The organism is Cryobacterium arcticum (assembly GCF_003185895.1).
Classification (GTDB): Bacteria; Actinomycetota; Actinomycetes; order Actinomycetales; family Microbacteriaceae; genus Cryobacterium; species Cryobacterium arcticum.
In genome coordinates, this window is record NZ_QHLY01000010.1 from 57480 (window position 1) to 114188 (window position 56709).

Below are 56709 nucleotides of genomic sequence, written 5' to 3' on the forward strand. Positions count from 1 at the left end.
AGGGTTGACGTCACCGCGGTCAGCAGCACCACCACTCGTTTGGATTCCCGGGTGGACAGCCCGGAGACGAGCAGGCTGAGGTCGGACTGGTGGTCGTGCAGGTTGTGGCTGACGGCCGTCGTGGCTTCCTCGGTGAGGTGCAGGAGCTTGCCGCGGCCGTCCTTGGGGTTGGCGGTACGGGTGAGGTAGCCCCGCACGATCAGGTGGGAGAGGATGACCGAGGTCGCACCGCTGGTCACGCCCAGGCTGCGGGACACGTCGATCGCGCGAGCGTCGAGGCCGAGGGTCGTCAGGCGGGCGATCACCTGCATCGCGCCGAGTTCATTGCCGCCGAGCCCGAGGCGGTCACGCAGTCGGGATTGGTAGAGAGCCTCGGCGTTCTGCAACAGGTAGAACGCGTCGACGACACCGTTCGGCGCGGCTGCCGGAAGGTTGCCGGCAAGTGGAGGAACGCTCGCGCTCATGGGGACCTTTCGAGTGGGTCCGCGAGCATCCGAATTGAACGGTGAACATCCGCAGGGTATTCATAGAAGCACACTGTGCTGCAATCCCCTATATACGGGGCGATACTGGCCCGGCCACCTGGCCCCGGAGTCGGGCCGCCCGCGAGCGCGGGCGGTCCGACTCGCGGCTGCTAGTTCGTGGCCCGGCGGCGACGGATGCCCACCACGGTGATCAGCGCGACGCCGATCAGGATGATCAGGCCGCCGACGAGGATCACCGGGGTGGCGTTGCTGCCGGTCTCCGCCAGTGCCTTCGCGGTGGAGCCAGTGCCGGCACCGGTGCCGCCGCCACCGGTCGAGCCGGCGGCGGGGGTGGGTGTCGCCGTGGCGGTCGAGGTGGCCGTGGGGGTCGGTGTGGGCGTGGCCGTGTTACTCGGCGTCGGCGTTGCCGTGTTGCTCGGCGTCGGGGTGGGCGTCGGTGTCGGCGTGGTGGTCGGCGTCGGCGTCGGCGTCGGTGTCGCCGTATTGGTCGGCGTGGGCGTCGGCGTGGCCGTGTTCGTCGGGGTCGGGGTGGGTGTCGGGGTCACGACGACGGCCCGAGCAGTGTCGACCGTGTACTCGGCTGTCGCGTTCGGTGCCGTGCCGTTGCCCGCGGAGACGGTGAAGGTCGACGAACCGGGCGTGGTCGGCGTGCCGGAGATGGTTCCGGTGTCCTCATTCAGGCTGAGCCCGGCGGGCAGCTCACCCGAGCTGATCAGGAAGGTCGGCGTGGGGGTGCCCGTCGCGGTGACGGTGTGCGAATAGGGCGTGCCGGCCGTGGCATCGGCGGGCGCATCCGACGTGATCGTGGGAGCGACAGTGCCGGACGGGGTGCCGGGGGCGGCGCAACCGGTGGGGGCGGTGATCGTGTTGGTGTCCAGGGTCACCGCGGCGGTGCGGGCGAGCAGCCGGCCGACGATGGTGGCGCTCGTGGTCGCGGTGATCGACGTCTGCGCCAGCACAGTGCCCTGGAAGGCTGCGCCGGTACCGATGGTGGCGGAACTGCCGACCTGCCAGAACACGTTGCACGCGCTCGCACCGCCGGTGATGATGATCCGGGTAGCAGAGCCGACGGTGAGGGTGGAGGCGGCTTGGAACACCCAGACCGAGTTGGCGCTGCCGGCGAGGGTGAGCTCGCCGTTGTTCGAGAGCGCAAGCGCCCCGCCGGTGTACACGCCGGGGGTCAGGGAGAGGCCGGAGAGTTCGCTGATGCCGGTCGTGGTGGGCGAGAGCGATGCGGCCACGTTGTAGGCGGTGGTGGTGTCGCGCTGCGCCTGCCGCGCGGCAGCATCCGTGGCGTGCACGCTGCCATTGACCAGTCCGTTGGGGGCGCCGGTGAATCCGGTGATCGCCGTTCCGGGTGAGATGCCCAGATCGCCGTTGACCACGGTGGGTCCGGTGTTGGTGACGGCGCTGGCACCGAGAACGCCATACGTCGCGGCGGTGCCGAGGTTGATCGGACCGGTCGGGATGACCGCGGCAGAGGCGGAGGACACCGCGCCGATCGTGAGAGCCGCGGCGAGGCCGACGCTGGCCACCACCGTGAACAATGGACGGGGACGGGAAGTGCTGGCCATGGTGGCGCCTGACTGCGAGCGAGAGGCACTGGTTCGAGCGTCGACTACGCCCGCGTATCCCCCGGTACGTCACCGTACCCCAGAAGGGGGGTCAAAAGCACGAACTAGTTCACAGATTAAACGACAACCGGGCGGTTTGCCAGCTTCCCGGTAGTCGACCGGTACCGAGCTTGTGCCGCCAGTTCGTCGGCTGGCACCTCATCCGGCGCAGCTCACAACGAATTGGCGTTCCCGCCAGCTGCTGTGGACACCGATTCGGAATAGGCTTTCCCTCTAGGCCGACGAGCCTTGAGAGGACCCCGCATGCCAGCTCTTCCGCACGCCGCTCCGGCCACTCTGCATGATGTGGCTCGGGAGGCCGGCGTTTCCCTCGCGACAGCATCCCGCTCGCTGAACGGCAGCGCCCGCAAGGTCAACGACGACTACCGGCAGCGGGTGCTGGCCGCGGCCGCCCGGCTCAATTACAGCCCGAACTTCTCCGCCCAGGCGATCGCGAAGGGATCCACTTCCACGGTCGCCCTGGTCGTGAGCGACATCGCCGACCCGTACTTCTCCTCGATCGCGGCCGGGGTCATCCGGGCCGCGGAGGCGGAGGGCCTCATCGTGACGATGGCTGTCACCGAGCGGAACCCCGAGCGGGAGCTCGAGCTGGTGCGGGCTCTGCGCGGCCAGCGACCCCGGGTGATGATCCTCACGGGTAGCCGCTCCGTCGACTCCGAGCACCAGGCAGCCCTGATCACCGAACTCACCGCCTTCACCGCCACCGGCGGCCGGGTCGTTCTGATCAGCCAGGAAGGCCTGCCGTTCAACACGGTGGTGGTCGACAACTATCTCGGCGCGCGTGCGCTGGCCAACGCTCTCGTCGCTCAGGGCTACCGCACCTTCGCCGCCCTCACCGGCGCCGAGACCCTGGTGACCTCCCGCGACCGGTTGGCGGGCTTCGCCGACGGGCTGGCCGAGCACGGCATCGCCATCCACCCCGACCGCGTCGTGCGGGGCGAGTTCACGCGCGATGGCGGCTTCGCCGCGGCCACCGAATTGCTGGCCACGGGGCTGGAGCAGGTGGACCTGGTCTTCGCGGTCAACGACGTGATGGCGATCGGAGCGATGTCGGCGTTGCGCGAGGCCGGAATCGATGTGCCGGGCGACATCGCGGTGGCCGGATTCGACGACATCGACACCGCCCGCGACGTGACCCCCGCACTGACCACTGTCAACATCCCGCTCACCGACGTGGGCCGTCAGGCCGTCGCGCTGGCACTCTCCGACACCGCCCGAACCGGCGACGAGGCCGTGCGGGTGGCCACCCGGGTCATCCTGCGCGCGAGCAGCCCCGCCCGCTAGCCCGGCGGGCACCTCAGAGCCGGGCCGACCGTGCGGCACGGCATCCGTTTCTGGTGGCACTGACCTCGCGAACCGAATATGTTTAGACCCAGAACATTTTAGATGTGTACCACCCTGGACAGAGACGGCGAGGATGCCGCCCTCACCGTGGGTGGTGGCATGACTCCTGCTCTTTTTCTGCTCGCCCCTGAACGGCCCCGGAATTCCGGGGCCGGCCGAAGGCCCGGGCGAAAATTGCAGGAGTTGCGCTCACCCACCGCTGCTTTTTGAGTTTGGAGTGCGTCATGACGCTGGTTGCCGGAGTCGACTCGTCGACACAGAGTTGCAAGATCGTGGTGCGGGATGCCGACACCGGGGCGCTCGTGCGCACCGGACGGGCCACCCACCCCGTCGGCACCGAGGTCGACCCCGCCGCCTGGTGGGATGCACTGCTGGTCGCCATCCAGGACGCCGGCGGCCTCGACGACGTCGCCGCGGTCTCGGTGGCCGCGCAGCAGCACGGCATGGTCGTCCTCGATGAGAACGGCGAGGTCATCCGCCCCGCCCTGCTCTGGAACGACACCCGCAGCGCGCAGGCGGCCCTCGACCTCATCACCGAGGTCGGCGCCGCCGAGTACGCCCGTCGCACCGGTGTGGTGCCGGTGGCGTCGTTCACTGTCACCAAGCTGCGCTGGCTGCGGGATGCCGAGCCCGTCAACGCGGCCAAGGTCGCCGCCGTGGCCCTGCCGCACGACTGGCTGAGCTGGCGCCTGCGCGGCTACGGCCCGGCCGGCGAGAGCGAGTTGGGCCCCGTGCTCACCGAGCTCACCACCGACCGGTCGGATGCCAGCGGCACCGGCTACTACTCGGCCGCCCTGGGCGAGTACGACCGTGAGCTGCTCGTGCTCGGCCTCGGCCACGACGCGGTGCTTCCCCGGGTGCTCGGCCCCGGCGATACCGCCGGTCACACCGTGGCCCTGCCCGGGGTGCCGGCCGGACTCGTCGTGGGTGTCGGCGCGGGCGACAACGCCGGCGCCGCGCTCGGCCTCGGTGCCGCCGCCGGCGACGTGATCGTGTCGATCGGTACCAGCGGCACGGTGTTCGCAGTGACCGCGCAGCCCAGCGAGGATGCCTCCGGCACTGTTGCCGGGTTCGCCGATGCCAGCGGGCTGCACCTGCCGCTGATCGCCACCCTCAACGCCGCCCGCATCCTGGACTCGATCGCGGGGCTGCTGGCCGTGGACCACACCGAGCTCGGCCGGCTGGCGCTCGAGGCCGAGCCCGGCTCAGGCGGCCTGGTGCTGCAGCCCTACTTCGAGGGCGAACGCACGCCCAACCTGCCCAACGCCACGGCTTCCCTCTTCGGCCTCACCTTGGGCTCGACCACCCGGCCGAACCTGGCCCGGGCCGCGATCGAGGGCCTGCTCTGCGGGCTCGCCGATGGCCTGGATGCCGTGCGCGGCCAGGGTGTCGTGGCCGAGCGCATCCTGCTGATCGGCGGTGCCGCGCAGAACCCGGCCGTGCAGCTGATCGCGGCGCAGGTCTTCGAAGCTCCGGTGGCCGTGCCCGTTCCGGGCGAGTACGTGGCCGACGGCGGGGCCGCGCAGGCGGCCTGGTCACTCACCGGCGCCCGCCCGGCCTGGTCGGTGGCCATCGCCACGCACCCCACGCCCGACTTCCACCCGGTGATCCGCGCCCAGTACGCCGCGCACCGCGCCTGACCCGACCCGCACCCCGCTCCCGGCCCACCGCGAGCTCGCGAGAGCGGAGTACGGGTCGCTTCCCGCGCCCCGAAGCAGCCCCACAACCGCATTCGCGGATGCCACATCTCGCGAGAGCGGAGTAGCGGCTGCGTCCCGCGCCCCGAAGCAACCACACAACCGCTCTCGCGGGAGGGGGCTGGCTGGCGGGGCGGGCGGGGGCGGGAGCTAGCTGGTCGGGATCCACACCCGCATGCCGCCCGGCGCCCGGTTGCCCCAGCGGTAGTACGGCACCGCGGTGACGACCACCGGCTCACCGCCGGTCGGCGCCCCCGCGCCGGATCGCACCGCCGGGTCCACCGTCAGGGCCGCACCCGCCGCAGCCGACCCGGCCAGTGCCGGGTAGAGCTCCCCCGAGCTCGCTGCGCGCCTGGCCCCGGTGATCCGCACCAGCGGCACCCCCAGCCCCTCGTCGACCGCGCCCAGTTCGGCTGCGACCGACGCATCGAGAACGAAGTCCTCGAGTACCAGCGACTCCGGCAGGTCGGCCTGTTCGAGCGCGTAGACCAGCGGCCCACGGGTCACCACCACGCAGCCGCGCACCGCATCCACCTGCGGGTGCGCCTGCCGCACGCGCACCGGCATCTCGAGCACCAGCTCGATCGAGCGGATGCCCGTGCCCGGCACCCGCAGGTAGCCGTCCCGCACCGGCGCTGCCACCGCCGCCCCGTTCACGGTGAGCCGGAACGACTCTGTCCAGCCGGGCACCCGCAGTGCCACCTCGCCGCCGGTGAAGGGCGCATCGAATTCGATGGCCACCCGACCGTCGACGGGGTAGGCGGTGCTGATGCGGGCAATCGTCGCCGCGCCACCGACGCCGCCGAGGTCGATCGTGCCGGTCTCGTAGAGGTGCAGGTGCAGGGAACCGTCGGCGGTCGACGCCGCGTAGTGCTGCAGCGACGACACCAGCCGGGCCAGGTTGGGCGGGCAGCAGGCGCAGTCGTACCAGCCCACCCGGCGGGCCGGAGCCTGCTCGTGCGCCCCGTCCCGAACCGTGCGCACCTGCAGCGGGTTGGAGTAGAAGAACGCGGTGCCGTCGCTTGTGGTCGATCCGGCGACGGCGTTGTAGAGCGCGCGTTCGATCTCGTCGGCGAACCGGCCATCGCCGGTGATCAGCAGCATCCGCCAGTTGAACTGCACGCTGGAGATCGCGGCGCAGGTCTCGGAGTAGGCGCGGTCCGGCGGCAGTTCGAACGGGTCGCCGAAGGCCTCATCCCGGTGCCGGGAGCCGAGGCCGCCGGTGATGTACATCTTGCTTCCGTGCACATCGGCCCAGATGCGCTCGAGGGCGCCGAGCAGTTCGGGGTCGCCGTTCTCCGCATAGGCGTCGGCCACACCGGCGGCCAGGTAGAGCTGCCGCACCGAGTGCCCGGTGGCGCCCGGCACGCTCCGCACCGGTTCGTGGTCCTGGAAGTAGCCGTAGCCGAACCGGTCCTCCCCTACGCTGCGGTGCCCGCGCAGGTCGATGAACCGCTGGGCCAGGTCGAGCCAGCGCCGCTCGCCGGTCACCCGGTACACCTCAACCAGGGCGGTTTCGATTTCCGGATGCCCGCAGACAGCGTCCACGCCGTCCACGCCGAAACGCTGCTCGACCAGGGCGGCGAACCGCAGCCCCACCTCGAGCAGGTCGGTGCGGGCCCGGGTGCGGGCCCATGCCACCCCGGCCTGCAGCAGGTGGCCGAGGCAGTACAGCTCGTGGCCCCACCGCAGGTCGGCGAACTGCTCGTCGGGTTTGGCCACCTGGAAGAAGGAGTCCAGGTAGCCGTCGTCCTGCTGGGCGGCCTGCAGCAAGACCACCGTCTCGTCGACGAAGCCGGCGAAGGCATCCGCCCCGCCGCCTTGTCGCCCGGCCTCCCAGCCGAGAGCCTCGAGCACCTTGTAGACGTCGGAATCGGCGAAGACGAAGCCGCGGAAGGTTCCGGTCTCGAGGCCGGCAGCGATACGCAGGTTGGCGAGCGCCCCGGATGCCTCGAGCTGCTGAACGCAGTGCGCCAGGGTCGCGTCCCGGTTCACCCGCTGCCAGCTGGCGAGTTGGCCGGAACCGGTGAACGTGACAGCGTCCAGGGGAAGCGGGCGAAGCGCACTGCGCGCCCCGGCTCGCGGGCTGACGGGTCCGTTGATGGGCATCGGTACTCCTGTGACTAGGTGGGAAAAATCGGGTGACGGGGCGTCTACTCCCAGCTCACCTGCGGCCAGCCGTTCTCCCAGTGAAGCGGGATGAGGCCGAGTTGGAACGCGCCGTCCAGGCCGGCGTCGTAGTAGTGGAAGGCGAGCGTGCCGCCGGAGACGGACTGGCCACCCGGGCCGACCCGGTCGCCGGCGCTCTCCAGTAACGGCGTGCCGCCGTCGTCGAGCAGGGCGGCGCCGTTCGCGTCGAGGTAGGGCCCGGTCACGGAGTCGGACCGTCCGACGGCGATGTTGTAGGTGCTGTCGGTGCCCCGGCAGCAGAAGTCCCGGGAGAAGAACAGGTAGAAGTAGTCGTCGTGGGCGAGCAGGTAGGGCGCCTCGAGGGCGTTCGTGGCCAGGTCCCGGTCGGCGATCAGTGTCGGTTCGGCGGCGTCGGAGCGCAGCCCGCTCGGCCACTCCAGTTGCACCAGCTGTAACCCGGAGGAGAACGAGCCGAAGCTCAGCCACGGCGTGCCGTCGGCATCCTCGACCACACCGGGGTCGATCGCGTTGTAGTCGGTGCCCGCCGAGCCGATCACCTGGCCGCGGTCGACCCACTCATAGTCGGCCGCATCCGGGTCGAGGGTGCTGTTGGTCGCCAGGGCGATCACCGAGGTGTTCGTGCCGAACAGCGACGCCGAGTAGTAGAGATACCAGGTGCCGTCGTGCTGGTACAGCTCTGGCGCCCAGAGGTTGTCCACACCCGGCACGGCGGCCACCAGCCAGTCCGGCTTCTGCTGCCAGACCTCGCCGACGTACTCCCAGTCCAGCCCGTCGGTCGACCGGCGGATCTGGATGTTGCCGTCCGCGATCTGCCCGTTGCCGGTGGAGTACACGAACGACGCCGCCTCGTTCGACCCAGCCACGTAGGCCGGGTCGTGGGTGGCGATGTCGCCGGTGAGCTCGCGGGCCCCCTGCTCGGCCGAGCAACCAGTCAGCCCGAACAGGAGCACCGCGGCCAGGGTCAGAACGAACAGGCCCGCGAGCGTGCCCGCTTGACCCGGTCGTCCTAGCCGAGCGCGAGCGCCGACCATGACACGGGCGGAAGCGTGACCGTGAGCGTGCCGTCGGCAAGCGATGCGCCGGCGAGGTCCTTCAGGCCCACCCGGTTCTGGTCGGCCAGCGTGTTCTTCGCGTACGGGTCGGCGTCGTGCAGCGTCACGGCTTCGGTGATGGCGGATGCGCCCAGCCCGGACACGTCGATCGACACCTCGATCGACTCGGTCTGGCTGCGGTTCACCAGGAACACCGCGCTCGTGCCGGTTTCGGCATCCACGGTCGCCACCGAGTCCACTAGCGGCGCGGCGCCATACAGCGCCGTCTCGTAGGTGCCCACGTCGATGCGCGGCGTCAGCACCTCGCCGCGAGCGAGCCGGGAGGTGACCGAGAACGGGAAGAACGTGGTCTGGCGCCAGGAGTCTCCGCCGGGTTCGGTCATGATCGGGGCGATCACGTTCACCAGCTGGGCCAGCGACGCCGAGCCCACCCGGTCGTGGTTCTGCAGCAGGGTGATCAGCAGGTTGCCGAGCACGACGGCGTCGGCCACCGAGTAGACATCCTCGAGCTGGCGCGGTGCGAAGCGCCACTCGTCGTTCACTTCCTCGGAGTCGCGGTGCTCGTCGAGGTACCAGATGTTCCACTCGTCGAAGGAGAGCTGGATGGTCTTCTTGCTGCGCAGCTTGTGCTTCACGTGGTCGGCCGTGGCCACCACGGTCTCGATGAAGTACTTCATCTCCAGCGACGAGGCCAGGTAGGAGTCCAGGTCACCGTTCCGCTCCTGGTAGTAGGCGTGGCAGGAGATGTAGTCGACGGAGTCGTAGCTGTGCTCGAGCACGACGCGCTCCCACTCACCGAAGGTGGGCATGGCCGATCCCGACGAGCCGCAGACCACGAGCTCGAGCGACGGGTCGGCGGTCTTCATCGCCGAAGCGGTGCGAGCGGCGATCTTGCCGTAGTCGTCGCTGGACATGTGGCCGACCTGCCACGGGCCGTCCATCTCGTTGCCGAGGCACCACATGCGGATGTCGTACGGTTCGGCCTTGCCGTTCCGCACCCGCTCGTCGGCCAGGGCGGTGCCGGCCTCGCCGTTGGCATACTCGAGCAGGTCGAGGGCGGATTCGATGCCGCGGGTGCCGAGGTTGACGGCCATCATCAGTTCCGAGCCGGTCAGTTCGCACCAGCGGCCGAACTCCTCAAGGCCCACCTGGTTGCTCTCCAGCGAGTGCCAGGCCAGGTCGCGTCGCACCGGGCGCCGGTCGCGCGGGCCCACACCGTCTTCCCACTTGTAGCCGGAGACGAAGTTGCCGCCGGGGTAGCGGATGGTGGTGGAACCCAGTTCCTTCACCAGCTCGACCACGTCGAGGCGGAAACCGTCCTCATTGGCGGTGGGGTGGTCGGGTTCGTAGATCCCGTCGTAGACGCAGCGGCCGAGGTGCTCCACGAAGGAGCCGAAGATGCGCCGGTTGATGGTGGCGACCACATTGGTGCGGTCGATGCTGATTCGTGCGGTGGCCATGGTGGTCCTGTCCTATCTGTAACGCGTGAGAATTTGTGCGGGTGACGAGTGGATCGGGTGGGAGGGAAGAGGGTGGCGGCTCAGGCCGTCGATGTGCGCGCCGATGGCGCCAGTGCCAACGCGCCGTCTTCATTGCGCACGGCGCCATGCGCGGGGTGCGTGGCGTCGAGGGCGGCAAGGCGGTGGTCGATGAGCCAGCCGGCCAGGAACAGCGGGGCGGACGCCCCGATCAGCGGGATCAGCACGCCGAACTGGAACAGGGCGAGGGTGAGTGCGCCGAGGCCCAGGATCAGCGACAGGCTCAGCACTGGCGACACGAACGGCAGCACGAAGGCGTACCGCCAGATCGCCCGGGCGGAATCCCGGTAGCGGGTGCAGATCGTGATCGCCGAGAACGCCGCGAGCAGGGTGCCGATCGAGGCGACCACGAGCAGGACGAGCAGGACGGCGCTCACCGGGCTGCCGGCAACGGCTGTGGTCTGGAATGCGACCAGGTCGAGGAAGATCAGCACGGCGGCGGCCTGGAACGGGATCGCCACCACGGCTAGGTGCCAGAACTGGGCGCGGTAGGCGGTGGAGAAGTCCCGCACCAGCCGGTCGCTGGGTTGGCCTGCCCGCAGCCGGCCGAGCAGGATCGCCGCGGCCGTCGCCGCCGGGAACACCCCGAAGACGACCAGTCCCGCGATGGTGCCGGCGATGAAGAGCAGGTTGATCACCACCAGGGCGATCGCGAACCGCAGCCAGTGCATCACCTTGCCGGCCCAGCCGATGGCGTAGTCATCCATCTCAGGCTCCTCTCGTGCCGAACCAGGCCACCCCGTCGGCGGCGAGGCCGCTGAAGGAGAGGGCGGGGCGGGCGTTGGCCCAGTCCCAGCTGGTGAAGACCACGGCGTCGAGCTCCGTACCGGATGCGGCGTTAGCGGATGCGCCGGTGGCAGCCACACCTCCGTCGACCACCAGCCGCACGGTCACGGGCTCGCCGTCGAAGAGCCGGGCGGCGTCATCCGCCGGGTCGGAGACGACGAGCACGGCCGGGGCCAGCGCCACAGTGCCGGCGACGGAGTCCACCAGGGCGGAGGATTCCTGCGCCAGGCGAACGACGCTCCACGGTCCGGCCAGACTCACCGGCGCGTCGAGCCGTTCGAGCTCGGCCCCGGCGAAGGGCTGCGGCGAGACCACGGGCCAGCCGTTCTCGGTGAAGAAGGTGCGCCGCAGCTGTACGACATGCTGGTGCGGGTCGTCGGCGAAGCGCACGTGATGCACCATGAAGTACTCGTGGGCCCGGTAGCCGTCCCCCGTCGTCTCAGCGGCGCCGGGCAGGCCGGCTTCGACCAGGATCGAGTTGTGCCCGGGGGCGAGCCAGCCGGTGTCGCTGCCGAACCGGTGGCTGCCGAGCACCTTGGTGCCGATCCGGGCCGGTTCGCCGTACAGGTCGGTCATCGAGTGGCCGAGCAGGTCGGTGTACGGCCCGCTGATCTCGTCGGCGACGGCCACGCGCACGTTGTAGCTGTCGAAGAGCGAGTCGTAGGACGAGAACAGCACGTACCGGTCTTCTTCGCGGCGGTAGACGATATAGGCGCCCTCGATCGCCCGGTCCACCGAGGCGGGCCGGCGGGCGATCAGGCTGCCGAGGTCGCCCGGCGTCTCTGGCCGACCGGTGGACGCGTCCAGCGGCAGCGTGTAGATGCCGGAGAAGAACGAGCCGTAGGTCAGCCACGGGGTGCCGGAACGGTCGAGCGTGACGGCCGCGTCGATCGCATTCTGGCTGTCGACCCCGGCCCGGGTGCCCACGACGATGCCGCGGTCCTCCCACGGGCCGGCCAGCCGGGTGGCCACGGCCAGGCCGATGGCGGAGGTGTTCGAACCGAAGGTGGAGGCCGAGTAGTACATGTGCCAGCGCACGTCGTCAGCGGAGTCGGTGCCGGCGGGCGACGGCCAGCGCACGACCTCCGGCGCCCAGAGCCCGGGCGCCCGGCTCCAGTCCAGCGCGGGGCCGGGCACGCCGTCGAGGGCGGTGCCCACGAAGCTCCAGTGCACGAGGTCGTCGGAGCGGCGCACGTGCACGCCGGCGGGTACCGCATCGGCGCCGGCGGCGGCATCCGTGGAGAACATGTACCAGCTGCCGTCGGTGTCGCGCACGACGGTGGGGTCATGGGCATTGCGGGTGCCCCAGGAGGCGGGATCGCCGGCGGGCGCGGGGGCGAGGCTGCGCAGGGCCTGGTCGGGCCGGGCGTCGTTGATCAGTGACATGGCTAGCCCTTCCCGCCGGTGAGGGCGACGGATTCGATGATCTGGCGCTGGAAGACGATGAACACGATCAACACGGGCAGCAGCGCGATGAACGACGCCGCCATGATCAGCGGGTAGTCGGTCTGGCTGGCGTACTGGGCGTTGAAGCTGGCGATCACCAGCTGCAGGGTCTGCTTCTCCGGCGTGTTCAGGTAGATGATCGGGGCCAGGTAGTCGTTCCACACGGCCATGAACCAGAGGATGAACTGGGCGGCCATGGCCGGGCGGATGGCTGGAAAGATCAGCCGCCAGAAGATCTGCAGGTAGGAGGCGCCGTCGAGTTTGGCGGCCTCGATGATCGAGTCCGGCACGTTCTCGAGGTACTGCTTGAGGAAGAAGATCATGATGATGTTGCCGAACAGGCCGGGCACGATCAGCGGCAGCAGGGTGTCGACCCAGCCGATCTCGGCGAAGACCATGAACTGGGGAATCATGATGGTGGGGAACGGGATCATCAGGCCGGCCAGCAGCATGAGGAAGGCGGCGTTCTTGAACGGCATCCGCATCTTGGCGAAGGCGAACGCGGCGACCGAGGAGGTGAGCGAGCCGACCACGGTGACGGTGGCGGCCACGATCAGGCTGTTCCGGATGCCGCTGAGCAGGGGGCCTGCCGACCAGACGCGCAGGTAGTTCTCCCACACCACCGGGTCGGGGATCCACTGCGGCGGCAGGGCGAAGATCGCGTCGTGGGTCTTGAGCGAGGTGGAGAAGGTCCAGAGCAGCGGGCCGAGCATCACGATCGCGCCGAGGGAGAGGATCACGGTGACGAGCACGTTGCCGAGCTTGTACCGCGAGGTGCGGGAGAGCGCGGAGGGCGTGCTGCTGCTGCTGCGGCCGGAGCGCACCGGGGTGCGGCCGGGGAGCCCGGCCTGCGGGTCGAGCAGCGGTGCGGCGGCGGCGGGGCCGGGCAGGGAGGTCGAAGTACTCATGGTGGCCTACTCAGTCGATCGAGAACTGGTTGCGGCGGTTGAGCCGGAATTGGATGACGGTGATCACGAAGATGATCAGCCCGAGCACGATCGACATGGCCGATGCGTACCCCATGTGCAGGTTGTTGAAGGCCTGGCGCCAGATGTACCAGACGATGGACGCCGAGCTGAACTCCGGTCCGCCGAGCGGGGTCATGATGTTGATCTCGATGAAGATCTGCGACCCACCGATGATGCTGGTCACGACGAGGAAGAAGGTGACCGGGCGCACCATCGGCATGGTGATGTTGCGGAACTGCTGCCAGGTGCCGGCGCCGTCCAGCGAGGCCGCCTCGTAGAGGTAGCGGGGCACCGATTGCAGCGCGGCCAGGTACAGCAGCATCGAGTAGCCGAGCCCCTTCCAGGTGGCCATGATGATCAGGGCGGGCTTGACGGTGTCTTTGTCGGCCAGCCAGTTCGGGCCCTGGATGCCGAAGATATCCAGCACTTGGTTGACCAGGCCGAAGTCGCCGTTGTATGCCCACTGCCAGAGGATGGCGATGGCGGCGATCGAGGAGATCACCGGCACGTAGTAGACCGTGCGGAAGAACGTGGTGCCGCGCATCTTGCGGTTGAGGCCCAGGGCCAGGGCCATCGAGAGCACGAGGCCGATCGGGATGCCGATCATCATGAACAGGGTGTTCCACATGGCCTTGAGGAAGTACGGGTCGTTCCACATCTTGATGTAGTTGTCGAGCCCGTTGAACTTGGGTGCGGCCAGGCCGTTCCAGCTCGTGAACGAGGCGTAGACGGAGTAGAGCAGCGGGTAGAGCGTGAAGAGCAGGAAGCCGATCAGGGGGATCGCGATGAACAGCAGGGCGACCTGGTGTTCCCGCCGGTGCAGGCGGGAGCGGCGCGGTTTGGTGCGAAGAACTTCAGTGGACATCAGCGATCTTCCTTGACTTGATTCCAGTGGGCCTGTGGCCGGCAGGGCCGGCCGGGGGCGGATGCCGCGACCGCGGGTAGAGAACACAGGTCGCGGCATCCAGTGCGGGTGTTAGCCGATACCGGCCTGGGCGTTGGCGTCGTCGAGGAAGGCCTGCATCTTGGGCTGCGCCTCCTTGAGGTAATCGGCGGCGGTCTGCGTGCCGTCGAGCACGGGCTGGATGTTGGTGAACAGCTCGTCGTACCACTCGGCGTTGTAGGTGTTGTTCGCCGGCAGCGCCCGACCGGAGTCGTTGACGATGTCGAGGAACTCCTGCTTGTTCGCCGGCTGGGTGGTCGAGTCGGCGACCCAGGTGTCGGCGGTGTCCTTGAGGTTCGGGATCTGCACACCGGCGTCGACCAGGGTCTGCTGGGCGGTCGGGTCGGCGGAGAGGTACTCGACGAGCTTTTCGGACAGCTCCGGGTACTCGGTGGTGCTGCCGACGGCGATGCCTAGGGTTCCGACCCAGGTGGCGGACTCACCGGTCTTGCCGGCCGGGTAGGGGATCAGGTCGTAGTCGAAGTCGAGGTCGGCATACGTGGAGACGTCCCACGGGCCCACCGGGAAGAAGGCGATCTGGCCGCTCATCCAGCGCTGGTAGGTGTCGAGGGTCTGCGCCTGGGCGGTGGAGGGGGTGATGCCTTCCACGTTGGACAGGTCGGCGAACCACTGCAGCGCCTCAGCGAACTCCGGGGTGTCGACGGTGACCTTGGTGCGGTCCTTGTTGAGGAAGTCCGCGCCGTTCGACCAGGCGAAGGACTGCAGGCTCCACTGCACGTTGAGGCCGGTGCCCCACTGGTCGAGCTCGCCGTCGCCGTTCAAGTCGACGGTGAGCTGCTTGGAGATGTCGACGAACTGGTCGAGGGTCAGGGGCACGTCGGGGTCGGGCAGCGGGATGCCGGCGGCCTCGAACATGGTCTTGTTGTAGCCGAACGAGAACGGGCCGACGTCCTTGGGCAGCGCGTAGATGGCGCCCTGGCCGACGAGGCTGCCGTCGAAGCGGTAGCTGTCGACGCCGTAGTCCCAGATGTTGTCGAGGTCGAGGGTGTCAGAACCCTCGACGTATTCGGTGATGTCCAGGATGATGCCGTTGTTCACGTAGGCCTGCACGTCGCCGGGGCCGATGTAGAACACATCGGGAATCTGCTTGCCGGCGATGGCGGCCTTGAGCTTGGTGGAATAGTCGTCGGCCGTGGTGACGATGATTTTGACCTTGACGTCGTTGGCTTCTTCGAAGGCCTTGATGGCCGTCGTGTACGCAGCCTTCTCGTCTTCGCCGCCGCGGAACATGAATGTGAGCTGCTTCTCACCGGTGTCTGCTGCTCCTGCCGAGCATCCGCTGAGCAAGAGGCCGGTCGTAGCGATCATTGCTACGGAAGCGGCGATAAGACGTGACTTCATCATCACGTAGTCCTTCCCGATTGGCTGTGCTGTGAGTGTGGATGCCACGGCCCTCGGGTCGGACATCCGCGTCCTGAAGTTTTTACAACGTTGTAACTGTAAAGCGGGCGGCTGCAGCGGCGCAAGAGCCGGAGCAAAGAAAATTCCAACGTTGTAACAATGTTACCGTTCCGTTATTCACCGCCTGACGGAGCACCGAGCGCCTCGCAAATGCGAAAACCCGGGCCGACCGGCACCTGGCCCGCGCGCCGGCAGCTGGCCTGCCGGGTCACAGCGCCGATGACTCGCGGTCGATCACGGTGAAGTCGGCCAAGTAGACCTCGGGCACCGGCGGCGTCACACCCTCCTCGATGCGCTGCACCAGCAGCCGCACGGCGGTGTCGGCGATCTCGTCCCGGCCGGGATCGATGGTCGAAAGGGTGGGCAGCGAGTACTTGGTCTCGTCGAGAGCGTCGAAGCCGATGAACATCACGTCCTCCGGCACCCGCAGGCCTGCCACCTGGGCTACCCGCATCGCGCCGAGGGCGAGGGCGTCGTTGAGCCCGAAGACGGCGTCGAAGGTCACGCCGGAGTCGATCATCGCGCGCATCGCCTCGGCGCCGTCCCGCCGGTGCCAGAGGCCCACGTTGCCCACCAGGGCCGGGTCGAACGGGATGCCGGCCTCGGAGAGGGCCTCACGGTAGCCCTGCAGCCGGAGTACCGCGGAGCCGATCACCTCACCCTCGTGGGCGCCGATCACGGCGATGCGCCGTCGGCCCCGGCTGATCAGGTGCAGGGTGGCTGCCTTCGCCGCCTCGACGTTGTGCATGGTGACATGGTCGACCGGGCTGCCGAAGACCCGCTCGCCGAGCAGCACCATCGGGTAGCCCACATTGAGCAGCGCCGCATCCGCCGAGCTCATGCCCAGCGGGCTGAAGATGAGCCCGTCGGTGAGCTGCAGGCGCGGACTCGAGAGCATGGCGATCTCGCGATCGCGGTCGCCGCCACCGGTCTGTTCGAGCAGCACAACCAGGTGTCGGCGTTCGGCGGCCTGGATGATGGCATCCGCGAGTTCCCCGAAATAGCTCAGGCTCAGTTCAGGCAGCGCCAGACCGATCACGCCGGTGCGACCCGAGCGCAGGCTGCGCGCCGAGATATTGGGCTTGTAGCCGAGCTGGTCGATGGACGCCTGCACGCGCTCACGGGTGGACGCCTTGATGTGCGGGAACTCGTGCACCACGTTGGAGACGGTCTTGATCGACACACCCGCATGCGCCGCCACATCGCGCAATGTTGCTGCCATCTCGCCGCTCCCGGTGGGTTCTGATTCGGGTGCCGTCACACGTGCGCACGGATTGTGCGGCGATGCTGCCCTTCACGAACATACCGGTCATTCCAACGTTGCAGTACTCGTCGCGGCGAACTCAGCTCGTGGCGGCCAACCGGGCGCCGGCCTCCTCGAGCCACCGCAGCGGATCGGCCATGGCGGCCGCCGTGCCGCCGGCGAGTTCGGTGAGCGAAACCGCTGCGGCGAACTGGTGCGGATGCGCGTCGAGGGCGTCGGCATCGATGGCGCCGGCCACAAGCAGGGCGGGGGCGCCGGCCGCCGCCGCCAGTCCGGCCAGGTACGACGGCACCTTTCCCCCTGCGGACTGGGCGTCGAACCGGCCCTCGCCCGTGATCACCACGGCTGCGCCGCGCACCACGGCCGGAACGCCGAGCGCCTCCCCGACGGCGGCGGAGCCCGCCGCGAGCCGGGCGCCCCAGGCCAGCAGCCCGAACGCTGTGCCGCCGGCCGCGCCGGCACCCGGGGTCTCCGGATCGACCGGAAGCAACCCGGCCAGCCGGGTGAGGCCGGCGTCGAGCTCGGCGATCTGCGCGCTGTCGGCACCCTTCTGCGGACCGAATACGGCCGCGGCCCCGCTCGGTCCGAGCAGGGGGTTGGTGACATCACTGAGAATGAGCGCGCCGCGAGGCGGTAGGGCGGGCAAGCCGGTCAGGTCGACGGTGGCGAGGTCGCCGAGCGCGCCGCCGCCGGACGCCGCCGGCCGGCCGTGGGAGTCGAGCACAGTGGCACCGAGTGCCGTCAGGGCACCCAGGCCGCCGTCGGTCGATGAGCTGCCGCCGAGGGCGAGGTAGAGCCGGTTCACTCCGTGGGTGAGGGCCGCGGCGATCGCCTGGCCGAATCCGGTGCTGTGTGCGGCGAGCGGACGCAGCGGCTGGAGCAGGGTGATGCCGCTGGTGTTCGCCAGTTCCACCACCCCGGTGCCGTCGGGCAGCAGGAGCCAGTGGGTCTGCACCGGCCGGTCATCCGGGCCGGTCACGGTCACCGGCATCCGGGTCGCCCCTGGCACGGCCAGGGCGAACGCGTCGAGGGTGCCCTCGCCGCCGTCGGCCATGGGCATCAGCGCCAGGTCGTCGCCGGCCCGCACCGACCGCCACCCGGTGGCGAGCGCTCGGGCCACCGCGGTCGCGCTGGCCGTTCCCTTGAACGAATCCGGGGCGATCACCACCCGCCGCGTCGTTGTCATCGGGCTCCTCCATCGGGAATTCCCACCGGCATCCGGGCCCGGAAGCCCATCCCAATTGGAAAACGTTTGCCCCAGCTTGATCGCGCGGGTGCGTCGTTGTCAAGGAGTCATCAAATCCAAATCCGTCGTCGGGATTGCGCCGCGCGATGTCGTGTCCTAAACTCCGGGTAAACGCTTTCCCCGCATCGGCAGGACGCGACCCCTCAACGAAGAAGGACACCCTCGTGGCACAGACTCTCGGCATCATCGTCAACGGCGCATCCGGGCGCATGGGGTATCGGCAGCACCTCGTGCGCTCGATCCTCGCCATCCGCGACCAGGGCGGCGTGCTGCTCAGCGACGGCAGCCGGGTGCAGATCGAACCGATCCTGGTGGGCCGCAGCCACGCCAAGCTCAAGGAACTCGCCGACAAGCACGGCATCGCGCACTACACCACCGACCTCGACGCTGCCCTCGCGGATGATCGCTGGCAGATCTACGCCGACTTCCTCGTCACCAGCGCCAGGGTCGGCGCGCTCAAGAAGGCCATCGCGGCCGGCAAGGCCATCTACACCGAGAAGCCCACCGCCGAGACCTTCGACGAGGCGCTCGAACTGGCGGCCCTCGCTGCCGCGGCCGGGGTGAAGAACGGCGTGGTGCACGACAAGCTCTACCTGCCCGGTCTGCAGAAGCTCAAGCGCCTGATCGACTCCGGCTTCTTCGGCCGCATCCTCTCGGTGCGCGGCGAGTTCGGCTACTGGGTGTTCGAGGGTGACTGGCAGCCGGCCCAACGCCCCAGCTGGAACTACCGCGCCGAAGACGGCGGCGGCATCATCGTCGACATGTTCCCGCACTGGAACTACGTGCTGGAGAACCTGTTCGGCCGGGTCGAATCGGTCTACGCCCAGGCCGCCACCCACATCCCGGTGCGGGTCGGCGAAGACGGCTCGGCGTACCCGGCCACGGCCGAAGACGCGGCCTACGCCGTGTTCCAGCTCGAGGGCGGCATCGTCGCCCAGCTCAACTCCAGCTGGACCGTGCGGGTCAACCGCGACGAACTCGTCGAGTTCCAGGTGGACGGCACGCACGGCAGCGCCGTGGTCGGCCTGTTCAGCTGCAAGATTCAGCCCCGCAACGCCACCCCGAAACCGGTCTGGAACCCCGACCTGGCCGAGGAGCACGACTACGCCCAGGACTGGCTCGAGGTGCCGACCAACGACGTCTTCGAAAACGGCTTCAAGACCCAATGGGAGGACTTCATCCGCCACGTGGTCGAAGACGCCCCGAACGAGTTCGATCTGCTGGCCGGCGCCCGTGGCGTTCAGCTGGCCGAGCAGGGCCTACTCAGTTCCGCCACCGGCCGGCGCATCGACCTGCCGCTGGTGACCCTGCCCGGCAGCACGCCCACCCCCGCTCCGGATGCCGCAGCCCCCGCCGCGTCTGCCGCCGTTTCGTCATGACCGAACTCAGCCTGCTCGAACCGGCGGGTGCCATCCGGCAGGTGAGCCTGAACCCGGCCCCGGCGTTCACGAAACCGGTTCGCCCGCTCACGTCCAGGATCGCCTACGCCGCCGCGCACGTGATCCCCCGCCCGTTCGCCGAGAACGTGCCCGGCGCCCCCGCCGACATCGACTGGGACGCCACCCTGGCGTTCCGGCACCACGTCTGGTCGTGGGGCCTGGGTGTGGCCGATGCAATGGACACCGCCCAGCGCAACATGGGCCTGGGCGCCGCGGCCACCCGCGAGCTGATCAGTCGCAGCGCCGCCGAGGCCCGCACCGTGGGCGGGGCGCTGGTGGTGGGGGTGAACACCGATCACGTCGAGGACGAGCAGATCTCGCTCGACGCAGTGATCGACGCCTATCTCGAGCAGCTGCACTTCACCGAAGAGGCCGGCGCCGGTGTCGTACTGATGGCCAGCCGCCACCTGGCGCGCGCCGCCGAGACGGCCGAGGACTACCGCCGGGTCTACCGGGCGGTGCTCGACGCTGCCACCACCCCGGTGGTGCTGCACTGGCTCGGCGCCGCCTTCGATCCCATCCTGGCCGGCTACTTCGGCTCGACCGACAGCGCCACGGCGTCGAACACCGTGCTGGCGATCATCGAGGAGAACCGCGACGCGATCAGCGGCATCAAAATGAGCCTGCTCGACGCCGACGCCGAGATCGCGCTGCGCGCGCGGCTGCCCGAATCCGCCACCATGTTCACCGGCGACGACTTCAACTATGTCGGCCTGATCGCCGGCGACGACGGTGCCGAGGGTGCGCCGGCTCGACACTCCGACGCGCTGCTGGGCGCATTCGCCGCGGTAGCCCCGAACGCATCAGCGGCCATCCAGGCTCTCGACGCCGGCGACCCGGATGTCTACCACCGCATCCTCGGCCCCACCGAGGCGTTGTCCAGGCAGGTGTTCGCCGCGCCGACCTTCTACTACAAGACCGGGGTCGCGTTCCTGTCCTGGCTGAACGGCCACCAGGCCGCGTTCAGCATGGTCGGCGGACTGCACGCCGCCCGGAGCCTGCCGCACCTGTCCGAGATCGTGCGCCTGGCCAACGACTCTGGGGCGCTCGAGCGCCCCGAACTTGCGGCCGCGCGCTGGAGCAGCCTGCTCACCCTGAACGGACTGCACGCATGACCTCCACCGTGCCCGCGGCACCGGCCGCCGCCGAATCGACGGCGGTGCATCCGCGCCTGTCGATCAACCAGGCCACCATCAAGTACGCCGACCTCGCCACCGCCCTCACGGTCACGGCCGCGGCCGGCGTCACCAGCATCGGCCTGTGGCGGGAGCCCCTCGCCGAGGTGGGCCTTCCCACCGCGGTGAGGTTGATCGCGGATTCCGGCCTGCGGGTGTCGAGCCTCTGCCGCGGCGGGTTCTTCACCGCGCCGGAGGGAGCCGTGCGGCGCGCTGCGCTGGACGAGAACCGTCGCGCCATCGCCGAGACCGCCGCGATCGGTGCCCCCACTCTCGTGCTCGTGGCCGGCGGCCTGCCGGAAGGTTCCCGCGACCTGGTCGGCGCCCGCGAACGGGTGCGCGACGCCATCGGCGAGCTGGCCGACGACGCCCGCGCCGCCGGCGTGATCCTGGCGATCGAGCCGCTGCACCCCATGTACGCCTCCGACCGGGCCGTGATCAGCACCCTCGGCCAGGCCCTCGACCTCGCCGAGCAGTTCGGGCCGGATGCCGTCGGTGTCGTGGTCGACACCTTCCACGTCTGGTGGGACCCGGCCCTGGCCGCGCAGGTCGCCCGCGCCGGAGCCGGCGGCTACATCGCCAGCTACCAGGTCTGCGACTGGGCCACCCCGCTGCCGGCCGACGTTCTGCTTGCCCGGCACTACCCGGGCGACGGCGTGATCGACTTCGCGGCCATCTCGGCGCTGGTCACGGCCGCGGGCTACACCGGCGACGTGGAGGTCGAGATCTTCAACCAGGCGATCTGGGACGCCCCGGCCGCCGACGTCGTGGCCCGCACCGCGGCATCCTTCGGCGCCGCCGTCGCGCCGCACCTCTAGCCCGCCGGCCGCCGGGTCCGCGCGTTGGGCCCGCGCCCCGCGCCCCGCGCTCGCGGCCCGCGCTCGTCCCAGCATCCGCTGCGCGCCGTGAGTCACTCCCATCCGCTGTGCAGAACCGCCTGAGTAGGCTGGAATGGTGAATGCTTACGCCGCTGTGCCCGTCGACCCCGAATCCGCCGCCGCACTCGAGGAGCGTGGCCTGAGCCTGGCCGTGCTCGACGCCGCCGACAAGCAGGCCCTCGCCGTGTGGGTGCTGGCGGATGCCCGCGGCTTCCACGAGATCACCCCCAGCGAGAGCTCGCTCACCGTGCAGGTCGACGACATCGCCACCGACCGGGTCACCGGCGTCTGGGATGCCTCGCAGGCCGACCCCGCCACCCCCGTCGCCACAGTGCGCTCCTGGGAGATGGGACTCACCGTTCCCGGCGGCGCCACCCTGCCCAGCTACGCCATCAGCTCGGTCACGGTCTCCCCCACCCATCGCCGTCGGGGCATCGCGCGGGCCATGCTCACCGGCGAGCTCCGCACCGCGGTGCGGTTGGGCCTGCCGATGGCCATGCTCACGGTCTCTGAGGCCACCATCTACGGTCGCTACGGCTTCGGCCCATCCGCCCGCCAGTCCGCCTACATCGTCGACACCAGCCGCGCCCGCTGGACCGGCCCCACCCCCGCCGGCCGCATCCAGTTCGTCAGCCCGGAGTCGCTGCTCGCCGACGGCCCCGCCGTTTTCGACCGCACCCGCGATCGCTCCCCCGGTGAGGTCGACCGCCGGGAGATCTGGTGGAAGCGCACCCTGGGCCTGCTGCCGAACGAACCCGAGGCCCGCAAGCGCGGCATCCGGGCGGTGCGGTACGACGATGCGAACGGTGAGATCGCCGGCTTCGCCCTCTACGAGATCGCGCTGCAGAACGTGAGCCAGCCCGGCCAGCTCAAGCTCGTCGACCTCGTCGCGGCCACCGACGACGCCTACGCCGCGCTCTGGCGATTCCTGGTGGAGATGGACATGGTCAACGAGATCTCCGCGCCCCTCCGCAGCATCTCCGAGCCGGTGGCCTGGCAGGTGGCCGATCACCGGGCCGTGCGGAAGACCAGCGAACGCGACCACCTCTGGCTGCGCATCCTCGACGTTCCGGCGGCGCTCGGCGCCCGCCGCTACACCGCGCCCGGCCAGTACCTGCTCGACGTCACCGATGACCTCAGTTTCGCCCAGGGCCGGTTCCTGCTCACCGTGGCCGCCGACGGGTCGGGGCAGGCGCATCCGCTGCTGGATGCCGCTGCCCCGGTCGGCGCTGTCGAAGTGGCCCTCTCGGCGGCCGACCTGGCCTCGCTCTACCTCGGCGGCACCAGTGCGGTCGACCTCGCCCGCGCCGGGCGCATCACCGAGCTGACCCCGGATGCCGCCGTGCGCCTCGACACGGCGCTGCACTCGGCCTACGCACCACACCTCAGCACCTGGTTCTAGGGCCGGTCGGCCCTGGTTTCGCGGCCGGAGTTGTGGTCGTAGGCTCGTTCTGGGCCCGCGACATCGATCCTCCCAGCTGGCTCACAGCACCCGACAATCGACCTCATGGTTTCGGCCGATACCGTCGAGGTGACAATCTGTCTCGACGAAACGGCAAACGCAGTCCATGAACGCACAAACCCCAGGCCAGCCGCTCCCCCCGAAGAAGGACCGACGCGAAACCGCGCGCGAAAGCGCCCGGTTGATGCGGGAGGAACAGAAGAAGCGGGAGAAGCGCAACAAGTTGTTCCTGCGCGGCGGCATCGGCCTGGCGCTCGTGGCCATCGCCGCGATCGTGGCCGTCCTGATCGTGGGCAGCGTCAAACCGCCCTCGCCCGGCCCGCTGAACATGGCCAGTGACGGCGTGCTGATGCAGGGCGACGGCACCACCATCTCCGCCGTGCCGACCGCGGCGACCGCCGCCGACGCCGAGCCGGTGGCCACCGACGTGAGCGCGCTCACCGACACCGTGAACATCACGGTGTACCTCGACTACCTGTGCCCGTACTGCAACCAGTTCGAGACCACCAACGCCGCCCAGCTCACCAGCTGGCTCACGGCCGGAAATATCACCCTCGAGACGCACCCGATCTCGATCCTGGACCAGTCCTCCAACGGCACCAAGTACTCCACCCGGTCGGCCAACGCCGCCGCCTGCGTGGCCAACTACCAGCCCGACAGCTTCCTCGATGTGAACAGCGCCCTCTTCGCGAGCCAACCCACCGAGGGCACCAGCGGACTCACCGATGACGAACTGGTCAGCCTGGTTCAGGATGCCGGCGTGACGGACGAGGCCGTCGCCACCTGCATCACCGACCAGACCTTCAGCGGCTGGGTCAAGGACGCCACCGACCGCGCCCTCAAGGGCCCGCTGCCCAACACCGAACTCGCCGCCGTGACCGGCACCCCCACCGTGCTGGTGCAGGGCGTGCAGTACACCGGTGCGCTCGACGACGCTGCGGCGTTCGAGGCGTTCGTGATGGAGCAGGCCACCGCCACCGCTGACGACTCCACCGACAGCGGCGAGTAACCCGGCGCTCGCATCCCGCTCGGCTCCTGTGGCCGGTGCGGACAACTGTTGCCGGTACGCCGGGCGCAGAAGTCCGAACCGGCCACAGTTGTCAGCCCGACCCTGCCGGACCGGCTCACTACGCGGAGGACACCCGATGCACGACAACACTCGGCCGACCGCCACCGCTGGACCGACCGGTGACACGGGCGCAACGGACGGCGCGGCGACCAACGGCAGGACCGCCGGGAGCCACGCGGCCCGGCCGCTCGTGCACGGTGCCACCGTGGATGACGCCACCCGCTGCGTGCACTACAACGGACCGACCGACATCGTGGCGATCGAATTCCGCTGCTGCCGGCGGTTCTACCCGTGCTTCCAGTGCCACACCGAGACGGAGTCACACCCGGCCGAGCAGTGGGCGCCGGCGGAGTGGGCCGAGCCGGCCATCCTCTGCGGCGCCTGCGGGAGCACCCTCACCATCGACGAGTACCGCTCGGTCTCAGCCTGCCCGCGCTGCAGTTCGGCGTTCAACGACGGATGCCGGCTGCACGCCCACCTGTACTTCCAGGTTCCCGCGCCGCCCGCCTGACTCCGGCAGCACGACAAAAGGCGCCCGGCAATTCATGCACCGGGCGCCTTCTGTCGGGTGGGGGTGGGCTACATCGGTCCCGCGTGCTCGGTCAGCCAGCCGTACGGGTCGACGGCGGTGACGCCGTCGAGGTGCAGCTCGAGGTGCATGTGCGGACCGGTGCTCTGACCGGTGCTGCCGACGCTGCCGAGCTGCTGGCCGGCGACCACGGATTCGCCCTCGCTCACCGTGATGGAGCCTTCGAGCATGTGCCCGTAGGTGCTGGTGATCTTCTGGCCGTCGACGACGTGGTCGACCAGCACGTGTACGCCGAGGCCGCCATCGTCGAAGTTCGTGACGGAGCTCACCACGCCGTCGGCGATCGAGCCGATCGGGGTGCCGACGCCGGGGTTCATGTCGAGGCCGTCGTGGAAGGTGGAGCATCCTGCGCAGGGCGCAGAGCGAGGCCCGTAGTTCGAGGAGATCCGGGTGACGCCGGGGAACGGCCAGCGCACGGCGGAGCCCGACCCGGCGACGGCCGCGGGCGCCGCCGCGGCGGCGGGAGCGACCGCGACGGGCGGGGGCACCACGATCTCGGTGGCGGTGTAGCTGTCGACCTGCACGGGAACGGGGGCCTGCGCGGTCACGGTGAGGCTCTGCTCGGGCGCAGCCTGGCGCAGCGCCGGTGCCGGCTCCGCCAGGGTTCGGGTGGCGCCGTCGGTGTCGAGGTAGGCGGCCTGGGCGGGCAGTGCTCCCATGGTGGTGAGCATGGCGACCAGGGTCATGGCGGTGACGGCGGAGGCCTGTCGGCGGCGCGACGGCGGCGCGACGAAACCCGTTCTACGCTTCCGCATAGGCCTCCCCGGAGAGGAGGCGGGCAAGGGTGTTGGCAATACAGGCGGGCATGACGGTGCTTTCCGGTCGAGGCGGGATCAGGGCGCGGATCCACAAGACCTCAGAGGGTGCACTCGCCGGCGGCCCGGAGGCGTCCGGCCCGAGTCGGGCATGGAGCCGTCAGGCCCCACGGGCCCGGCGGATGGAATCCTGCTGCTGCCCGGCGACATCGTCGACTCCGAGAACAACAAGATGACGATATGTCAATAATCTGAGTAAACCGTGTGCGTGCATGCAAACGCAACGGATCGCGAGTTGCCCGGGTGCGGACGAGCTGCCCCGGCGCACCGGGGCAGTTCGTCCGTACGAGGGCAGCTCGCGGCCGCTGTTACCGCTTGGCCTCGAAGTGCACCTGGGTGAAGCCGCCGGCGGCGATGAACACGGTGCCACTCCGCTCCGACCCGTGACCGCGGTTGGTGTCGCCGATGGCCTGCCCGGTGGCATCGAAGCCCTGCTGCACGAGCCGCTGACCCCGCGGCACGTCGATGCGGCGTTGGGTGTCCCGGGTGTCAGCGCTCACGTACAGCGTCGAGTCCCCGGCCGGGCCGGTCACGGCGACGGTCGAGATCAGCGGCTGGATCAGCAGCGCGTCCACCTGCGCCGCCCCATCCGTCGTGCCGACGACCACTGTTGCGCGGGCCGGCAGCGCTGTGGAGAGCGCGAGCGGCAGCAGCCTGCCTGGCGCCTCGGTGACGCCCTGCTCGCCGGCGTCGCCGTTCAAGGTCTCGCCGAGCTGGGTGGTGCCGTGCTTGCCCTGGCCCTTCCGGCCGGGCGCCGTCCAGGCCGTTGCTTCGGCCGGTTCGACGACCTGGTTCACGATCGGATGCACCCGCCGGGGCTGGTCGCTCGCGGGCACCGGGATGCTCAGGCTGTCACCAGCCGCGAGGGTCACGTAGGCGCCGCCGGACCAGTTGGCCTCGCCGGTCCAGGCGGACTCCGCGGTGCTCACGCTGCCGCTACCGGTGATCGTGCCGGTCTCGGCCTCGATCACGCTCAGGCCGGCGGTGGACACGGTCTCGTCGATGCCCAGCGCCGCGGCCTTGAGGTCGGGGTGGGCGTCGAGGGTGAGCATCGAGAACAGGGCGTGGATCGTGGATTCTGCGCCGGAGTTGGGGTTCACCCGGCCGTCCCGCTCGATTCCGTCGACGGCGGTACCGGTGGCCGGGTCGTAGGCCGGCAGCCCGCTGCGGTTGGCGCCGAAGTACCAGCCGGCGGTGATCGCGGCCAGGTTCAGCAGGCCGGGGGCGTCGGCCGCGTCGGCGGTGGCGACCAGGCTCTGCAGCCGGGAGTCGACGCCGTAGGCGATCTGCGCTTCGCCCGGGGTGGGCGACCAGGCGTTGTCGGGGCCACCTGCGGCGAGCAGCTGCGGGGTGAACTGGGCGGTGTCCTGCACTGCGGCAGCGAGCAGATCCGGGTTGTCGAGCACCACGGATGCCTCCGCCACGGCCGCCGGGGCCAGGCCGCCCCAGGCCTGCCACAGGCTCTGCGACCCGGTCCAGGGCAGGATCGCCCCGAACGGCCAGTCACCCGCGGCGCCGGCGGTGGTGGTCGGTGCGGAACCGGGCTTCGGGCGGGCGGTGTCGCCGGCAGCGGCCGGCGCGGCGGCGTCGGAGGACATCAGGGCCACGCCCTCGCTGAGCTGCTCGAGCGCGGTGCGGGCCACCGGAGCCGTGGGTCCGGTCGGCCCGGCGGCCACGTAGGCGGCCAGGCCGAGAACGGCCTCGGCCGACGCATCCGCGCCGCCGGAGATCAGCCAGGCCGGCACGCTCACGCCGTCGGCCACGTCGTAACTGCCGTAGTCGCCGAGCGACTGGGCGTTGAGCGCGGCCAGGCTGAGGCCGAGCCGTTCGTCGAGGAAGGCGGCGAATTCTGGGTCGTCGGCGGCGAAGGCGGCGTAACCCTCACCGAGGGCCCAGACAGTGCGGGCGAGCCAGTACGACTCGGCGGAGTCGCTCGGGTCGGGCAGCTCGACCGGCTCGGCGCTGGGGTTCAAGCTGCCATCCGGCTGCTGCCAGAGCACCACATTGCCGGCGTTGGGCCCGTCGGTGGTCTGCAGGTAGGTGAGCGAGCGGAGGGTCTGCACGGCGTGCTCGCGACTGGTCGCATCATTGGTCTGCTGCCAGTGCCGCAGGTAGACCACGGCCGTGCGGGCGATGTCGTCGGCGTTGTATGCGCCCTGGCTCCATTCATTGGTGGCGGGGTCGAGGGTGCCGCCGCCGATGCGGGTGTAGCTGCCGTCGTCGTTCTGGTCGGCGTAGGTCCACGGCGCCTCGGCGGTGGGCTGCTCGGCTGCCTGGTAGGTGGTGTGCCCGGCGAGCACCGGCAGCGGCACCGTGTCGAGCAGGAAGGTGAGATGGCTGAGGTTGGTCAGTGGGGCGTCCGCGGCGACTGTGCTCACGGCGCTCGAGGCGGGTGAGGTGAGAGCGGATGCCGGCGCGGCGGCGAGCGCGCCGGCCGCGGTGAGCGCCACGGCGAGAACGGCCGCGAGGGCGGTGCTCGCCCGGCGCGGGCGGGCCCTGACGGAACCAGGCAACGCGGCACCGGAGTGCGCGGGTTGGGGCTGAGCCAGGGTCGCAGGGGTGAGGGGGCATGATTCTGCTGATCGAACATCGTTGTACGTCATGCGCACACTAAACCGGTTAAGGTGCGGGTTGTCAAGGGCAGCCGGCCACCCTCGACCGCGACCTGCCCGATTGCGGACGACCTGCCCCGGCACATCGGGGCACCTCGTCCGCAGCGGGGCACCTCGGTGAATCCGGCTCCCTCGCGGGCGCCCACGCGCCACGCCGGCGGCGATTTACGCGCGCGACACGGGGATCTTCGACCGGCTCTCGCTGCGCTCCGCGAGGGGCACGCGCACCTCGAGCACGCCGTCGCGGTAGGTCGCCGACACGTCGGCATCCTTACTTCCGCTCGGCAGCGAGATGTCCCGGGCAAACGCTCCGTACCGGAACTCGGTGCGGTAGCCGTGCTTGTCCTTGTGCTCGGTCGTTTCCTTGCGTTCGGCCTGGATGTGCAGCACACCGTCGGCCACCGAGATTTCCACATCGGAGTCGGGGTCGACACCCGGCAGCTCGGCCTTCACCACCAGGGTGTTGCCGTCCTGGTACTCCTCCACGCGCAGCGCGGGCGACTCCCAGTCGCCCTCGAAGAAGCGTCGCACCGAGTCGGGCAACTCGAATCGATCGCGCCGCGATACTCCACCAGCCATGATGCGTCTCCTTGGATCGGGTCTGATGCGGGCCAGAGTACCCCTGCCCTCGCCGCCCCGCGGCCCGGAGACGCGCGACTCAGAGCAGCTGCGCCGCGCGCAGGTCGGCCTTCAACCGCGGGGTCAGCGGGTCGACGATGTCGTCCCACTCCCGGTGTCCGCGCAGGTACGAGGCCGTGAACGGGCAGATCGCCACCACCCGCAGCTGCCGGGCACGCACGTCGGCGAGCGCGGCCGCCACCAACGTCGAGGCCAGGCCCTTGCCGGACTGGTTCATATCGATCTCGGTGTGCAGGAACACCCGTTGGCCGTCGTGGTCGGCGTAGGTGGTGTACCCCACCCGCTCACCGTCGAGCAGCAGCACATAGCGGCGCTGATCCTCCACGAGTTCGACCGTGCGGGTCTCCATGGTGCCGTTCTCGGCGCCGGCATCCGATGCATTAGTCATCCCCCCAGTCTGCCAAGCCGACCGAAGGATGCAAGCCCCGATGCCGCCTTACTCGGCGAGGCCGGCCGCGGCTGGTTCGACATCGGCCGCGTCGACCTTGGGCCGGGCGCGCCGGAAGGTCGACCGTTTCGGCTGCTCCTTGAGCTGCCGGCGCACGTCGTCGAGAATGTCGGTCACCGTGACCAGGTCGGCGTGGCTCAGCCGGTCGAAGAGCATCTCCCGCACCAGCGCGACGTACCCGGGGATGCCCGCGCGCAGCACGTCCAGTCCGGCCGGCGTCACACTGGCGATCACCGATCGGTCGTCGTCGGGGGCCGGCTGCCGCAGCACGTGCCCCTTCTTCTCCAGCTGCCCCACCTGGTAGGTCAACCCGCTGCGGGAGACCGTGAGCGCGTCGGCGATATCGGTCATCCGGCGGCCATCCGCGCCGCTCTCGGCGATGCGCAGCAGGATCTCGAACTGCGCCAGGGTGAGGCCGACGGTGTCGCGCAGATTACGGTCGGCCGCGTACTGCACGATGTTCGACGTCTCGAACAGGGCCACCCAACCGCGCATCTCGTCCGCCGACATGGACGCGGACGGTTCGGGAATTCCCATAGTCACTTCTCCGTTACGGTGGGTAGACAGTTGTTTCGAATACGAAGCACTTGACGGGCTCGATCCGAGCCCTAAGTCCAGTGTCCTCCGCTCTACCCGAAAGAAGACAATCATGACCAACGCCATCTACACCGCATCCGCCACCTCCTGGGGTGGCCGCACCGGCAAGGTCGTCACCAGCGACAACAAGCTCGACCTCGACCTGTCGATCCCCAAGGACATGGGTGGCGACGGCGGGCCGGGCACCAACCCCGAGCAGCTCTTCGCCAGCGGATGGGCCGCGTGCTTCCACAACGCCCTCAAGGCCACCGCGCGCCAGAACAAGATCGACGTGTCGGAGTCAGCCGTGACCCTCACCGTCAACCTGGTCGGCAGCATGGCCGCCGGCCTCGACTTCGAGGTCACCATCGAGGCGCAGATCCCGGGCGCCGACCCCGCGACCGCCCAGGCCGCGATGGAAGCCGCGCACGCGGTCTGCCCCTACTCCCGCGCCACCCGCGGCAACATCAACGTGGTCCTGAGCGTCGTCACCGACGAGGACTGACCCGCCGCCCCGGGTTCCGTTCCCGGTTCTGTTCCCGAAGCGGACGATTGCGGCCGGTGCGCCGGCCGCAATTGTCCGCACGGGGAACAGTTGCGACGCGCGAGCCCGCCGTCCGCGATTGGCCCCGCGGCCGCGAAGGGCCTAGCGTTCCAGTCATGACACTGAGCGCAGCCGGGAGCCCTGCCGGTCGGGCGGGCGACGCCGCATCCGCCGCTGGCACCACCGGGGGCGCCGCGCCCGGCTCCGGCGCGGCCGACCGGCGCGAGCGCCTGCTGGGCCGCATCGTCGACTACGTGCTCGAGCACGGCATCGCTGACCTCACCCTGCGCCGGCTCGCCGACGCGGTCGGCTCGAACAACCGGATGCTGCTCTATTACTTCGCCAGCCGGGAAGAGATCATCGTGGCGGCGTTGAACGCCGCCGAGACGCGCTTCCCCGGCATGCAGGCGTTCCTGGTCGGCGTCGACGATCCGGCGGTGCCGCTCGACACCCGCCTGCACGCCGCGTGGGCCACGATCGCCGACCCGGCCAACCTGCCGTTCCACCGCCTCTTCTTCCAGGTCTTCGGCCTCGCCGGGTTCGAGCAGGAGCGGTATGCCGATCTGCTCGGAACCATCGGCACCGAGTGGGCCGACCACGTGGCCGCCGCGATCGCGGCCGAGGGTGTACCGCCGCAGAACGCCCTGGTCTTCGGCCACGAGATCGTGGCGCTCTGGCGCGGGCTGCAAGCCACTCTGATCGGCGCCGGCGACCCCGGCATTGTGGCGCAGGCCGCCCGGCGGGGCACGGATGCCCTGCTCGCACGGGTGCACCAGGACCGGGCCGCAGCCGGCTCACGCTGACCCGCGGCCGGCCCATCCGTCGCACCGGGCCCACCCGGGAGACGCAACCAGCCGGCATGTTAAGAGTCTGTTACGTGGCTGGACAACCCAATGAACCATTTGGTTCAATCGGAAGAGAGGGCCGACCGGGCCCACCGACAGACAGGGACTCCCCCACCATGAAACAGATGCACCTGGGCGTGTTCGAAGTTGCCGGACCACAGGTTGGCGGCACCCTCAGCTGGCCGCACCCCCGTAGCGAGTCGCTGCGCTTCCACGAGCTCGACCACTGGATCCACATCGCCCAGTTGCTGGATGCGGCCGGTTTCGATTTCCTGTTCTTCGCCGACGGCTACGGCTTCCCGGCCATCGACGGTGACCTGCCCGACCTCGCCGTGCGCGGCGGCATCAATTTCCCCGCCCTCGATCCGGCGCTGATCATCCCCACCCTGGCCCACCTCACCGAACGGCTCGGCTTCGTGGTCACCTCCTCCACCGGCCTCGACCACCCGGTGCAGACCGCCCGCCGGTTCGCCACCCTCGATCACCTCACCGGGGGCCGGGTCGGCTGGAACATCGTCACCGGCGCCTCGCAGAACACCGTCGCCCAGCTCTTCGGCCACACCGAGATGACCCAGCACGACGCCCGCTACGACCAGGCCGACGAATACGTCGACCTGGCCCTCACCCTGTGGGAGGGCTGCTGGGAAGACGACGCCGTCGTGGGCGACAAGACCGCCGGCGTCTTCGCCGACCCGGACAAGCTCCACCGCATCGAATATGCCGGCGAGCATTTCCGGTCGTCGGGCTACTTCACCGTCGACCCGTCGCCGCAGCGCACCCCGGTGCTCTTCCAGGCCGGCACCTCGGCCCGCGGCCGGGCCTACGCCGCCCGCAACGCCGAATGCGTGTTCGTGCAGGGCACCACGGTCGACCAGACCCGGGCGAACGTCGCCGACATCCGCGCCCGCGCCGCCGAGAACGGCCGCGACCCGCAGAGCATCCGGGTGATGGTGGGCGTCACGATCACCGTCGCCGCCACCCACGACGAGGCGCTGGCGCTGCGCCAGGAGTTCGATGACCTGCAGACCGACGAGGTCGTGGCCGTGCTCTACGCCGGCAACACCGGTATCGACCTGCTCGCGCTCCACCCCGACCTGCCGCTCAGCCAGATGAACAACGGCACAGGCCCGGCCGGCCAGATGGGCCAGAGCAACATCGACCGGTTCCTGGGCACGGACGGGCGCCCGGCCCCGACGGTGCGGGAGATCCTCGACCAGCTCCGCGGCCGCGGCACCCGCGGGTTCGAGGTGGTTGGCAGCCCCACCGAGGTCGCCGACCAGCTCGAGGCGCTGATGGACGACACCGACCTCGACGGCTTCCTGCTCGAGCCCGTGTTCGACCCGGCCGACCTCGAAGACTTCGCCGCCCTGGTCGTGCCGGAACTGCGCCGCCGCGGCCGGATGCCCGCAGTCGCCGCCACCGGCACCCTGCGGGAGCAGCTCACCGCATCCGGTGATCCGCACCTGGCCGCCGACCACCGGGGCGCCCGCTTCCGGGTGTCCCCGCCCGCCGCGGTCCTCGCCCCGTAACGACCCGTCCGCACCACTAACGACCGCGGGCCCGCCACCTCATCGGTGACGGGCCCGCGGTCACGCAGGTGCGCTGGGTTACGCGGCCTGGGCGGTGCCCACGGCGGCGACGAGGCCGACGACGACCTCGTTCAGCTGCTCGACGACCTCGGCGTCATCCTTCGGGTGCACGTCGGCGAAGCGCACGACGGAACCGGGGATGGCCAGCTTGATGTCTTCGAGCACGGAGGCTCCCGCGATGCCGAGGGCCTTACGGGCCTCGTCCTGCGCCCAGACGCCGCCGAACTGGCCGAACGCGCTGCCGATGACGGCGACGGGCTTGCCCATGATCTGGCTCTCGCCGTAGGGGCGCGACGCCCAGTCGATGGCGTTCTTGAGCACAGCAGGGATGGTGCCGTTGTGCTCGGGGGTGATCACCAGGACTGCGTCGGCACCGCTGAGCGCACTGCGGAAGGCGACGACGGACTGCGGCACGGCTGCCTCGGTGTCGATGTCCTCGTTGTAGAACGGCAGGTGGGCGATGCCGTCGAACACCGTGAGGGAGACACCCTCCGGGGCGTTGTGCACGGCAGTCTCGGCGATCTGCTTGTTGGTCGATCCGGCCCGAAGGCTGCCGACGAGGACGAGGATTTCAGTCATTTGGGTTCTCTTTCTGGTTCTCGGGTGCAGGGCGGATGCCGCTCCGGCGCCTAAGTGGAATCAACCTTCCACACTGAGCCCAACCGAGAACCGGAGAAACTATTCCACTAAGTCGTAGAATTGTTTTATGACCGGGTCAGCACCGACGCTTGCACCATCGACGATTCCCCCTGCCCTGCGCGCCGATGCCGCCCGCAACCGGGAGTCGATCGTGTGCGCCGCCGCCAAGGCCTACGCCAGCCGGGGCACCGATGTTTCGCTCGAAGACGTCGCCCATCTCGCCGGGGTGGGCGTCGGCACCGTCTACCGGCGGTTCCCGACCAAGCAGGCCCTGCTGGACACCCTGTTCGAGGGCAAGATGAGCGAGTTCGCCGAGCACGCCGAGCAGATGGCGGCCCTGGCTTGCTCCGATCCGTGGCGGGCGTTCAGCGAGCACGTTCTCTTCCTCGTCGGCGAGCAGGCCAAGGATCTGGCCTTCAGCGACCTGCTCCGGGATCCGGAGGCGACGTCTCCGGCATTCCAGGAACATCATCGCCGTTCCATCGCTGCCTCGCAGGCGTTGGTGCGGGCCGCGCAACAGGCCGGCCTGCTGCGCGACGGATTCAGCCATTCCGACCTGCTCCTGATCACCGACGCCAACCACGGCGTCGTCCAGCACGCCGGGCAGGATGCCGCCGCGGCCTCTGAACGCTTCGGCCGCTACATGCTCCAGGCATTCAGCAGCCGCTGACCCGCAGCGCTGACTCGCAGCACTGCCGCCTACCCCCAGGCGTCGGCCATCTCCTGCGGCAACGTCCGCAGCACGGCCCAGCGCTCCGGCACGACCAGGCTCGGCAAGACGAACGACCACATCTCGATCACGCGCTGCCTGAGATCGGCGCGTCCGGTCAGCACGTCCGAGACGACCTGCACACCAGTGAACGCGGGGCTGATGAACCGGGCTGCGGCCTCGACATCCGTGTCGGCCCGCACATCACCGTCGGCGATGGCGCGGCGCAGCAGCAGGTCGCAGGCGGCGATCCACTCCTCGTAGGGCGTCACCACCGGTGCGGTCAGGCTGCTGGATTCCAGGGTGAGGCGGATGCCGGCGCGCGAGACCGGGTCTTCGCGCAACTGCACCGCGAGCTCGAAGCACAGCCGCAGCAGCACCTCCAGCCCGGGCTGGTCGCTGTGCAGCAGCTCGTCTCCGAGGGCAATGGCGCGCTGGTGCTGGGCGTCGACGATCGCCAGGGCCAGCGCCTCCTTGGACGCGAAGTGGAAGTACAGCGCCCCCTTGGTCAGGTCCGCGGCCGCGCAGATGTCGGCCATGGAGGTGCCGCCGTAGCCGTGCGCCGTGAAGACGGCGGCGGCGGCGCGAATGATCACCGCGCGGGTTTCAACGGCACGAGCCTGCTGGGTCATGGAACTCCTCGAGCCGGAGCGGGCGCCCCGAGGCGCGTCACCTGGACCGATTCCGGCCTCGTCTTCAATCGAATCATACCGTTTGGTATGCTTTGAGGAGGCCGGGCGAACAATCCGGGGGGAACCTGTTTTCCCGGCCGACAACGCTTGCATCACCGCACTCCGTTGAGCCGGCCCTCACGCCGTGCACCCGGCCGGCTCAGGCCCGGGGCGGCACCACGAGCACGGGGCAGTCGGCGTGCCGCACGCACTGTTCGCTTACCGAGCCGAGCAGCATGCCGGCCAGGCCGCCGCGGCCCCTGGAACCGACCACGAGCATCCTCGACCCGTGCGAAACCTCGATCAGGGCCTTCGCCGGACCGCCCATCACCACCCGGAATTCCACCGTGAGTTGCGGATGCCGGGCCAGGGCCTCCCGGGTGTCGCGGGTGAGCTTCTGCGTCACCGCGTCGGCATAGTCGGAGTACGAACAGACGTACCCGAATTCCCAGTTGGCCGGGCGAGGAGCCGTGTCGATGGTCCAGGCGCGCACGATGGTCACCGGCACGCCGAGCCCGTCGGCCAGATCGAGGGTCACCTCCAACGCCCGCTCAGCATAGGCCGAGCCGTCATGCCCGACCACGATGCCCGTGCGCGGTCCGGGCTGCTGTGCCGGTTGATCGGCGGCCTCGGCGCGCACCGCTGCGGCGTCGCTCGAGGGTCCGCGCGGCGGCTCCGCCACACTGTCGGCGCCCTGGCCGCTAGCCGTGTCAGCATCCATGATGACCTCCCACCGTGCAGCCGGCGCGTCCGACGTTGACGGTTCGATCCCATTCAACCGCCCGGGGCGCCCGGCCGGAAGAGGAATCGGGAACGGGGCTGCTAATCCTGCAGGGCGAGATGCTCCAGCAGGGCCTGCCGGCTGTCCAGGCGCAACTCGAGTTCGTTCATCACCATCGCGGCGAGGTCCTCGAGGCTGGCCGTCTCGCTCTCCGAGAATTGCCGCGGTTCCTGGTCGATCACGCACAGGGTGCCGAGGTTGTAACCATCCCGGGTCCTCAACGGCACCCCGGCGTAGAACTGCAGCCCCATCTCCCCGGCGACGAGGGGGTTCGCCAGGGCGCGCGGGTCGATCCGGGCATCCGTGACCACCCAGGGTTCGTTGTCCAGGATGGCGGAGGCACACAGGCCCGCATCGCGGTCGATGTGATCCACCGACAGGCCGTGCTTTGACTTGAACCAGATCCGGTCGTGGTCGACCACACTCACCAGCGCGATCGGCACGTCGAAGATCCGGGCGGCCAGGGCGGTGATCCGGTCGAAGGTGCCGTCCGGCGGGGTGTCGAGCAGGTCATACCGCCGCACCGCGTTCATCCGGCCGTCCTCGTCATCGGCGTCCGCCGCGCCGGCTCGCAGGTCGAACCGGTGTCGGCCGTCGGCATCGATGATGAGTTGGCGTAGCGCCCGCACCAAATCGGGCACGAGCGGGCGGTCTTCGGGCGCCCGCGCCGTCATCGCCGTGATCAGCTGGGCCCACTCCTCCGGAACACCGTCCGGGATCTCCGGATCATTCATCAGTCGGGCCAGCGCAGACGGCACGGCCGAACCGGGGAAGGCGAGGTGGCTGGTGAAACACTCGAGCAGCACGAGTCCGAGCGCGTAGACGTCGCTGGGCGGCCCCACCGGGTTTCCCTGAGCCTGCTCGGGGCTCATGTAGTGTGCACTGCCCGTGGCCGATCCGTCCGCGGTGTTCCGAGCTTCATCGGCCAGGAGCGCCACCCCGAAGTCGGTGAGCTTGGCCCGGGTGCGGGAGTCGTCGCCGTTGTAGTCCACCAGCAGCACGTTCGCCGGTTTGACGTCGCGGTGCACCACCCCGCGCTCGTGCATGTACTCCAGGCCTTCGGCCAGGTCGTAAGTCAGCTGGGCGATCTGTCGCACCGGCAGTGGGCCGCTCACCAGCTTCCGGCGCAGGTCGTCGCCCTCGATCAGTTCCATCACCAGGTAGATGTGCGGCTCGGCCGGGTCGCTGCGGTCAACGGCGGCGTCGAGCAGGGTGACCAGGCTGTGGTGGTTGAGCGAGGCGAGGATGTTGACCTCGTCCTCCTGGCGGCGCACATCGGCCGGGTCGATAGCCGTGGCACGAAAGATCTTGATGGCCACGTTGCGGCCGAGAAACTCATCGGTGGCCTTGTAGACGGCGCCCATGCCGCCCTGCCCCACCAGTTCCAGCAGCCGATAACGACCTCGGAGGAGATCGTTCTTACCGCGGTTCTGCAGCAGGTCCATGGCCAATCCTTCCCGACCTTCAAGTCTATCAATCCGACCTCGAAAACGCTGGGGAAATATGCCCGCCTGGTAGCAGCCGCGGCGCCGGCTGGCCGTCTTCCCACCCGGCATGCACGCAGCTTCGCTAGGGTCGAACAATGAGGTTCTTCGCGCGCCACCGTCTGACCGCGCTCGCGACGATTGCGGTTCTCGTGGTCAGCCTGGGCGGTGCCGCCCTGATCGGTGCGGCGGCCCGCGCCGAACCCGCGTCGGCGGCAGCACCGACCACACCGGTTGCCACCGACACCATCGACCTCGCCGCCTTCGCACCGGGCCGCATCCTCAGCGACTACAACTTCTTCAACTCCGCCGCCATGACCGAGGCCGAGATCCAGGATTTCCTGCAGTCGCGCAGCTGCATCCGCACCGACTCGTCGCCCTGCCTGTGGGAGTACCGGGAAAGCACCGCCGACCAGCCCGATGCCGGCGCCGGCCACTGCGATGCCTACCGGGGCGCTGAGAACGAGCACGCCAGCACCATCATCAAGAAGGTCGCAACGGCCTGCGGCATCAGCCCGCGGGTGCTGCTGGTGCTGCTGCAGAAGGAGCAGTCCTTGCTCAGCCGGCCCACCGAGTCCGGCTATCTGCGCGCCACCGGCTACGGCTGCCCCGACACCGCTGATTGCGATGCGGATTACTTTGGCTTCTTCAACCAGGTCTACAACGCGGCCTGGCAGTTCCGGCAGTACACCCAGGAGCCCGACCGCACCTACCAGATCGGTGACGTCGAGGTGGGGTACAACCCCGACGAGGCTTGCGGTGTGAGCACCGTCGACATCCAGAACCAGGCCACCGCCAACCTCTACAACTACACGCCGTATCAGCCCAACGAGGCCGCCCTTGCCGACCCCGACAGTGACGGCGACGGATGCTCCACCCACGGCAATCTCAACTTCTGGCTGTTCTACACGGCCTGGTTCGGCTCGGGCGATACCGACCCCTTTCCCGAGGTCTTCGGCTCCTGCCTCAACCTGACCGGTGGCCAGCCGTGCCGGCCGGCCGAGCTGATCCCCTCGATCTGACCTCACCCCGAAGAGAAGGACCCATCGTGGACATGCCGGCCGACCGTCACCTCGTCTACCAGACCAGCCTCATGAGCGCCCTGCTCGACGGTATCTACGACGGCGACACCACCGTGGCCACCCTGCTCGAGCACGGCGATTTCGGCTTGGGCACTTTCAACGCCCTCGACGGCGAGATGCTCATCCTCGACGGCGTCTGCTACCGCATGCGGGTGGACGGCACCGTCATCCCCGCGGATGCGAGCGACCTCAGCCCGTTCGCGGTGGTCACCCGGTTCGTGCCAACGGTCACGATCCCGGTCGACGCACCCACCAGTCGTGACGAGGCCGTTGCCCTCATCAACGCCACCCTCGAGTCGGCGAACTACCTCTACGCGGTGCGGCTTACCGGCGAGTTCGAGTGGGTGCGGGTGCGCGCCGTCCAACGGCAGGAGAAGCCGTATCAACCGATGTCCGAGGCCATCCGCGGTGAGAAGACCCTGGAGTTCGGCCGGTCCAGCGGCGTCGTCGCCGGTTTCCGCACCCCGCTCTACGGCCAGGGCATCGGGGTTCCCGGCGGGCACGTGCACTACATCGACGCTGCCCATCAGCACGGCGGTCACGTGCTCGACTTCGCCCTCGTGTCTGGCACGATCGAGATCTGCATCGGCACCGACCTGCACCTCGAGCTGCCCCTCACCGCCGAGTTCGAGCAGGCCGACCTCAGCCCCGACGATCTCGCCGACCAGATCGAACAGACCGAGAACCACCGCTGACCTCGCGGGATCGACAAGCTCGATCAGCGGATGGTCGCGCCCGTCTCGCTGGTCGAGCTTGTGTAGAGCCGGTGAGCCGACCTCTGAAGCACGTCACGGGATCTCGACGAGCTCGATCAGCGGCTGCGCCCGGCCCGGTGCCTCGGCCACAACGCCGCATCCAACCCGCGCTCGAGCTTGGCGATGGTCTCCATGTCCGGCCACGCCCGGCCCTCCAGGATGCCGATCAGCGTTGCGTGGTTCATCCCGCAGGCCTCGGCGGCGCTGCGGATGCTTTTGGCCCCGATGGCTGCGCGCAGGTTCGCCGCGAACAGCCGGGCGACCTCCCCGATCGCATCGCTCGCGGGTCCGTCCGGCCACGCGGCCACCAACTCGTTCGGTTTCTGGCGCATGGTCCGTGGCATTCCCCCAGCGTACGTGCACGTCGGCCTAAGGCGTCCACCACGGCCGCAACGGCAACTCGCCGACATCGCCATGCTGATAGGGCCTGGCCATGAGTATCTGGTGCAACTGAATGCCGTTGCTCTCGAACCCGAGCCGTGATCCAGCCATATACAGGCCCCACACTTTCGCGGTGGGGAGGCCGACCTCGGCGACGGCCTCGTCCCAGTGTTCGACGAGGTTGGCGCACCAGTCTCGCAGTGTCATCGCGTAGTGCTGCCGCAAGTTCTCTTCGTGCAGCACCTCCAGGCCGGTGTCTTGAGCGTCGCTGATGATCCGGCCCGATCCGGTGAGCTCGCCGTCGGGGAAGACGTAGCGATCGATGAATCCGCGCGCCTGGGGCCGGTGGTGATTCTCGGGCCGCGTGATGCTGTGATTGAGCAACAGACCGCCAGGCCGCAGCCGGGACTGCAGAAAGCCGAAGTACGACGGATAGTTGCGAACGCCGATGTGCTCGAGCAGCCCAATCGACGACACCGCGTCGTACCCGGTGTCCGTGACATCGCGATAGTCGCCGTAACGCACCTCGGCCAGATCGCTCAGCCCCTCGTCTGCGATGGCCCGTTGCGCCCACCCGGCCTGCTCGGTCGAGAGGGTAACACCGGTGGCCCGCACGCCGCGGCGGGCGGCGTAGCGCACCATGCCGCCCCAGCCGCAGCCAACGTCGAGCAATCGGTCGCCCGGTGTCAGCCGCAGCTTTTCGAAGACGAGACGATACTTGTTCTCCTGCGCCTGGTCGAGGGATGCGCTGCCACGCGGGTAACACGCGCAGGTGTAGGTCATCGACGGCCCGAGTACCCACTCGTAGAAGGTGTTCGAGACGTCGTAATGGTGGTGGATTGCCTCGGCGTCCCGGGTCTTGCTGTGCCGGATCCCCCCGGCGATCCTGCGCCAGCGAGGCCTCGCCTCCTCGGGCGGTGGCGCTATCGGGCGCAGATGCCGAACGCCGATAGAGCGGATGATGTCGGCCATCATCCGTGCCGGGGGGCGGGTGAAAACCAGGCTGTCGGCGAGCGCCTTGAGTAGTTCATAGGGGTCGCCCGGGTGCACCCCGCGAATGTCGAGGTCACCGGCGATGTAGGCGCGGGCAAAGCCGAGGTCACCGCCGCCGGTGGCGAGATAACTCGTGCCCCGCGGACTCCTCAGATCCAGCCCGAACGACGCGTCGGGAGGCCCTGCCGAACTCCCGTCGTAGGCAGTGAACAAGAGCGGCAACCGGCCGCCGGCCAGAATCTCCACGACCTCGGCGAGGGAGAACTTGCCCGCCGTTCCCGGTTTCCCCGCCGCATCCGCCGGCGGCGTCGACGTTGTCGAGCGGTCCTTGAACGTGGTCATCGTCGTTGCACCGCCTTGGCATAGAGGTCGAGGAGCCGTGAGTCAGGGTCGTATCGTTTCTTCACTGCGCGATAGCTGTCCCCGCCGTAGAGTTCATCGAACTCCTGGCGGGAGTAGTAGGAGTCGGAGTACAGCGACTTGTGCCCGTCGAGCTCGGTGACCCGACGTTCGATCAGCCGGTTCGTCTCGCCCTCCTGCCGCCCGATGGGCACCGTCCCCCAGAAACCGACGTTGACGTAGGTCTGGTTCGGCGTGATCGGGTACAGCGGCCAGCCGCCGCTGTTGGCCGCGCGCAGGCGCAGTGGACACAGCCAGATCGGCTCGATCGGCACGGTCGACAGGAACCAGTCCAGGTACTCGCCGCACCGCGCCAGTGGAATCTCGACATCCTGCACGACCCGTTCGCGCGGCGGCCGACCGCGCAGCTTTTCGACCCGGTCGCCGATCCGAAACCGTTGTTCGTATTTCATCAGCGTTGAGTAGAAGCTGCTGCTCCGATAGCGCTTCGGCCAGATCCGGCGGATGCGTCGATCCTGCACGCCGAACGGCTTGGAACACCAGAACCAGTCGGTGTCCCACCGCCACAGGTAGTCGTGAATGGTGAGACGGTCATCCGTGATGCCGTTGTCGTGCTGGATGGAGCGGTAGTAGATCTGCTGGCCGGTGTAGTCGCTGACGGCACCAGGGGTGTCGGTCTGCACGCCGATACAGAGGTAGCTCTCTTCGGCGCTGAACACCACTCCGTCGAGGTAGTCGATCGCCACCCCGTTGAGCCGGCCGGTCTCAACGATGCGGCCCATCGTTGTGACCTGGTCGCTGAGCGAGCGGAAGCGCAGGTGCCGGAGCGCGACGAATGGCTTGACCGGCTCCAGCTCGATGCGCAGGCGCACCGCGTACCCCAGCGTGCCGTAGGAGTTGGGGAAGGCCCGGAACAGATCCGCGTGCTTGGTGGGCGACGCGGTGAGCACCTCCCCCGTGCCCGTGAGGATGTCCATCTCCAGTACCGACTCATGCGGCAGTCCGTTGCGGAACGACGTCGACTCGATGCCGAGACCGGTGACCGCGCCGCCGAGCGTGATGGTCTTCAACTGCGGCACCACCAGTGGCGCCAGGCCGGCGGGAAGGGTCGCGGCGACGAGGTCGTCGTAGGTGCACATGCCGGCCACGTCGGCCGTCCGCCCCTGGGCGTCGATCGCGATGACACCGGTCAACCCGGAGGTGTCGAGGCCCCTACCCTGCGCCTTGGTGCGAGTTCGAAACAGATTGGACGTCGGCTTGGCGAGCCGCACCGGCTCCGTCTCCGGCACGGCCCGGTAGCTTGCAAGGAGGCGCTGCACGCCTTCGGCGTGAGCGACGTGGGTATCGGCTGAAGCAACGGACACGCCCCCACGGTAGCCCGCAACCGCGCTGGAGGCGACGCCGAGAGGCCCACAGCCCGAGTGGTTGTCGCTCGTTTACGGAAAAAGCACCTTCGTTCGCTGGAACGAGGGTGCTTTGTCCGGAAATCAACGAGTCAGCGGATGGCCAACGGGGGAACTAGAAGTCCCAGTCGTCGTCTTCGGTGTTGACGGCCTTGCCGATGACGTACGAGGAGCCAGACCCGGAGAAGAAGTCGTGGTTCTCGTCGGCGTTCGGCGAGAGGGCCGACAAGATGGCCGGGTTCACGTCGGTGACGCTCTTGGGGAACATGGCCTCGTAGCCGAGGTTCATCAGCGCCTTGTTGGCGTTGTAGTGCAGGAACTTCTTCACGTCTTCGGTCAGGCCGACCTGGTCGTAGAGGTCCTGCGTGTACTGCACCTCGTTCTCGTACAGCTCGTACATGAGGTTGAAGGTGTAGTCCTTGATCTCGTCCTTGCGCTCCTGCGTGGCGCCCTCGAGACCCTTCTGGAACTTGTAGCCGATGTAGTAACCGTGCACGGCTTCATCGCGAATAATCAGGCGGATGAGGTCGGCCGTGTTGGTGAGGCGGGCGCGGCTGGAGAAGTACATCGGCAGGTAGAAGCCAGAGTAGAACAGGAACGACTCGAGCAGCACCGACGCGACCTTGCGCTTCAGCGGGTCGTCGCCCTGGTAGTAGTCCATCACGATGGACGCCTTCTTCTGCAGGTTCTCGTTCTCGGTCGACCAGCGGAACGCCTCGTCGATCTCCTTCGTCGAAGCGAGGGTCGAGAAGATCGAGGAGTAGCTTTTGGCGTGCACGGACTCCATGAACGCGATGTTCGTGTAGACGGCTTCCTCGTGCGGGGTGATCGCGTCGGGGATCAGCGAGACGGCGCCGACGGTGCCCTGGATCGTGTCGAGCAGGGTGAGGCCGGTGAACACGCGCATGGTGAGCTGCTGCTCCACCGGCGTGAGCTGGTTCCAGGACTGCACGTCGTTGGAGAGCGGGATCTTCTCGGGCAGCCAGAAGTTGTTGACGAGGCGGTTCCAGACCTCGACGTCTTTCTCGTCTTCGATCTTGTTCCAGTTGATCGCGTCAACGTGGGAGACGAGCTTGAGCTTGTCAATCATGATTATTTCCTCTTGGTGATACGTCGTTGATCGAGCTTGTCGAGATTCGCGTACGTGGTCTCGACAAGCTCGACCACCGTTTCCTACTACGAGACTAAAGGGCGCAGCTGACGCAGCCCTCCACCTCGGTCCCCTCGAGGGCCATCTGGCGCAGACGGATGTAGTAGATCGTCTTGATGCCCTTTTTCCACGCGTAGATCTGGGCGCGGTTGATGTCGCGGGTGGTGGCGGTGTCCTTGAAGAACAGGGTCAGCGAGAGGCCCTGGTCCACGTGCTGCGTCGCAGCGGCGTAGGTGTCGATGACCTTCTCGTAGCCGATTTCGTAGGCATCCTGGTAGAACTCGGTGTTGTCGTTCGTCATGAACGGCGCCGGGTAGTAGACGCGGCCGAGCTTGCCTTCCTTACGGATCTCGATCTTCGACGCGATCGGGTGGATCGACGCGGTCGAGTTGTTGATGTACGAGATCGACCCGGTCGGCGGCACGGCCTGCAGGTTCTGGTTGTAGATGCCGTGCGCCATGACGGATGCCTTGAGCTCCGCCCAGTCGGCCTGCGTGGGGATCGCGACGTTGGAGTTCGCGAACAGCTCGGCGCCGCGGGCGGTGGACGGCTCCCACACCTGGTCGGTGTACTTGTCGAAGAAGGCACCGGAGGCGTAAGTCGAGTTCTCGAAGCCCTCGAAAGCCGTCTGGCGTTCGATGGCGATCTTGTTCGAGGCGCGCAGAGCGTGGAACAGCACCGTGTAGAAGTAGATGTTGGTGAAGTCGATGCCCTCTTCGCTGCCGTAGTAGATCCGCTCGCGGGCGAGGTAACCGTGCAGGTTCATCTGGCCCAGGCCGATGGCGTGCGACTTGTCGTTACCGGTCTCGATCGACCGCACCGAGGCGATGTGGCTCTGGTCGGAGACGGCGCTGAGCCCGCGGATGGCGGTGTCGACGACACGACCGAAGTCAGGCGCATCCATGGCCAGCGCGATGTTCATCGAGCCGAGGTTGCAGGAGATGTCCTTGCCGATGGTGTCGTAGGAGAGGTCCTCGTTGTACGTGGTCGGGGTGTTGACCTGGAGGATCTCGGAGCACAGGTTCGACATGTTGATGCGGCCCTGGATCGGGTTCGCCTTGTTCACGGTGTCTTCGAACATGATGTACGGGTAACCGGACTCGAACTGGATCTCGGCGAGCGTCTGGAAGAAGTCGCGGGCCTTCATCTTGGACTTCTTGATGCGCGGGTCGTCGACCATCTCGTGGTACTTCTCGGAGACCGAGATGTCGGCGAACGGCACGCCATAGACGCGCTCGACGTCGTACGGGGAGAACAGGTACATGTCCTCGTTGTTCTTGGCCAGCTCGAAGGTGATGTCGGGGATGACCACGCCGAGAGAGAGGGTCTTGATGCGGATCTTCTCGTCGGCGTTCTCACGCTTGGTGTCGAGGAAGCGCATGATGTCGGGGTGGTGCGCCTGCAGGTACACCGCGCCGGCGCCCTGACGGGCACCGAGCTGGTTCGCGTAGCTGAAGGAGTCTTCGAGCAGCTTCATCACGGGGATGATGCCGCTGGACTGGTTCTCGATCTGCTTGATCGGCGCGCCGGACTCACGGATGTTGGAGAGCAGCAGGGCCACGCCGCCGCCGCGCTTGGACAGCTGCAGCGAGGAGTTGATGCCGCGGGAGATGGACTCCATGTTGTCTTCGATGCGAAGCAGGAAGCAGGAGACGAGCTCGCCGCGCTGCGCCTTGCCGGAGTTCAGGAAGGTGGGGGTCGCGGGCTGGAAGCGGCCGGCAATGATCTCCTCGACGAGAGCGATCGCGAGCTCTTCGTCACCCTGGGCCAGGCCGAGGGCGGTCATCACGACGCGGTCCTCGAAGCGCTCGAGGTAACGCTTGCCGTCGAACGTCTTCAGCGTGTACGAGGTGTAGTACTTGAACGCGCCGAGGAAGGTCTGGAAGCGGAACTTCTTCGAGTAGGCCAGGTCGTTGAGGCTGGTGATGAACTCGAAGGTGTACATGTCGAGCACAGCCTGCTCGTAGTACTCCTTCTCCACCAGGTAGTCGAGGCGCTCACGCAGCGAGTGGAAGAACACCGTGTTCTGGTTCACGTGCTGCAGGAAGAATTCCCGGGCGGCTTCGCGGTCCTTGTCGAACTGGATCTCCCCGGTCGGGCCATACAGGTTGAGCATGGCATTGAGGGAGTGATAGTCCATGTCGAGCCCGGAGGGCGGGCTGATCGGGGTGACCTTCACGGCTGTTGCTTCCAAAATTCTTCCAATCCTTCGTGAACGGTGGCGACGTCGTCCGGGGTGCCGAATACTTCAAATCGATACATGTGGGGCACGCCGCACTTCTGCGCGATGATGTCCCCGGCCAGGCAGAACGCCTCGCCGAAATTCGTGTTGCCGGCGCCGATGACGCCGCGGATGAGTGAGCGGTTGCGCTCGTCATTCAGAAAACGAATGACCTGGCGCGGAACGGCCGGACCCAGGCTGCCGCCACCATAGGTGGGGACGACGAGCACATACGGGCGCCGGGCGATGAGCGGCGCATCCTTGGGATAGAGCGGGATGCGGGCGGCGGGCCGACCGAGCTTCTCGACAAACCGGGCGGTGTTGCCCGAGATGCTGGAGAAGAAGACGATGTCCACGTCGCCGGCGTCAACGCCGGCGTCGGTGACTCCATCGACCGAGCCGACGGTGGACTCGCGAGTGGAATCAGCCTGAAGCAGCATGGGTCCCCTTTTCGTGCGAGTTGTGCGGTCGGCGCCCCCCAGGCGCGGTGCTGATTACGCCAGGCGGGCGGCCAGTTCGTTGATCTTGTCGGGGCGGAAGCCCGACCAGTGGTCCTCATCGGTGATGACGACGGGCGCCTGCAGGTAGCCGAGCGCCTTGACGGCCTCGAGTGCGTTCTCGTCGGCCGACAGGTCGAGGATGTTGTACTCGATGCCCTTGCTGTCCAGGGCGCGGTAGGTTGCGGTGCACTGCACGCAGGACGGCTTGGTGTAAACGGTGATTGCCATCTGTAAGGCCTCTCGTATCGTTCTCGTCGTTCAGGACCGTGGCAAAACTATGCAAACCCGTGGTGAAGACGTAATGGAAATGTGCTGGAAAATGCACCCGACAGGTGCGAAGTTCTGGTTTAAGCGTGGTGCGATTGCTTGGACTTCAATACTACATCTAGTGATCCCGGAAGGGAACAGCCACTACATGCGGGAATTACAATTATGTACTTATCCACTGACATTCCACCGGTTGTCAACAGGCCGGTACGGTCGAACTCCGCAGAATCACGCGGGTAGAGACGAAGTTATCCACAGGCCGAATCAGCTGCTGATTTTCGACCTGTGGAATCCGCCGCCGGGCGCGTCGGGAGCGTCGCAGACCGCCCGGTCGCCACGCTCAGGTCTTGCGTTTGCGGGAGACCACGAACCTCTGCAGCAGCACGAAGGCGAGCAGGATACCGCCGGTGATGATGGTCGTCGCTTCCGGCGGGATGCCGCCGTCACGGGTGATGAGCACGTTCATCAGCCCAAGCACCAGGGCACCGATCACGGAGCCGAGCACGAAGCCGGCGCCGCCGGTGAGCAGTGTCCCGCCGATGATGACCGCGGCGATGGCGTCGAGCTCCCAGCCCACCCCGGTGATGTTCTGCGCGATGCCGAGCTTGGAGGTGTAGACCACGGCGGCGAGCCCGGCGAGGGTGCCGCTGATGATGTAGATCGCCAGCTTCGTGCGCACCACCGGCAGGCCCATCAGCAGGGCCGACTGCTCGGAGCCGCCGATCGCGTACACAGTGCGCCCGAACCGGGTGCGGTGCAGCAGGAAGAAGGCCACGATCACGACAGCTGCGGCGATGAGCACGTTGGGCGTGGTCACGAGGTCGTCGATCTTCGGTCCGTCGTAGACCTTCCACTGGGTGGAGAGGGTGCGGATCAGCGAGTCGTCCTCGAGCCGTTGCGGCGTCGTGCTGAGGATGGAGGCGAGCCCGCGGGCGAGGAACATCATCGCGAGAGTGGCGATGAAGGGTTGCACATTGAAGTACTGGATCAGTACCCCGGAGGCGACGCCGAAGACCGAGCCGACCAGGATCATCAGCACCATGACGACGAGCGGGTTCCAGCCGGCGTTGGCGAGCATCACCCCGACCAGGCTGCTGATGGCGATCACCGCCCCCACCGATAGGTCGATCCCTCCGGTGAGGATGACGAAGGTGAGACCGACCGCCAGGATGATCAGGTAGGCGTTGTTGATCAGCAGGTTCGAGATGGTGCTGAACGCCACGATCCGCCCGTAGGCGATCTCGCCGTAGATGAGCATGGCGACGAAGATCGCCACAGCGGCCAGGGTCGGCAGGGTTTCCAGGTTCGGCTTCATTCGCGACAGCAGCGAGGGTGCTGCGGCCGGCCGATCGAGTTCGGTCATGGTCATGCCTGCACCGTTTCCTTTTCCGCGATGATGACGCGGGTTCTGCGCCGATTGAACATTGACCGAACCCTGGGTGATTGCAGCAGGCAGATGATCACGATGACGATGGCCTTGAAGGCCGGGGTCGCCGACGATGGGATGGACATGTAGACGATGGTCTTGTCCAGGGTCGCGATCAGCAGCGCGCCGATGATGCTGCCGGTGAGCGAGAATTTGCCTCCGGCCAATGAGGTCCCGCCGATGACCACCGCGAGGATCGCATCCATTTCGGCGGTCATGCCCGTCTTGGCCACCTCCACCGTCATGACGCTGGCGGTGCTGAAGATCCCGGCGACACCGGCGAGCACGGCGCTCACTATATATACGGAGACGAGGATGCCCACGGGACGGATGCCGGCCATCCGCGCGGCCTTGGGGTTGATGCCGATGGATTCGATCATCAGGCCCAGCGCGGTGCGCCGCACCAGCGCGGCCAGAACCGCCACGATCAGCACGGCGATGACGAACACCACGGGGAACCCGAGGAAGGTGCCGTTGGCGATCCACCGGAACGATTCGTTCGTGGCCGAGGTGTTCTGCCCAGACGTGATGACCTTCGCCAGGCCCCGGCCGGCGAGCATCATCACGAGGGTCGTGATGAACGGCTGCAGGCCCACGATCGAGACGAGGATGCCGTTGAGGGTACCGAGCACCGCGCTGATGCCCAGCGCCAGGAGCACGGCCACGATCGCGGTGCCGAACGACCCGGTGCCGGTGTTGTTCATGAATTCCATCGAGACGGCACCGGCGACGGCCATCACCGACCCGACCGAGAGGTCGATGCCGCGGGTGGCGATCACCAGGGTCATGCCCACGGCGATCATCATGATCGGCGCACTGGCCCGCAGGATGTCGATGACATTGCCGGACAGATTGCCGGTGGCGGGGTTCACCGACACCCCGAGGTAGCCGGGGTTCTTGGTGAGGTTGACGATCAGCAGCAGGATGAGGGCGACGATCGCCCAGACGTACGGCTGGTGGAACAGTCCGGTGACCATCCGCACCGCTGTGGACGACCGTGAGGCGGGGATGCTCATGAGACGATCCCTTCTGACGCGATCAGATCGACGATGGACTCCGCGGTGACGAGCGGTCCGTTGACGATCTCCCCGATCTTCCGACGGTCTTTCAGCACGATGATGCGTTCGCTGAGGCGCACGACTTCCTCCAGTTCGGATGAGATGAAGATCACCGACATGCCGTCGTCGGCAAGCGCAACGATAGTCTCCTGGATCTCGGCCTTGGCTCCCACGTCGATGCCGCGAGTCGGTTCGTCCAGAATCAGCAGTTCGGGCTGGGTGGCCAGCCAGCGGCCGAGCAGCACCTTCTGTTGGTTGCCGCCGGAGAGGTTCTTCACGGTGCGTTCGGGGTCAGCGGGTCGCACGTTCAGTTCGGTCAGGTACTTGTCGCAGATGGCGGCCTGCTCCTTGCGGGAGAGCGGCCGGGCCCAGCCGCGCCGGGCCTGCACGGCCAGCACCAGGTTCTCGCGCACGGTGAGGTCGCCCACGATGCCCTCGTCGCGCCGGTTCTCGGTGGAGAAGGCGATCTTCTGCGCGAGGGCGCCGACCGGGCTGGTGACGTCGGTGGTCTTGCCGTCGATGGTGACGACGCCGGAGTCCGGCTTGTCTGCCCCGTAGATGAGCCGGCCGAGTTCGGTGCGGCCGGAGCCGAGCAATCCGGCCAGGCCCACCACTTCGCCGGCGTGCACCTCGATGTCGACGGGCTCGATGGAGCCTTTCCTGGTGAGGTCCTTCGCGCTGTAGAAGGGCGCACCCCCCGAGTGAACGACCCTGGAGCGGTGGGAGCCCAGGGAGTTGAGCGTCTCCACGTCCTTGCCGATCATCTCAGAGATGAGCTGGTTGCGCGACAGCTCTGCGGTCTGGTGCTCGCCCACGACGATGCCGTTCCGCAGCACGGTGAGCCGGTCGCTGATTGCGTAGACCTGGTCGAGGAAGTGCGAGACGAACAGGATGGCGACGCCCTCGTCGCGCAACCGGCGGATGACGGTGAACAGGCCCTCGACCTCGTTCGCGTCCAGGCTCGAGGTCGGTTCGTCGAGGATCAGAACTGTGGAGTCGGTGACCATAGCGCGGCTGATCGCGACCAGCTGCTGCAGGGCGAGGGAGATGCTGGACAGCGGCTGTCTGGGGTCGAGGTCACCCAGGCCCAGCCGGATCAGGGCCTCATGGGCGGCCTCATGGGTCTTCCGCCAGTTGATGCCGATCGGCCCGCGGATCTCGTGACCGAGCATCACGTTCTCGCCCACGGTGAGGTTGTCGCACAGGTTGACCTCCTGGTACACGGTGGAGATCCCGGCGTTCTGCGCATCCGCGGTGCCCGCGAACCGGCGCTGAACGCCGCCGACGGTGATGGTGCCGGAGTCGATCTTGTACACACCGGTGAGGGCCTTGATCAGGGTGGATTTACCGGCCCCGTTCTCGCCCATCAGGGTGTGCACTTCGCCGGGGAAGAGTCGGAAGTTCACGTTTTGGAGAGCCTTGACCCCCGGGAACTCGATCGAGATGTTCTCCATCTCGACGATCGGCTCTGTCACGGCCGGAGCTGTCGTTGCCATTTCTCTGCCTGGTCGTCCTGCCGGCGGGCCGGCCTCGTCATTGAGTAGCGTGTCATTGAACAGCGGGGTGTTCGTCCCTGCGGCCTGAGCGGCCGCAGGAACGAACACGGTACCGCGGGTTAGTACTGACGGTCGGGCAGGGCCGCCGTTGCCGCCTCGGGCGAATCGAAGGTCGTGCTCGGCACGACGATCGAGGACTCGACGTCCTCGCCGGCCAGGGCCGCGTTCACGACCTCGATGGCGTCTTCACCGAAGAGCGGGTTGTACTCGGCCACGAAGCTGAGCCGTCCGGCCGCGAGGGCCTCGAGCGCGGCCTGCGTGCCGTCGATGGTGATGATCTTCACGTCGGTGCCGGGGGTCAGGCCGGCCTCTTCAACCGCGAGAGCCGCACCGAGGCCCATCTCGTCGTTTTGTGCGAACACCAGCTGGATGTCGTTGCCGTTGGCCTTGAGCATGGTCTCGAAGACGCTCTTGGCCTCTTCGGTGGACCAGTTGGCCGACTGGCTCTCGAGCTTGACCAGGTTGTCGGAGACGGCCTCGTCCCAGCCCTTGTTGCGGTCGTTGACCACGGAAAGCCCTGGCGGGCCTTCGAGGACGACGTAGTTCGCGCCATCTGGGAACTGCTCGTTCGCCCATTCGGCGGCCGATGCGCTGATGCCCACGTTGTCGGGCGCGATCCGGCTGGTGTACAGGCTCTCGTCGTTCGGCTCGATGCCGCGGTCAAGCAGCACCACGGGGATCTCGGCCTCCTGCGCCCGGTTGAGCACGTCTTCCCAGCCCGTCGCCTCGGTGGCGGAGAGCAGGATCGCATCCACGCCCTCGTCGATGAACGAGGTGAACGCGGTGATCTGCGAGTTCTGGTCGCCATTGCTGGACGGGGCGTACTTGAGGTCGAACCCGTTCTCGGTCGAGAACGCATCCTGGATGTTCTGCTCGTTCGCCGTGCGCCAGCCGCCCTCCGGACCGACGGCAACAAAGCCGACGGTAGTGAGCTCGCCGCCGTCGTCACCGGATGCGGCGGGTTCGTCAGACCCCGATGAACAAGCGACGAGGCTGAACGCCAGTGTTCCGGCGAGGGCCAAGCCCGTGAACGCCCGGAACCGTGTTGTGGGTGCCATGTGATCTCCTCCTTGAGACCTGCCGGCACGAGCGTCGTGCCTGCAGAATGAATGTGTCGAGTGAACTGCTGCGGTGCCCTTGGCGACCTGTGATCGCTAACAATTCGCACTTAGCCAGCCGCTTGGTAGTTTCTGACTTCAATGTCGGAATCAATTGTTAGCCTTCACAATCGCTCTTTTCGGAGGCTATCCGCCTCCCCGAGCTGTTGTCAAGGCCTGCTCACTGGGTTGAAAATCAAATTCGCACCTGTTGCGCCGAACCAGTTGTGAACCCTAACATTCAGGGGACGAGGAGGTCGCGCCGTGTACGAGAGCAGAGCCGAACCGATCGTCGTCATGAGGGGCATCACGGTCACGTTCCCGGGCGTCACCGCGCTGGACTCCGTGGACTTCAGACTCTTCCCCGGCGAGGTGCACTCGCTGCTGGGCGAGAACGGCGCGGGCAAGAGCACCCTGATCAAGGCGCTCACCGGCGTGTACCGCATCGATGGCGGACAGATAGAGGTCGGTGGGGCGGCCGTGGACTTCACCACCCCTGCCGATGCCCAGCGGGCCGGCGTGAGCACCGTGTACCAAGAGATCAACCTCCTGCCCAATCTGAGTGTCGCCGAGAATATCCTGCTCGGACACGAGCCGCGGCGCCCGTGGGGTGGCATCGACTGGCCCCAGACCCGTCGGCAGGCCGGCGAGATGCTGCGCGGGATGAACCTCGAGATCGACCCCGCATCCACCCTGTCGACCCATTCGCTCGCCGTGCAGCAGCTCATCGCCATCACTCGGGCCGTCGCCGTTCAACCCAAGGTGCTGATTCTCGACGAACCCACCTCGAGCCTGGACAACGACGAGGTAACCGAGCTCTTTCGGGTGATCGCCCACCTCAAGGAGGCCGGCGTCGCCATCCTGTTCATCTCGCACTTCCTGGAGCAGGTCTACGAGATCTCCGACCGGCTCACGGTGCTGCGTGACGGTCGGCTCGTCGGCGAATACCTCACGGATGAGCTGCTCCGGATCGACCTGGTGCAGAAGATGGTCGGCGCCGAGATGACTGCCCTGTCGGAGATGCAGACTCGCACCAGTGAGCGGGAGGTCGAGGAGGCACTGGGCGGCGAGCTCCCGCTGGTCAGCGCCATCGGGCTGGGCAGGGACGGCGCCCTGGAGCCTATCGACCTTGCCGTCTACGAGGGCGAGATCGTCGGCATGGCCGGCCTGCTCGGTTCCGGCCGCACCGAGCTCGCCCGGCTGCTCGCCGGCATCGACCGGCCGGACAGCGGTGGCGTGTCCGTGGATGGTTCGGTGCGGCGGTTCCGCGGGCCGAGGGATGCGCTGAAACGCCGCATCGCCTACGCCTCGGAGGACCGTCGTGGTGAGGGCATCATCGGGGACCTGACTGTGCGCGACAACATCGTGCTGGCGCTGCAGGCCGATCTCGGCTGGTTCCGCCGCATCTCCCGCAAGCGACAGGACGAGCTCGCGCAGAGCTACATTCAGGCGCTGAACATCCGCCCGCCCAACCCGGAGGCGCTGGTGCGGCACCTTTCCGGCGGCAATCAGCAGAAGCTGCTGCTCGCCCGCTGGCTGGCCATCGCCCCACGCCTGCTGATCCTGGATGAGCCGACCAGGGGCATCGACATCGGCGCCAAGGCCGAGATCCAGAATCTTGTGACCAATCTCGCCGAGAACGGTCTGGCCGTCGTCTTCATCTCCGCCGAACTCGAAGAGGTGTTGCGGATCAGCAACCGGGTCGCGATCCTGCGCGATCGCAAGAAGGTTGCCGACATCCCCAATCACGACCTCACCGTCGAGAGGTTGCTCACCGTCATCGCCGACGGCGCGGAGGACGACGACGAGGAACTCCGGGGGGCCGAGCGGTGATCCGCGCCGCCGCCCGTCTGTCAATCGGCGCACAGGGCACTCGTCTAGAATCGGGGACAGAACCCAGCACTGGGTGGGCTGGCCGTAAGTTCCGCGAGACGATCGACCGCGGACTGGTTGAGCCTCGTCAGCCGCAGGGAAAGGGATCGCCGTGAGAGAGGAAACTCCCCGCCAGGCGACCATTTTCGACGTAGCGCGGCTCGCCGGGGTATCGCACCAAACGGTCTCCCGGGTGCTCAACGATCTGCCCAATGTGCGGCCGTCCACCCGGGTGCGGGTCGAGGACGCTATCAAGAAGCTGCGCTACGTGCCCTCCCCCGCCGCGCGTGCTCTGGTGACCCGCCGGTCGCGCACCATCGGGTTGATCGCCACCGGCACCCCCGAATTCGGTCCGGCGTCGACACAGCTGTACTTCAATGCCGCCGCCAGAAAGGCCTCCTGGTCGGTCTTCACAGCCAGCCTCATCGACACCGAACCGGCGGCGATCCGGGCCGTCATCGAAGCGTTCCTCCGCCAGAACGTCGAGGGCATCGCCGTCATCACCAGCCGGCAGGGCGTGGTCGATGTGGTCGCGGGCATGGAACTGGCCGTGCCCGTTGTAGCGCTCGAGGCGACACCGCGGGCCGGCATCACCACCGTCGGCGCTAACCAGTACAGCGGAGCCCGGACCGCCGTGGCCTACCTGGCCGGGCTCGGCCACCGGCACATCGCCCACCTAGCCGGTCCGAGCGACTCCATTGACGCGCGCGAGCGGGAGCGTGGCTGGCGCGACGAGCTGGCCGCCCGCGGCCTGGAGGCCCGCCGCATCGGCATCGGCGACTGGTCGCCCTCCGCGGGCTACAGCTTCGGCATGGCCTGCGACCTCGACGGACTCACCGCGATCTTCGCGGCGAACGACCAGATGGCGGTTGGGCTCATGCACGCCCTGTCCGATCGGGGCCGGTCGGTTCCTGCGGATGTCAGCATCGTCGGGTTCGACGATGTGCCAGAGGCCGAGCACCTGTCTCCGCCGCTCACCACGGTGCGGCAGGACTTCGAGCGCATCGGCCGGGATATGCTCGGCGAGTTGCTCGGCCAGATCAACGGCGACGGCTCCCCGGTGTCGGCATCCGTTCCCGCCCTGATCGAGCGTGCCTCCACCCGCCGCCTCACCCCCAACCCCTGACCCCGCGCCCACGCCGCCCCTCCCCGCCTTCCACCCGGCCCAAGCCGCCGCTTCGCTGGCTCGCAGCGCACCATAGTGCTCGCAGCGCACCTCCCGTGGCGCACAAGCCTGCGCTACCGACACAAACCTGCGCCGCCACGCCAAGCGACCCGACGGCACCGGGCAATCCGCCGCGTGTCCCCTGATGCACGGGGGCACACGCCGCGCGCATTCACCACGTGTCAGCCCGCGGCGCCCGCTCCTCCACAGGGATGCCCTTCGCCGGCTTCTCCACGGCGCTCGGCGCCGCAGCCGGGTGACGATCGGCACCGAGGGAGGCTGCAGCATGACTACCTCCCCGCGCTCGTCATCCGGTCGAACTTTCACCCAGAAGACCCCAGCGACTGACCTCCCACCAGCCGCAGGTCATCCCGTTCTCCAACGCGCGGAGGAGGTGGCGCTGCGATTCGGTGGGCTACTCCCGGCCGAGGCCCTGCGGGAGGCCGGCGTGCCACCGCACAGCCTCCGGCGGCTCTGCGGTGAGGGCGTGCTGCACGGCATCCGCCGCGGCGTGTACGTGGCTGGGGCGCAGTGGCGCGCCGCTGACACGGGCGAGCGCTACCGTTTGTTGGTTCGGGCCACGGTACTCACAGCCGGCAACAGCCCAGTGCTGTCACACCACTCAGCCGCGGTCCTGCATGGTCTCCCGATCATCGGTGCCTGGCCCGCTACCGTCCATACCCTCATGCCCGGGAGTGGCAGAGGCAGCACAGCGCGCTTCACCACCAGCCACAACGGGCCAACGTCCGAGGTTGTGGAAGACATTGATGGCTGCCGCGTCACACCACTCGCGCGCACCCTGGTGGATGTGGCTGCCACGTCGTCCTTTCTGGTCGCGGTGACGATGGTGGACCACGCGCTGCGGGTCGAGCAGGAACGCGTGTTGCGGGAACAGCTACGGCGCGGCGATGTGCCACCCATGCCAGAACGTCCGGCCCTCACCAAGGAGGACCTGTACTGGGAGCTGGACCGAGTCAACCCGCGCACAGGTCGGCGCCACGTCGAGCGGGCGATCGAGTTCGCCAGCCCACTGGCCGCCAATCCCGGCGAGACCCTCAGCCGGGTACGCATATTCCAGCTCGGGTTCGCGGCACCGGAATTGCAGGTGCGCTTTCCCGACATCCTCGGCGGCAACGCCTACGTGGATTTCTTCTGGCGGCGGGTGCGCAAGATCGGCGAATTCGACGGGTTCCTCAAGTACGGCGCAGGAGCCGTGCTCGGCGATCGGGACCCCAGCACCGTGGTGTGGCAAGAGAAACAGCGCGAAGACGCTTTGCGCGCCCGCGTGAAGAGTTTCGACCGCTGGGGGTGGGACCTCGCTCTCGCGCCCGGGCGGTTCCACGCTTTTCTCACCGAGCGGGGTGTACCTCGAGCCTGAGCGGGTGGCACGTCAGCGGTGTCCCTCCTCGAGTATCCCTCCCTCTCAGCGCAGCTTTCACTCGCAGCGCAGCTTTACGCTCGCAGCGCAGCTTCGCGCTCGCAGCGCAGGATGTAGCCCGACACAACCTGCGCTGCGAGCAACACCCTGCGCTGCGGGCAGAACGCAGCGCGGCGGGCGCAGAAAGACCGCCGGCCCCGCATCCGTAGAGAGAATGCGGGGCCGGCGGCCGGGTCGAACAGTCGGGCTAGCGGCCGCCGGCGCGACGCTTGTTGTAGACGTCGAAGGCCACGGCGAGAAGCAGCACGAGGCCCTTCACGGCCTGCTGCCACTCGATGCCGATGCCCATGATCGACATACCGTTGTTCAGCACACCGATGATCAGACCACCGATGATGGCGCCACCGATGGTGCCGACACCACCCTGCACGGCCGCGCCACCGATGAAGGCGGCGGAGATGGCCTCGAGCTCGAAGCCGTCACCGGCCTTCGGGCCGGCCAGGTTGAGGCGGGCGGTGAAGATCAGGCCGGCGAGGGCAGCGAGCACGCCCATGTTCACGAAGAGCCAGAACGTCACGTTGCGGGTCTTCACACCGGAGAGCTCAGCGGCGTGCAGGTTGCCACCGATGGCGTAGATGTGGCGACCGAAGACGCTGCGGTTCATGATGACGCCGTAGACCAGCACGAGCACGGCCAGCACGATCAGGGTGACCGGGATGCCCTTGTAGGAAGCGAGGGCGTAGGCGAACAGGCCGATGCCGGCGGTGATGAGCACGAGCTTGCCGACGAACCAGACGAGCGGCTCGACTTCCTGGCCGTACGAGGCACGGCCACGACGAGTGCGCACCTGCTGAATGATCAGGGCGATGATCGCCAGGGCTGCGACGCCGAGGGTCAGCGGGTCCAGCTCGAACTCGCCGAAGACATCCGTGAGGAAGCCGTTACCCAGGGCGCGGTACTCGGCCGGGAAGGAACCGATGTTGGCGTTGCCGAGAACCGCGAGCGCAAGCCCACGGAAGATCAGCATGCCGGCCAGCGTCACGATGAACGCCGGGATGCCCACGTAGGCGATCCAGAAGCCCTGCCAGACACCCACGAGGGCGCC

Annotated in this window: 50 protein-coding genes (2 of these 50 running past the window's edge); 17 read left to right on the top strand and 33 right to left on the bottom strand. The window is 68.2% G+C overall.

Features of this window, described 5'->3' with window-relative positions; translation table 11 throughout:
• Together CTB96_RS09460 and CTB96_RS09465 are read right to left on the bottom strand one after the other, a co-directional pair.
• Positions 1–464: the 5' portion of a MarR family winged helix-turn-helix transcriptional regulator gene (locus CTB96_RS09460; RefSeq protein WP_110126685.1), read on the bottom strand. The gene continues 58 nt to the left of window position 1, outside the view; only the first 464 of its 522 coding nucleotides appear in the window; the start codon lies at positions 462–464; the stop codon falls past the left edge of the window.
• 170 nt (positions 465–634) lie between these two features.
• The gene (locus CTB96_RS09465; protein ID WP_110126686.1) at positions 635–2059 is read right to left on the bottom strand and encodes an ice-binding family protein; all 1425 of its coding nucleotides are present in this window, start codon (positions 2057–2059) and stop codon (positions 635–637) included.
• Positions 2060–2362: 303 nt separating this feature from the next.
• Here CTB96_RS09465 and CTB96_RS09470 point away from each other — a divergent pair, with 303 nt between their 5' ends.
• Together CTB96_RS09470 and xylB are read left to right on the top strand one after the other, a co-directional pair.
• Positions 2363–3403: a LacI family DNA-binding transcriptional regulator gene (locus tag CTB96_RS09470; RefSeq protein WP_110126687.1), complete on the top strand. Its 1041-nt coding sequence runs from the start codon at positions 2363–2365 to the stop codon at positions 3401–3403.
• A 284-nt stretch (positions 3404–3687) separates the two neighbouring features.
• Entirely contained in the window at positions 3688–5103 is a 1416-nt protein-coding gene (gene xylB, locus CTB96_RS09475; protein ID WP_110126688.1) for a xylulokinase, read from the top strand.
• Between the two features lie 207 nt (positions 5104–5310).
• Here the strand turns inward: xylB and CTB96_RS09480 are convergent, their stop codons facing one another.
• From CTB96_RS09480 to CTB96_RS09525, 10 genes are all read right to left on the bottom strand, one after another.
• Positions 5311–7269: a glycoside hydrolase family 127 protein gene (locus CTB96_RS09480; protein ID WP_110126689.1), complete on the bottom strand. Its 1959-nt coding sequence runs from the start codon at positions 7267–7269 to the stop codon at positions 5311–5313.
• A 44-nt stretch (positions 7270–7313) separates the two neighbouring features.
• Positions 7314–8342 (bottom strand): arabinan endo-1,5-alpha-L-arabinosidase, encoded by a 1029-nt coding sequence (locus CTB96_RS09485; RefSeq protein WP_110126690.1) that lies wholly within the window; start codon positions 8340–8342, stop codon positions 7314–7316.
• Positions 8318–9823: an arabinosylfuranosidase ArfA gene (gene arfA / locus CTB96_RS09490; protein WP_110126691.1), complete on the bottom strand. Its 1506-nt coding sequence runs from the start codon at positions 9821–9823 to the stop codon at positions 8318–8320. Before arfA ends, CTB96_RS09485 begins: the two co-directional genes overlap by 25 nt.
• Positions 9824–9903: 80 nt before the next feature.
• Positions 9904–10608, bottom strand: coding sequence for a YesL family protein (locus tag CTB96_RS09495; protein WP_110126692.1), 705 nt, complete (start codon positions 10606–10608; stop codon positions 9904–9906).
• Position 10609: 1 nt separating this feature from the next.
• Complete coding sequence (locus tag CTB96_RS09500) at positions 10610–12073, bottom strand: arabinan endo-1,5-alpha-L-arabinosidase (RefSeq protein ID WP_110126693.1); 1464 nt, start codon at positions 12071–12073, stop codon at positions 10610–10612.
• A gap of 2 nt (positions 12074–12075) precedes the next feature.
• Complete coding sequence (locus CTB96_RS09505; protein ID WP_110126694.1) at positions 12076–13041, bottom strand: carbohydrate ABC transporter permease; 966 nt, start codon at positions 13039–13041, stop codon at positions 12076–12078.
• 10 nt (positions 13042–13051) lie between these two features.
• The gene (locus CTB96_RS09510) at positions 13052–13966 is read right to left on the bottom strand and encodes a carbohydrate ABC transporter permease (RefSeq protein WP_110126695.1); all 915 of its coding nucleotides are present in this window, start codon (positions 13964–13966) and stop codon (positions 13052–13054) included.
• 111 nt (positions 13967–14077) lie between these two features.
• Positions 14078–15409, bottom strand: coding sequence for an ABC transporter substrate-binding protein (locus CTB96_RS09515; RefSeq protein ID WP_110126696.1), 1332 nt, complete (start codon positions 15407–15409; stop codon positions 14078–14080).
• A 265-nt stretch (positions 15410–15674) separates the two neighbouring features.
• Entirely contained in the window at positions 15675–16688 is a 1014-nt protein-coding gene (locus CTB96_RS09520; RefSeq protein WP_110126738.1) for a LacI family DNA-binding transcriptional regulator, read from the bottom strand.
• Positions 16689–16809: 121 nt separating this feature from the next.
• Positions 16810–17916: a glycerate kinase gene (locus CTB96_RS09525; protein ID WP_110126697.1), complete on the bottom strand. Its 1107-nt coding sequence runs from the start codon at positions 17914–17916 to the stop codon at positions 16810–16812.
• A 269-nt stretch (positions 17917–18185) separates the two neighbouring features.
• Between CTB96_RS09525 and CTB96_RS09530 the strand changes: the two genes are divergently transcribed.
• From CTB96_RS09530 to CTB96_RS09555, 6 genes are all read left to right on the top strand, one after another.
• The gene (locus tag CTB96_RS09530; protein WP_248283314.1) at positions 18186–19355 is read left to right on the top strand and encodes a Gfo/Idh/MocA family protein; all 1170 of its coding nucleotides are present in this window, start codon (positions 18186–18188) and stop codon (positions 19353–19355) included.
• A complete protein-coding gene (locus tag CTB96_RS09535) occupies positions 19352–20530 on the top strand; it encodes a dihydrodipicolinate synthase family protein (RefSeq protein ID WP_110126699.1) in 1179 nt (392 codons plus the stop codon). The genes CTB96_RS09530 and CTB96_RS09535 overlap by 4 nt, the downstream gene beginning before the upstream one ends.
• Positions 20527–21408 (top strand): sugar phosphate isomerase/epimerase family protein, encoded by an 882-nt coding sequence (locus tag CTB96_RS09540; protein WP_110126700.1) that lies wholly within the window; start codon positions 20527–20529, stop codon positions 21406–21408. Before CTB96_RS09535 ends, CTB96_RS09540 begins: the two co-directional genes overlap by 4 nt.
• A 133-nt stretch (positions 21409–21541) precedes the next feature.
• Positions 21542–22870: a GNAT family N-acetyltransferase gene (locus tag CTB96_RS09545; protein ID WP_110126701.1), complete on the top strand. Its 1329-nt coding sequence runs from the start codon at positions 21542–21544 to the stop codon at positions 22868–22870.
• Positions 22871–23036: 166 nt separating this feature from the next.
• A complete protein-coding gene (locus CTB96_RS09550; protein WP_110126702.1) occupies positions 23037–23939 on the top strand; it encodes a DsbA family protein in 903 nt (300 codons plus the stop codon).
• A 136-nt stretch (positions 23940–24075) separates the two neighbouring features.
• Positions 24076–24510, top strand: a complete 435-nt coding sequence (locus CTB96_RS09555; RefSeq protein ID WP_110126703.1) for a CHY zinc finger protein — start codon at positions 24076–24078, stop codon at positions 24508–24510.
• Between the two features lie 68 nt (positions 24511–24578).
• On the opposite strand, the gene CTB96_RS09560 is transcribed toward CTB96_RS09555, so the two are convergent.
• The 5 genes from CTB96_RS09560 to CTB96_RS09580 form a co-directional block, all read right to left on the bottom strand.
• On the bottom strand, positions 24579–25343 hold the full coding sequence (locus CTB96_RS09560; protein WP_146215781.1) for a M23 family metallopeptidase: 765 nt from the start codon (positions 25341–25343) through the stop codon (positions 24579–24581).
• Positions 25344–25711: 368 nt separating this feature from the next.
• Positions 25712–28006: a carbohydrate-binding protein gene (locus CTB96_RS09565; RefSeq protein ID WP_146215782.1), complete on the bottom strand. Its 2295-nt coding sequence runs from the start codon at positions 28004–28006 to the stop codon at positions 25712–25714.
• A gap of 174 nt (positions 28007–28180) precedes the next feature.
• Complete coding sequence (locus CTB96_RS09570) at positions 28181–28594, bottom strand: Hsp20/alpha crystallin family protein (protein ID WP_110126705.1); 414 nt, start codon at positions 28592–28594, stop codon at positions 28181–28183.
• Between the two features lie 79 nt (positions 28595–28673).
• Positions 28674–29042 carry a GNAT family N-acetyltransferase gene (locus tag CTB96_RS09575; RefSeq protein WP_248283311.1) on the bottom strand — a complete coding sequence of 123 codons (369 nt, stop codon included), beginning with the start codon at positions 29040–29042 and terminating at the stop codon, positions 28674–28676.
• A 48-nt stretch (positions 29043–29090) separates the two neighbouring features.
• Positions 29091–29639: a MarR family winged helix-turn-helix transcriptional regulator gene (locus CTB96_RS09580; protein ID WP_219993244.1), complete on the bottom strand. Its 549-nt coding sequence runs from the start codon at positions 29637–29639 to the stop codon at positions 29091–29093.
• 112 nt (positions 29640–29751) lie between these two features.
• On the opposite strand from CTB96_RS09580, the gene CTB96_RS09585 reads away from it, so the two are divergent.
• The 3 genes from CTB96_RS09585 (at position 29752) to CTB96_RS09595 (ending at position 32596) form a co-directional block, all read left to right on the top strand.
• Complete coding sequence (locus tag CTB96_RS09585; RefSeq protein ID WP_110126706.1) at positions 29752–30183, top strand: organic hydroperoxide resistance protein; 432 nt, start codon at positions 29752–29754, stop codon at positions 30181–30183.
• 155 nt (positions 30184–30338) lie between these two features.
• A complete protein-coding gene (locus CTB96_RS09590; protein ID WP_110126707.1) occupies positions 30339–31025 on the top strand; it encodes a TetR/AcrR family transcriptional regulator in 687 nt (228 codons plus the stop codon).
• Positions 31026–31183: 158 nt separating this feature from the next.
• Positions 31184–32596: an NtaA/DmoA family FMN-dependent monooxygenase gene (locus CTB96_RS09595; protein WP_181397216.1), complete on the top strand. Its 1413-nt coding sequence runs from the start codon at positions 31184–31186 to the stop codon at positions 32594–32596.
• A 78-nt stretch (positions 32597–32674) separates the two neighbouring features.
• Here the strand turns inward: CTB96_RS09595 and CTB96_RS09600 are convergent, their stop codons facing one another.
• Positions 32675–33235, bottom strand: a complete 561-nt coding sequence (locus CTB96_RS09600) for an NAD(P)H-dependent oxidoreductase (protein WP_110126709.1) — start codon at positions 33233–33235, stop codon at positions 32675–32677.
• A 127-nt stretch (positions 33236–33362) separates the two neighbouring features.
• Between CTB96_RS09600 and CTB96_RS09605 the strand changes: the two genes are divergently transcribed.
• The gene (locus CTB96_RS09605) at positions 33363–33965 is read left to right on the top strand and encodes a TetR/AcrR family transcriptional regulator (RefSeq protein ID WP_110126710.1); all 603 of its coding nucleotides are present in this window, start codon (positions 33363–33365) and stop codon (positions 33963–33965) included.
• Between the two features lie 29 nt (positions 33966–33994).
• On the opposite strand, the gene CTB96_RS09610 is transcribed toward CTB96_RS09605, so the two are convergent.
• The 3 genes from CTB96_RS09610 to CTB96_RS09620 all read right to left on the bottom strand — a co-directional run bounded on the left by CTB96_RS09610 (position 33995) and on the right by CTB96_RS09620 (position 36901).
• Positions 33995–34636, bottom strand: coding sequence for a ScbR family autoregulator-binding transcription factor (locus CTB96_RS09610; protein WP_110126711.1), 642 nt, complete (start codon positions 34634–34636; stop codon positions 33995–33997).
• A gap of 199 nt (positions 34637–34835) precedes the next feature.
• Positions 34836–35396 carry a universal stress protein gene (locus tag CTB96_RS09615; RefSeq protein WP_110126712.1) on the bottom strand — a complete coding sequence of 187 codons (561 nt, stop codon included), beginning with the start codon at positions 35394–35396 and terminating at the stop codon, positions 34836–34838.
• A gap of 101 nt (positions 35397–35497) precedes the next feature.
• Entirely contained in the window at positions 35498–36901 is a 1404-nt protein-coding gene (locus CTB96_RS09620; RefSeq protein WP_110126713.1) for a protein kinase domain-containing protein, read from the bottom strand.
• 137 nt (positions 36902–37038) lie between these two features.
• On the opposite strand from CTB96_RS09620, the gene CTB96_RS09625 reads away from it, so the two are divergent.
• The gene (locus tag CTB96_RS09625) at positions 37039–37962 is read left to right on the top strand and encodes a hypothetical protein (RefSeq protein ID WP_110126714.1); all 924 of its coding nucleotides are present in this window, start codon (positions 37039–37041) and stop codon (positions 37960–37962) included.
• A gap of 32 nt (positions 37963–37994) precedes the next feature.
• Positions 37995–38717 (top strand): acetolactate decarboxylase, encoded by a 723-nt coding sequence (gene budA / locus CTB96_RS09630; RefSeq protein ID WP_110126715.1) that lies wholly within the window; start codon positions 37995–37997, stop codon positions 38715–38717.
• A gap of 116 nt (positions 38718–38833) precedes the next feature.
• Here budA and CTB96_RS09635 read toward each other — a convergent pair whose 3' ends face one another.
• The 11 genes from CTB96_RS09635 to CTB96_RS09685 all read right to left on the bottom strand — a co-directional run bounded on the left by CTB96_RS09635 (position 38834) and on the right by CTB96_RS09685 (position 51150).
• Positions 38834–39121 carry a helix-turn-helix domain-containing protein gene (locus tag CTB96_RS09635; RefSeq protein ID WP_110126716.1) on the bottom strand — a complete coding sequence of 96 codons (288 nt, stop codon included), beginning with the start codon at positions 39119–39121 and terminating at the stop codon, positions 38834–38836.
• A gap of 25 nt (positions 39122–39146) precedes the next feature.
• Positions 39147–40493 carry a class I SAM-dependent methyltransferase gene (locus CTB96_RS09640; protein WP_110126717.1) on the bottom strand — a complete coding sequence of 449 codons (1347 nt, stop codon included), beginning with the start codon at positions 40491–40493 and terminating at the stop codon, positions 39147–39149.
• Complete coding sequence (locus tag CTB96_RS09645; RefSeq protein WP_110126718.1) at positions 40490–41875, bottom strand: FAD-binding oxidoreductase; 1386 nt, start codon at positions 41873–41875, stop codon at positions 40490–40492. The genes CTB96_RS09640 and CTB96_RS09645 overlap by 4 nt, the downstream gene beginning before the upstream one ends.
• Positions 41876–42029: 154 nt before the next feature.
• The gene (gene nrdF / locus CTB96_RS09650) at positions 42030–43004 is read right to left on the bottom strand and encodes a class 1b ribonucleoside-diphosphate reductase subunit beta (RefSeq protein WP_110126719.1); all 975 of its coding nucleotides are present in this window, start codon (positions 43002–43004) and stop codon (positions 42030–42032) included.
• 94 nt (positions 43005–43098) lie between these two features.
• Positions 43099–45204, bottom strand: a complete 2106-nt coding sequence (gene nrdE, locus CTB96_RS09655) for a class 1b ribonucleoside-diphosphate reductase subunit alpha (RefSeq protein ID WP_110126742.1) — start codon at positions 45202–45204, stop codon at positions 43099–43101.
• 35 nt (positions 45205–45239) lie between these two features.
• A complete protein-coding gene (gene nrdI / locus CTB96_RS09660; protein WP_248283312.1) occupies positions 45240–45641 on the bottom strand; it encodes a class Ib ribonucleoside-diphosphate reductase assembly flavoprotein NrdI in 402 nt (133 codons plus the stop codon).
• Between the two features lie 138 nt (positions 45642–45779).
• Positions 45780–46013, bottom strand: coding sequence for a glutaredoxin-like protein NrdH (gene nrdH, locus CTB96_RS09665; RefSeq protein ID WP_110126721.1), 234 nt, complete (start codon positions 46011–46013; stop codon positions 45780–45782).
• Positions 46014–46392: 379 nt separating this feature from the next.
• Positions 46393–47415, bottom strand: a complete 1023-nt coding sequence (locus tag CTB96_RS09670) for an ABC transporter permease subunit (RefSeq protein WP_110126743.1) — start codon at positions 47413–47415, stop codon at positions 46393–46395.
• Positions 47416–47417: 2 nt separating this feature from the next.
• A complete protein-coding gene (locus CTB96_RS09675) occupies positions 47418–48494 on the bottom strand; it encodes an ABC transporter permease (RefSeq protein ID WP_110126722.1) in 1077 nt (358 codons plus the stop codon).
• The gene (locus CTB96_RS09680; protein ID WP_110126723.1) at positions 48491–50032 is read right to left on the bottom strand and encodes a sugar ABC transporter ATP-binding protein; all 1542 of its coding nucleotides are present in this window, start codon (positions 50030–50032) and stop codon (positions 48491–48493) included. Before CTB96_RS09680 ends, CTB96_RS09675 begins: the two co-directional genes overlap by 4 nt.
• 119 nt (positions 50033–50151) lie before the next feature.
• Positions 50152–51150: an ABC transporter substrate-binding protein gene (locus tag CTB96_RS09685; protein ID WP_110126724.1), complete on the bottom strand. Its 999-nt coding sequence runs from the start codon at positions 51148–51150 to the stop codon at positions 50152–50154.
• Between the two features lie 336 nt (positions 51151–51486).
• Between CTB96_RS09685 and CTB96_RS09690 the strand changes: the two genes are divergently transcribed.
• The 3 genes from CTB96_RS09690 to CTB96_RS09700 all read left to right on the top strand — a co-directional run bounded on the left by CTB96_RS09690 (position 51487) and on the right by CTB96_RS09700 (position 55604).
• Positions 51487–53022, top strand: coding sequence for a sugar ABC transporter ATP-binding protein (locus CTB96_RS09690; RefSeq protein ID WP_110126744.1), 1536 nt, complete (start codon positions 51487–51489; stop codon positions 53020–53022).
• 151 nt (positions 53023–53173) lie between these two features.
• Positions 53174–54187, top strand: a complete 1014-nt coding sequence (locus CTB96_RS09695; protein ID WP_219993245.1) for a LacI family DNA-binding transcriptional regulator — start codon at positions 53174–53176, stop codon at positions 54185–54187.
• 433 nt (positions 54188–54620) lie between these two features.
• A complete protein-coding gene (locus tag CTB96_RS09700; protein ID WP_110126726.1) occupies positions 54621–55604 on the top strand; it encodes a hypothetical protein in 984 nt (327 codons plus the stop codon).
• A 247-nt stretch (positions 55605–55851) separates the two neighbouring features.
• On the opposite strand, the gene mmsB is transcribed toward CTB96_RS09700, so the two are convergent.
• Positions 55852–56709: the 3' portion of a multiple monosaccharide ABC transporter permease gene (gene mmsB, locus CTB96_RS09705; RefSeq protein WP_110126727.1), read on the bottom strand. 384 nt of this gene lie beyond the right edge of the window; the window shows 858 of its 1242 coding nt (coding positions 385–1242); the start codon falls outside the window, past its right edge; its stop codon occupies positions 55852–55854.

Excerpts from the sequence above, each read along its gene's own strand:
- CTB96_RS09535 (WP_110126699.1), top strand. The coding sequence starts at position 19,352 with ATGACCGAACTCAGCCTGCTCGAACCGGCGGGTGCCATCCGGCAGGTG.
- CTB96_RS09530 (WP_248283314.1), top strand. The coding sequence starts at position 18,186 with ATGGGGTATCGGCAGCACCTCGTGCGCTCGATCCTCGCCATCCGCGAC.
- CTB96_RS09585 (WP_110126706.1), top strand. The coding sequence starts at position 29,752 with ATGACCAACGCCATCTACACCGCATCCGCCACCTCCTGGGGTGGCCGC.
- CTB96_RS09675 (WP_110126722.1), bottom strand. The coding sequence starts at position 48,494 with ATGAGCATCCCCGCCTCACGGTCGTCCACAGCGGTGCGGATGGTCACC.
- CTB96_RS09465 (WP_110126686.1), bottom strand. The coding sequence starts at position 2,059 with ATGGCCAGCACTTCCCGTCCCCGTCCATTGTTCACGGTGGTGGCCAGC.
- CTB96_RS09515 (WP_110126696.1), bottom strand. The coding sequence starts at position 15,409 with ATGATGAAGTCACGTCTTATCGCCGCTTCCGTAGCAATGATCGCTACG.
- CTB96_RS09510 (WP_110126695.1), bottom strand. The coding sequence starts at position 13,966 with ATGTCCACTGAAGTTCTTCGCACCAAACCGCGCCGCTCCCGCCTGCAC.
- CTB96_RS09685 (WP_110126724.1), bottom strand. The coding sequence starts at position 51,150 with ATGGCACCCACAACACGGTTCCGGGCGTTCACGGGCTTGGCCCTCGCC.
- CTB96_RS09540 (WP_110126700.1), top strand. The coding sequence starts at position 20,527 with ATGACCTCCACCGTGCCCGCGGCACCGGCCGCCGCCGAATCGACGGCG.
- CTB96_RS09575 (WP_248283311.1), bottom strand. The coding sequence starts at position 29,042 with ATGACTAATGCATCGGATGCCGGCGCCGAGAACGGCACCATGGAGACC.
- nrdE (WP_110126742.1), bottom strand. The coding sequence starts at position 45,204 with ATGGACTATCACTCCCTCAATGCCATGCTCAACCTGTATGGCCCGACC.
- CTB96_RS09500 (WP_110126693.1), bottom strand. The coding sequence starts at position 12,073 with ATGTCACTGATCAACGACGCCCGGCCCGACCAGGCCCTGCGCAGCCTC.
- nrdF (WP_110126719.1), bottom strand. The coding sequence starts at position 43,004 with ATGATTGACAAGCTCAAGCTCGTCTCCCACGTTGACGCGATCAACTGG.
- CTB96_RS09595 (WP_181397216.1), top strand. The coding sequence starts at position 31,184 with ATGAAACAGATGCACCTGGGCGTGTTCGAAGTTGCCGGACCACAGGTT.
- CTB96_RS09480 (WP_110126689.1), bottom strand. The coding sequence starts at position 7,269 with ATGCCCATCAACGGACCCGTCAGCCCGCGAGCCGGGGCGCGCAGTGCG.
- arfA (WP_110126691.1), bottom strand. The coding sequence starts at position 9,823 with ATGGCCACCGCACGAATCAGCATCGACCGCACCAATGTGGTCGCCACC.
- CTB96_RS09680 (WP_110126723.1), bottom strand. The coding sequence starts at position 50,032 with ATGGCAACGACAGCTCCGGCCGTGACAGAGCCGATCGTCGAGATGGAG.
- CTB96_RS09495 (WP_110126692.1), bottom strand. The coding sequence starts at position 10,608 with ATGGATGACTACGCCATCGGCTGGGCCGGCAAGGTGATGCACTGGCTG.
- CTB96_RS09590 (WP_110126707.1), top strand. The coding sequence starts at position 30,339 with ATGACACTGAGCGCAGCCGGGAGCCCTGCCGGTCGGGCGGGCGACGCC.
- CTB96_RS09625 (WP_110126714.1), top strand. The coding sequence starts at position 37,039 with ATGAGGTTCTTCGCGCGCCACCGTCTGACCGCGCTCGCGACGATTGCG.
- CTB96_RS09600 (WP_110126709.1), bottom strand. The coding sequence starts at position 33,235 with ATGACTGAAATCCTCGTCCTCGTCGGCAGCCTTCGGGCCGGATCGACC.
- CTB96_RS09485 (WP_110126690.1), bottom strand. The coding sequence starts at position 8,342 with ATGGTCGGCGCTCGCGCTCGGCTAGGACGACCGGGTCAAGCGGGCACG.
- CTB96_RS09565 (WP_146215782.1), bottom strand. The coding sequence starts at position 28,006 with ATGACGTACAACGATGTTCGATCAGCAGAATCATGCCCCCTCACCCCT.
- budA (WP_110126715.1), top strand. The coding sequence starts at position 37,995 with ATGCCGGCCGACCGTCACCTCGTCTACCAGACCAGCCTCATGAGCGCC.
- CTB96_RS09505 (WP_110126694.1), bottom strand. The coding sequence starts at position 13,041 with ATGAGTACTTCGACCTCCCTGCCCGGCCCCGCCGCCGCCGCACCGCTG.
- CTB96_RS09690 (WP_110126744.1), top strand. The coding sequence starts at position 51,487 with ATGAGGGGCATCACGGTCACGTTCCCGGGCGTCACCGCGCTGGACTCC.
- CTB96_RS09605 (WP_110126710.1), top strand. The coding sequence starts at position 33,363 with ATGACCGGGTCAGCACCGACGCTTGCACCATCGACGATTCCCCCTGCC.
- CTB96_RS09525 (WP_110126697.1), bottom strand. The coding sequence starts at position 17,916 with ATGACAACGACGCGGCGGGTGGTGATCGCCCCGGATTCGTTCAAGGGA.
- CTB96_RS09570 (WP_110126705.1), bottom strand. The coding sequence starts at position 28,594 with ATGGCTGGTGGAGTATCGCGGCGCGATCGATTCGAGTTGCCCGACTCG.
- nrdH (WP_110126721.1), bottom strand. The coding sequence starts at position 46,013 with ATGGCAATCACCGTTTACACCAAGCCGTCCTGCGTGCAGTGCACCGCA.
- CTB96_RS09640 (WP_110126717.1), bottom strand. The coding sequence starts at position 40,493 with ATGACCACGTTCAAGGACCGCTCGACAACGTCGACGCCGCCGGCGGAT.
- CTB96_RS09560 (WP_146215781.1), bottom strand. The coding sequence starts at position 25,343 with ATGCGGAAGCGTAGAACGGGTTTCGTCGCGCCGCCGTCGCGCCGCCGA.
- CTB96_RS09545 (WP_110126701.1), top strand. The coding sequence starts at position 21,542 with ATGGTGAATGCTTACGCCGCTGTGCCCGTCGACCCCGAATCCGCCGCC.
- CTB96_RS09615 (WP_110126712.1), bottom strand. The coding sequence starts at position 35,396 with ATGGATGCTGACACGGCTAGCGGCCAGGGCGCCGACAGTGTGGCGGAG.
- CTB96_RS09520 (WP_110126738.1), bottom strand. The coding sequence starts at position 16,688 with ATGGCAGCAACATTGCGCGATGTGGCGGCGCATGCGGGTGTGTCGATC.
- CTB96_RS09620 (WP_110126713.1), bottom strand. The coding sequence starts at position 36,901 with ATGGACCTGCTGCAGAACCGCGGTAAGAACGATCTCCTCCGAGGTCGT.
- CTB96_RS09610 (WP_110126711.1), bottom strand. The coding sequence starts at position 34,636 with ATGACCCAGCAGGCTCGTGCCGTTGAAACCCGCGCGGTGATCATTCGC.
- CTB96_RS09635 (WP_110126716.1), bottom strand. The coding sequence starts at position 39,121 with ATGCCACGGACCATGCGCCAGAAACCGAACGAGTTGGTGGCCGCGTGG.
- CTB96_RS09555 (WP_110126703.1), top strand. The coding sequence starts at position 24,076 with ATGCACGACAACACTCGGCCGACCGCCACCGCTGGACCGACCGGTGAC.
- xylB (WP_110126688.1), top strand. The coding sequence starts at position 3,688 with ATGACGCTGGTTGCCGGAGTCGACTCGTCGACACAGAGTTGCAAGATC.
- CTB96_RS09550 (WP_110126702.1), top strand. The coding sequence starts at position 23,037 with ATGAACGCACAAACCCCAGGCCAGCCGCTCCCCCCGAAGAAGGACCGA.
- CTB96_RS09470 (WP_110126687.1), top strand. The coding sequence starts at position 2,363 with ATGCCAGCTCTTCCGCACGCCGCTCCGGCCACTCTGCATGATGTGGCT.
- CTB96_RS09580 (WP_219993244.1), bottom strand. The coding sequence starts at position 29,639 with ATGGGAATTCCCGAACCGTCCGCGTCCATGTCGGCGGACGAGATGCGC.
- CTB96_RS09670 (WP_110126743.1), bottom strand. The coding sequence starts at position 47,415 with ATGACCGAACTCGATCGGCCGGCCGCAGCACCCTCGCTGCTGTCGCGA.